Raw genomic sequence first — 54,507 nt, 5'->3', positions numbered from 1 at the left:
CATTTTTTGGTCGGGCGTGAAGGCGAGCTGCCAGACGCGCTGACCCACCGGGAGGTATTTCTCGACCGCGTAGGTCTTGGCGTCGATCACCGCGACCCGGTTGGCCGGGCCCAGCGCCACGAAGGCCTTGGTGCCGTCCTTGGTGATGCGGATGCCGACCGGCTGGATCGCCTCGTCGTTCACGCTGGGGATCTTGAACGTGATCTTCTTCACCACCCGGCGCTGGGCCACGTCGATCACGCTGACCGTGCCGCCGACCTCGGCCGAGACCCACAGGAACTTGCCGTCGGCAGTGAACTCGGCAAACCGCGGCCGGGCATCGACCAGCACGTTGTCGATCACCTGGAACGTCTTGGTGTCGATGAAGTGCGCCATGTTGGTGGTCTCGGAGGTGTTCACCAGGATCTTGCCGTCCGGCGACAGGCCCATCCCCTCCGGCTCGACCCCGACCGGCACCTCGGCCAGGACCTTGTTCTTCTCGATGTCGATGATCGTGACCTGGCTGTCGTCCTCGTTGGCGACGTAGAGCGGGTTGCCCGAGGCATCGAGGATGAACTGCTCCGGATCGGGGCCGGAGCGGAGCGAGCGCACGACCTTGCCGGAGCTCGTGTCGAGCACGTCGATCCGGTCGTCGTCGCTGGCGCAGACGAACACCTCTTTGCCGTCCTTCGACACGGTGATCCCGCGGGGCCGGCGCCCGACCTTCCAGGTCCCGGTGACGGCCATCGTGGTCGTGTCGATGACGCTGACCGAGTTGCCCTTCTCGTTGGTCACATAGGCGGTGAAGGCCAGGGCCGGCCCGCTGAGGGCGAACCACGCTCCGAGGGCGAACACACTCAGACCTGCCTCGACGCGGCGGCGCATGCGACTTCCTTCCCTTGTGACGTCCCGGCGTCCTCGAAGGACGTTCTCGACAGTCGATTGTAGTGCGCCGCCCGCGGGTTGCGAGGGCGCGGGCGGCTCGCCATCGCCGCAGGCGACGCGGAGCCTCATTTGAACTTGCAGGTGGTCTCGGGCAGGTCGACGCCCAGGGTATCCAGCGGCGTACGCTGGTGCAGGAAACCCTGCTCGGGGGCCACCGAGACCAGGGCCTTCGGCTGGACGACGATCACCGGCTGGCGCAGCTGGTGGTCCCAGGGGCGGAAGCTCAGGGACACGCCCTTATAGGCCGGCAGGTTGAAGGCCGGATCGACCAGATACGGGGCGAGGATTGCCGGATCGGCGGACTTCTTGGCGGTGACGGCCTCACCGACGGTGCGGATCGCCGCCCAGGCCTGATAGTCGAGGGGGCGCATCAGCCGGGAGGCGAGCCGCCGGAAGCGGTTTTGCGCCTGCGCGGCGCCCCAGGTCTCCAGCACCGGCGACCACGTGGTCGAGGTCAGCGCCTGAGTGCCGGCCACGGGGCGGGGATCGACGGTGCGGTAGGAGACGTAGTCGCCCCAGTCGCCCTCCTCGTCGGCCACGATCGCCATGTCGTAGTCGAGGCCGCGGGTGAAGACCATCGCCTCGGCCCGGGTCGGGGTATCGCCCCGCGCTTTTGCGAGCGGCCCGAAGGTCCAGGGCTTTTCCGCGGTGATCTTCAGGGCGAACTTGCGGGCGGAGTTGCGCAAAGCCTCGGCATAGGCCTTGTCGGCCTCGGTCGGGCCGACGATCAGAAAGATCTTTCGCCAGCGCATCACCGTCAGGTACTGCGCGATCGCGTCCGTCAGCATCGCCCGCGACGGCAGGATGTGGAACACGTTGGCGCGGCAATCGGCGCCGCGCAGGCGGTCGTCCGGGGCGCCGGCATTGAGCACCACCGCGCCGCTGTCCTTCACCGCATCGGCCACCGCCAGCACCGCGTCGGCCGGCAGGGCGAGGACCAGGTAATTCACGCCCTTGGCGACCAGCTCCTTGGCGGCCGCCACGGCGTCGGGCTTCTCGTCGCTGAGCGCGACCGCGTCCAGCGCGAAGGTCTGCTTGGTGAACCGGCCGGTGGTGTTGTTGTCGGCGATGCCCATCTTGGCGCCGGCCACACCCTCGTCCTCCGGGGCAGCCTCGGCATCGTAGGAGGACGGCGCCGGCTCCGGCCGGTAGATCAGCCCGATATGCGTGTCGATCGGCTGCGGCGCGGGCTGCTGCGCCAGGGCGGCGATGGGCGTCAGGAGCGTGCAGGTCGCGAAGGCCGCGCCAAGGCCGGACCGATACCACCGAGGCTGGGGGACGCGCTGGGCCGGGGCATGTGCAGGATCGTGCATGGGCGCGGCCTCTAGCAGCTTCCGATCCGGCCGCTCAACCGCGGCTTCTTCGTCGGGCGTTCACGTTCGCGTCGTGGGCCACCGGCGCGGCGATGTACATTGCCAATTTGTCCCTTCGCCCGAGCTATAGTGGCTCAAGCGCCGCCCATCGCGGCCATCAACATGGAGAGGGAGCCCCGAGGATGCGCCACCTGTTCGCCTGCGCGGTGACCGCCTGCCTCCTCGCCGGCCCCGCATTCGCCGCCGAGAAGGCCGCGATCTTCCCGGTCGAGCTGTTCGACCCCGGCGCCACCTACGGCACGCGAGCCCGGCCGGTGGATACGAAGAAGCTCGCGCTGGTCACCGACGAGCTGCGCAACGCCCTCCGCAACCAGGCTGGCCTGGAGATCGTCGACACGGCGCCGAAAGCCGAACTGGTCGCCAAGGAAGGGCCGCTCTACAAGTGCAACGGCTGCGCGGCCGACATCGCCAAGAGCCTGGGTGCGGATCTCGTCGTGACCGGCTATGTGGAGAAGGGATCCGGCCAGATCTTCAACCTGAACGTCACCATCGCCGAAGCCGAGACCGGCAAGATGGTGCGCGGTGGCCAGGTGACGATCCGGGCCGATACCGACGACACCTGGGCGCATGCCATGCGCTGGGTCGTGAAGAACCGCCTGCTCGCCGAGCCGCTGCCCGGCAAGTCGTGATTGCGTGCCGCCCATCTTCGAGAGATCCGTGTCCGCGTTCCCCGTTCCGCCCGGCCCCCTGCCCCGCCTCCTCGTCAGCGTCCGCGATCCGGCCGAGGCCGAGGCCGCCCAGCTCGCCGGGGCCGACCTGATCGATGCCAAGGATCCGGAGCGTGGGGCGCTCGGCGCTCTCGACGTGGGACTGGTGGCGGAGATCGTCGCCCGGGTCGCCGGCGCCGCCGTCACCAGCGCCGTGGCCGATCCGACGCCCGAATCCGTCACCGCGATGGCGGCGACCGGGATCGACTGGGTGAAGACCGGTCTCGACATCCGGGACAGGCGCGACACGGCCGCGCTCGCCTATCTGACGGCTGCAGCGCCCGGCCGCTTGATCGCCGTCCTGTTCGCCGAGGACGGACCGGCGGCCGACTTGGTCCCGGCCTTGGCGCGGGCCGGCTTCGCGGGGGCGATGATCGACACCGCCGGCAAGTCCGGCGCCCGGCTGACCGATCTCGCCGAGCCGGATACGCTCGCAGCCTTCACGGCCGCATGCCGGACCCACGGGCTGATGTGCGGGCTCGCCGGCTCTCTCCGGATCACCGACATCCCGACCTTAAGCGCCCACCGTCCGGATTATTTCGGCTTCCGCGGCGGCCTGTGCCGCGATTTCGACCGGCGCAACGGCATCGATCCCTTGCGGGTCGCCGAGGCCGTGCGCGCCCTGCGGCCGAACCATCGGGACGCCGCGTGACGACGATCCTCAAGATCGGCGGCAGCCTGGAGGCGGATCCGGCGCGGCTGCGCGCTCTGCTGGCGGAGGTGGCCGAGGGCGTCCACGGGCGCTGCATCGTCGTGCCGGGCGGCGGCGCCTTCGCGGATGCCGTGCGGGCCGATCAGATCCGCGACGGCTTCGACGATGCCGAGGCTCACCGCCGCGCCCTCGACGCCATGGGCCGCATGGCCGTTTTTTTTCGGAGTTTGGAGCCGCGCCTCGTCCGCAGCGTCGCCCCGTGGGCCGACGATGCCGCGGCCTGCGTCTGGGATCCGGCGAGCCTGCGCGCCGGCAATCCCGATATCCCCGAGAGTTGGGACGTCACCTCCGACAGCCTCGCGCTCTGGCTGGCCGCGCGCCTGCGTGCCGGCCGCTGCGTGCTGGTGAAGTCCGCCGACGCCGCGGCCGACGCGTCCCCTGCCCTTCTGGCCCGGCGCGGGCTGGTCGATGCCGCCTTCCCGGCTTTCGCAAAGCGCTATGGCGGCCCGATCGCGATCTGGGGACCGACCAGCCAGGTGACGCTGCAGCAGCGGGTGGCGGCGTGAGCGCCCCCGAGCACATCGTCTTCGTCACCGGCCGCCTCGCTCGGGCGCGGCTGGAGAAGGTCGCGGCTGGCCTGCCGGCGACGATCCGCTGGAGCATCGCGGATGCTGGCGTGAAGGTCGCCGCGCTGATGACGGAAGAGATCATCCGCCGCCGGGTCGAGATCCCTGAGCGCGCGACCCGGATCGTCCTGCCCGGCCGCTGCCGGGCCGACACCGGCCGCCTAGCCGAGCATTTCCATCTGCCGGTGGAGCGCGGGCCGGACGAGGTGGTGGATCTGCCGGCTTGGCTCGGCCTCGCCGGCCGTAAGGTGGATCTGTCGAAGCACGACCTGCGGATTTTCTCCGAGATCGTCGACGCCTCGAAGATGACCCCCGACGCGATTCTGGCCAAGGGGCTCGACCTCGCCCGCCGCGGCGCCGACGTGATCGACCTCGGCGGCCTGCCGGACACGACCTTCCCGCATCTCGAGGACTCGGTCGCGGCCCTGAAAGGCGCCGGCCTGAAGGTCAGCGTCGATTCCTTCTCCCGGGACGAGCTGGCCCGGGGCGCCCGCGCCGGGGCCGACTACCTGCTCAGCCTGAACATCGACACGTTGGATCTGGCCTTCGAGACCGACGCGGTGCCGATCCTGGTGCCCCTGCGCCCGGACGACCTGCCCTCCCTCGACCGGGCGATCGAGCGGATGCTGGAGGCCGGGCGCCCGTTCCTGGCGGATCCGATCCTGGAGCCGATCCACCACGGCTTCGTGGACTCGATCAGCCGCTACCGCGACACCCGCGCCCGCTGGCCCGACATCCAGATGATGATGGGCACCGGCAACCTGACGGAGCTGACCGAGGCGGATTCGCTGGGCGTCACCGCTTTGCTGGTCGGGATGTGCTCAGAACTGTCGATTGGCAACGTGCTGATCGTCCAGGTCTCGAACCACACGAGACGCACCGTCGAGGAGCACGATGCCGCCCGGCGGGTGATGTACGCGGCAAAAGCCGATTCCGCCCTGCCCAAGGGCTACGGACGGGCGCTGCTCGCCCTTCACGACAAGCGCCCCTTCGTGCAGACCGCCGCGGAGGTCGCCCAGGCCGCCGCCGAGGTCCGCGACCCGAATTACCGGATCGCGGTCGCCGAGGACGGGATCCACGTCTACAATCGCGACACCCACAGGGTCGGCACCGACGCGATGGCCTTCTTCCCCGACCTCGACGTGAAGAGCGACGGCGCCCACGCCTTCTATCTCGGGGCCGAACTCGCCAAGGCCGAGACCGCCTGGCGACTCGGCAAGCGTTACGTCCAGGACGAGCCCCTCGACTGGGGCTGCGCGGCCGACGCCGATGTCGAGGATGCGACGGCCTTCAAGAAGGCCGGCCACACCCGCCATTCCGGCCCCGACGCGCCGCCGCCCGGCACCCGCGACGCCCGGCTGGTGAAGCCCGAGGCGGATGCGGACGTGCCTGAGACGATCTCGGAAGCTGAGGCTCGGGACGAGGCCACGCCGGAGACGCCGCAACCCGCGACAAAGCTGGTCTGCGGCCGGCTGGTGCCGGCGGACAGGGCCTGACCATGCCGCTGATCCTGGAGACGATCGTCACCACGCTCGCGCCGTCCGGCGAGCTGCACCTCGTGCCGTTCGGGCTGATCGGCGAGGCGGACGGCTACGTGCTGGCGCCGTTCCGGCCCTCGCCGACCATCGCCAATCTCGAAGCCAACCCGTGCTTCGCGGCGTCGAGCCCGCGGGACATCCGGGTGATCGCCGGCGCGGTGACCGGGCGGCGCGAATGGCCGACCGTGGCCTGCGCGGCCATTCCCGGCCGGCGGTTGGCCGACAGTTTCGGCCATGCCGAATTCGAGGTCGCGTCGGTCGAGGACCACGAGACAAGGCCGCGCTTCCGCGGCCGCATGGTCCATTCCGCCGCCCACGCGCCGTTCATCGGCTACAACCGCGCCCAGGCCGCGGTGCTGGAGGGGGCGATCCTCTCGACCCGGCTCCACATGCTTGAGCCGGACAAGGTGTTGACGGAGATGGCCTACCTCGCCATCGCCATCGCCAAGACCGCGGGCCCGCGCGAGCGTGAGGCCTGGGGCTGGATCGAGGACAAGGTCGCGGCGGCCCTCGGCCCCGAGGCGCGCGTCCTTGATCGGGACGAACGCTAGATCCGTATCCGGGCGTTCGGATGCGGGTCTGACACTCACTTGTGACACGCACTGAGGCGCGAAACCGGTATCCCCATCACCGGAATGCGCCCTGGAGGCGGGAGGAGCAGGACACGATGAAGACAATGACCCTGGCCCTGGCGGCCACGGCTGCCCTGGTGGCGGCGACCGCGCAGGCCCACGGCCCGACCCGGCGCAAGATCTCCGAGTCGATCGAAATCAGCGCACCGGCCGACAAGGTCTGGGCGGTGATCGGCGACGTGAAGAACGCCGACTGGATGCAGAACGTCACCAAGACCGAGGTCAGCGGCGACGTGCCGACCAAGTTCAAGCGCACCCTGACGCTGAAGAACGGCAACCAGATTCAAGAGACCAGCAACAAGTACAAGCCGGACGACAAGCTGTTCTCGTACTACATCGAGAAGGTCGACGTGAAGGACCTGCCGGCCAACGACTATTCGGCGACGATCACGGTCGAGCCCGCGGGCGACGCCAAATCCAAGGTCGAGTGGAAGGCCGCCTTCTACCGCGGCTACATGAACAACGATCCGCCGCCCGAGCTGAACGACGAGGCCTCCGAGAAGGGCGTCGGCGACTGGATCAAGGCGAGCCTCGCCAACCTGAAGGCCAAGGTCGAGAAGGGCTCGTGAGCCTGAACAGGCGCGGCGCGGCGCTCGCCGCCGCCCTCGCCCTGGTCGCGACGCTGGCCCGCGCCGAACCGGCGCGGGAAGCGATCGTGACGGCCCAGCTCGGCGGCGTGGTCGAGATCGTCGACCTCGCCGCCGGCAAGGTGGTGCGCAGCATCGCCCTCGACGGGGCACCGGCCGGGATCGCCCTGTCGCCCGATCGCAAGCGGGCCTACGTCACCCGGCCCGAGGGCCATGGCCTCGCCGTGCTCGACCTCGATGCCGGTCGCGTCGTCGCCGAGGTGCCCCTGCCGGGCGGACCGCTCGGCGTCGCCGCCGATCCGAAGGGCGGCACCGTCTACGTGGCGGATTGGTATGGCCACCGGCTGTTCGTGCTGACCGAGCGCGACGGTACGCTGGTTCCCGACGGCGAGATCGTGGTCGGCGCCTCGCCCTCCGGCATCGCCATCGCGCCGGACGGCGGCACGCTCTACGTCGCCAACCGGGAGGCCGACACGGTCTCGGTGGTCGACGCACGAACCCGCAAAGAATCCAAAACAATCCCGGTGGGGCAGCACCCGTTCGGCATCACCCTGGATGCCGCCGCCGGGCGCGCCTACACGGCCAACGTCACGAGCGACGACGTCTCGGTGATCGACCTCGCGGCGGGGCGCGAGATCACCCGGATTCCCACCGGCCGGCGGCCCTACGTGATTGCGCTGTCGCAAGGCCGCGGCTTCGTCACCGACCAATATGCCGGCAGCGTCACGGCCTTCGACCTCGCCACCCTCAAGCCGATCGCCGACATCGATGTCGGCGACCATCCCGAGGGCATCGCAGCCGATAGCGACGGCCGCCTCTACGTCGCCAACTGGGGCGACAACACGCTGAGCGTCCTCGACGCCCGCACGCTCAAGGTGCTGGCGACCATCCCCACCGGCAATGGCCCGCGGGCGTTCGGGGATTTTCTGCGCTGAGACTTTGCGTTTGCATCATCTTCTCCGAAAGCCGGAAACCGCCTTTCGGGATGATGCCCTAATCGATCTGGCGGTGCGGCGCCCGGCGGTAGGCGACCCGGGCGACCACCAGGGCGCTGCCGATCTGGAGGAAGCCGGATTCGCCGAGATCCGGCGGCGCCCAATGTGCCTGGAGCAGCAGCCGCGTCAGCGCGTTCAGCGCGAGCAACGTCAGGCAGAAGGCCGCTGCGGCGAGCAGGCTGGCGACGAACTCGGGCATGGCTTCATCCCCCGTGTCGAACACGGACAGACTAGCAAGCCCTACGCCACGGGGAAGCCCGGCCTCTCAGTCGATCAGCGCTTGCGGGCGACAGCCGCCGGGGTCCCGGCCTGGGCAGCCGGCGCGGCCAGCCGGGGCGTCTCGACGGAGAGCCGCTTCACTGGCCAGCCGTCGCTCCAGCGCTCCATGTCGGCGAGGCGCGGGTTGTTCTTCATCGCGTTCGCGTCCGACCCGCCGAAGGCGGCTGCCGCCGCGATGTCGAAGGTCTTCCAGAAGCCCAGGTAGTCCAGGGCGTCGACCCGGGCGATGTTGATCTGCGACACGAGCGTCTGCTGTTCGCCGGTCAGCGCCATGTCGGCGGACCAGCGGAACGGCGGCGGTTTCGGGGTGTCCTTGGCCGCGTCCTTCGGCTCCGGCCCCGGCTTGATCGCGCCGCCGTCATAGGCGGTGTCGGTGCCGGCGGGCGCCGCCAGCGTCGCCGTGAGCGCCGGGAAGCCGTGATCGTCGGACAGGGCGCGGACGAACAGCTTGCGCTCGATCGGCACGGCGCTGGCCTCCCGCAGCAGGCGCTTGGCCGCGAGGTCGGCCGCCCGCGTGTCCTTGTCGCCGACCATGGTGATGAGCAGCGTCGACGGGTCGATGCCGGACAGTTCGGTCAGCGCGATGCCGCGGGATTTCGGGCCGCTGGCGATGCCGCCGGGCGCCGCCGCGAAGATCAGCTTCGGGACCGGCAGGCCCTGCTGCTTGGCGCCCGCGGCCATGTCGAAAGCGATGGGCGCGCCGGCGAGATGCCCGATCAGCGCGACGCGGCTCAGATCCGGCTTGGCGTCGGCGTCGGAGGTGAGGTCGGCGAGTGCGGCCTTGACCAAGCCCTCGGCGATGCCGGGGGCGTCGGCCGGGCGGGTGCGGTTCACGTCCTGGAAGCGGGGATAGAGCACCAGCCAGCCCTGGCGGGTCAGGTGATCGATCCAGCCGCCATAGCTCTGCGGATTGACCACGCCCCAGCCGTGCAGGAACACCGCGACAGGCCGGCCGGCGGGCGGCGCGGCCCCGGCGGCGTGGAACGCGAAGGTGGTGGCGGTCCCGCGCCCGAGCAGGCGCTTCACGATCGTCGCCTTGCGGTCGCCGACGCTGCCCGGACCCTCGGCCGGCTGAGGCGGCGGCGCAGCGGCCTGCACGCTCTGGATCCCGGCCAGGGCCAGGATCAGGCCAGCGGCAAGCGATCCGCGAAGGAAATGAAGACGCATGAGGGGCTCGACTGAGAGACGCGATGCGTCGGCAGGTCAGAGCCCGCTGAATAGCAGATTCCCCCGCCTTGGCGACTCGTGCCGACCCGTCAGGCGGCGAAGGCGCGCTCGGCGTCCGTATCGTCGAGACGGAGCGCCAGGGCCATGATCTCCGCCGGCACCTCGTCGGCCGCCGCGGCGTAGTGGGCGCGCAACTCGTCGCTCAGGGTATCCACGACCTGGGCCTCGGGCGCGTCGTCCCAGGGACGCCGCCGCAGGGAGTCGGCGTGATTGGCAGCGACGATGTGCATGATGAAGTCTGGGCTCGACGGCGTTGCACGGGATGGGGCGCCGGGCGCTCCGGGAGTGGCGTACAACCCGGAGTTGGCTTCAGGTTTCCAAGCCCGGCGTAATTAATTTACCACCCGGCCCGATCACCGCCGGGCCGGTCGTCCCCGAGGGACGCCCCGCTGCCTGCTCGACCCAGGCCAGGATATCCTCGGCGCGCCACGGCTTCGGGATGAAGGTCGCCGACATGCGCAGGTCGCTCGGCTGGTCGCCGGCATCGCCCGAAGTGAGCAGCACCCGCACCCGCGGCCAGGTCACACCGATGATCCGAGCGAGTTCGAAGCCGCCGATCGGGCCGGGCGTGCGCACGTCGGAGAACACGACGCTGACTTCGTCGGCCCGGTCCTTGAGGATGGCGAGGGCTCGGTCGGCGGTCTCGGCCTCAATCACCGTGAAGCCGGTATCCTCCAGGAGCGTAGCCGCAAGGAAGCGCTCGTCGGGTTGGTCCTCCACGACGAGAATCACGGGCTTCTGTCCGGGCTGTACCGAATCGCTCATGGGCCGGGACACTCTACAGGGGCTGAACGGCGGTCGCGACGATCAGTTCAACGCCCCGATCGCCGCGGTCGGCCGGACCCGCGCAGGCACAGATCCTCCCGAGACCCTGGCATATTCGACAAGTTGTGGCCGTGTCCCGGGAAGCACAGCCCACCGGGAACATCTCGCCAAGACGGCGGAAACCGGCGGGTTCAGCCGACGCCGTGGGCTTTCAGGAAGGCGAGTGCCCGATTCCAGCCATCCTCTGCGGCGTCCTTGCGGTAGCTCGGGCGGTAATCCGCGTGAAAACCGTGCGGTGCCTCCGGGTAGATCACCAGTTCGACGCTCTTGCCGGCCTGCTTGGCCTTGTCCCGGGCCTCCTCGGCGGAGGCCGGCGGGATGCCGGTATCGGCGCCGCCGTAGAGGGCGAGCAGGGGCGCGTTGATCTCGGCCGCCACGTCCCCGGCGGTGCGCGGCTGGATGTCGGTCCGCTCGCCGCCGAGGGGCCCGTACCAGGCCACCGCCGCCTTGAGGTCGCGACGATGCGCCGCGTAGAGCCAGGCATCCCGCCCGCCACGGCACCAGCCCATCACCCCGAGCCGGCCGGGATCGCCCTTCGCGGCCGAGGCCGCCCAGGCGGCGGTGGCGTCGAGATCGCCGATCCACTGCGCGTCCGGGGTCTTGGAGATGACGTCCCGGATGATGACCTTGGGATCGGTCATGGTCGAGAGATCGCCCTGGCGGGCATAGAGTTCGGGGGCGACCGCGCAGTAGCCGGCCTTCGCGAGCCGCCGGCAAATGTCCTTGATGTATTCGTGGACCCCGAAGATTTCCTCGATCACCAGCACGATCGGGAATGGGCCTGCGCCGTCCGGCACCGCCCGGTAGGCAGGCATCGGGCCGTCGGCGGCCGGGATCTTCACCTCGCCGGCCTCGATGCCGGCCGCATCGGTGTGGATCACCTGCGCCTCGACACGGGTCGTCGCGACGGTCCAGCCGCTGATCAGGCTGGTCATCACGAAACCGCGCCGCGAAAGCGGTGACGTCACCAATCCGTCGAGCCCGCCAATATCAGCATCCGCCATGATCATCGCTCCGCGTTCCCGCCAAGAGGGCTATCCGGCGGGCATGGCCGCGGTCAAATGCACCCGGAGCCTTGGGCTCATACGGGGTACGCAGGTTTCGATCGTACCGTGGGCGCAGAAGGCGCGGGTTCACTCTCCCGTGCGGTCTAGCGGATTCACACTTCGCAATTCGGACTGTCGTCGGCGGGAAGAGAAGTCCCTTTCGAGGCAGACACGCGGGCTCCCTCCCCCCTTTGCGGGGGAGGGTGGCCCCCGGAGGGGGTCGGGAGAGGGGAGCAACGGTGCAGAAGTCGGGTCCGGTCCTCATGAAGGTCGCGCCCGTTTCTGAGGCCGGGTTCCCCTCTCCCGACCCGGCCTCACGGCCGGCCCACCCTCCCCCGCAGAGGGGGGAGGGAGACGCGCCTGGGTCCGGCCGTTGCTTCCATCCGGCTACGATGTGTGACCCTCGTTGCCCGTGCGGGAGAGGGAGCCTGACGCAGCCTGCAACAGCGCGTGCGCCTCAAACTTATGTAGCCCGTAGGCTTCAGCCCCCTGCTGCAACGAGCGCACGGGCCGGGCGCGGGGCGGCGACGCGGACCGTCTCCGGGAGGGCGCGGGGCTTGAGCACATCGGCCAAGGTGACGAAGGTGTCCGAAGCCCGCGCCTCCACGGCCCGGATGCCGTAGCCCAAGGCGAAGGAGCGGTTCAGGCCGGCATCGCGGGCGATCCCGAACAGCTCCAGGGCGCCCAGGAACGCCTCGCGGAACAGGCTCGGCCGGCACCAGCTCTTCTCGGCCATCTGCAGCGGCCAGTCCCACAGACCCTCGGCCCGCCGCGCAGCCACGGCATCCCGGCTGATGAAATAGCCGGTGCCGCGGTGCTCAAGCCCGTCCGCGTTCACCGACCAATCGTCGTTGCCGAACAGTTCGGCATCGGCCACGTCGCTCATCGGGTCCTCCGCGCTGTGCCGGCATTCCGAAGCACCGGAACAATGCCGGAACATTGGCGCGGAACATCGCAGCGGTCAAGGCGATTGTTCCCGCTGCGTTCGCAAAAGTCCGTTCCGATTCATCGGCTCTTGAACAATGGGTGCTCGACACGGTCGCCGGCCTGGATCCCGAGCTTGGCTGCCGTACCGGCATTGAGTTCGAGGACGGCCGAGACCGGGCTTCCGGACGGGATGATCGCGGTCGACAGCGGCTCGGTATCGGCCGCGACCCGGCTGACGATGCCGTCCGGACGGATGAACAGCATGTCGAGCGGCAGATAGGTGTTCTTCATCCACATGGTCACGGGTTCGGTACGCTCGAAATCGAACAGCATGCCGTGATCGGCGGCCATGTGCCGGCGGAACATCAGGCCCCGGGAGCGGCCGGCATCGTCGCGCATGACCTCGACATCGAACCGCTTCGGGCCGGCCTTGGTGACGATGCTCAGCGGCTCGGTCTTGGCCTGGCTCTCCCGTGCCGGGCTCTGCGCGGAGACGGAACGAAGGGCGGCCGGTGCAGCCAGGACCAGACAGGCGACGGCGGTCGCCTGCGCGACGCGGGAAAGGGCTTTCACAGGCACATGCCTCTCGGGAAACGCGGGTACGGGCGGTGTCAGATAGCGCGTCCGGACCGTGCCGTCAGTGCGAGGTCGGAAGCGCTCCGTCGATCAGGCGGATCTCGGCCGCCATCACACCCTTGGAGCCGTCCCCATAGCGCACCAGCACCGCATCCCCGGGCTTCAGCTCCGCGATGCCGTAGCGGCGCAGAGTCTCCATGTGCACGAAGATGTCGGGCGTGCCATCGCCGCGGGTGAGGAAGCCGAAGCCGCGCAGCCGGTTGAACCATTTCACCACCGCCGTCTCCAGCCCGCTCGTCGGCGTGACCGAGACATGGGTGCGCGGCATCGGCATCTCGGAGGGGTGCACGGCCGCCGATTGGTCGAGGGAGATCACCCGGAACGCCTGCCAACCGCGCGGACGCTCCACCGCCTCAACAACGATACGGGCGCCTTCGCTGGCGCCCTGGAAACCGTCCCGCCGCAGGCAGGTGACGTGCAGCAGGATATCGGGGGCGCCGTCATCGGGCACGATGAAGCCGAAGCCCTTCGACACGTCGAACCACTTGATGCGGCCGGAGACCTCGACGAGGTCGAGCGCCTCGTCCTCACCCTGCACCGCCTCGGCGGCCCGGGCGTCCTCGATCCGATTGGGGTTTTCCGGCCCGGATCCGCGTTCGTCAGACATGGCCGAGCAACCTACACCGAATCACGCCGCGCGCTCTCACGGCAAGATTAACGAAGTCCTGACGCCCGGAAAGCCCATATGACCGGCACAGGAGCTTTGCCGAGTTGCAATCTTGCCCGGGGGAGGCAGGCCCGCAACAGTCGATCGGTCGCAGCCCCGGCCGGGGAATGCGTTTTCACGCCGATCGAGCCGTCTGGATCCCCTTCGTGACCCTGTCCAGCCGAGTTTTCGCGAAGGGCGGGCAGGCCACTTCACGTTTTCGAGAGGGTATCGGAGCGGCAAAAGGGGCCGGCGTCGCGAAACTCTCGATGGTGGCATCCTGGGCGCCGGCGTGGTTTGAGCCACCGGCTATGCAAACCGACGCACACCGCCCCGCCGCGCAACGCCGCTTGCCGATCATCGACGCCGTGCGGGCGGCAGCGCTCCTGGCGATGGCGAGCTACCACACGCTCTGGGACCTCGGATATCTGCGGCTGACGGCCGAGAACTACGCCCTGACGCCGGCCGGTCACCGGGCGGCCGAGGCGATCGCCGGCACGTTCCTGATGCTGGTCGGGGTCGGGCTGGTGCTGATGAACGGCCGCGGCCTCCGCCTGCGGCCGACCCTGATGCGGCTCGCCCGGATCGGCGGGGCGGCGTTCCTCGTCACCCTCGGAACCTGGCTGGCCTTCCCGGACGCCTACGTGTTCTTCGGGATCCTGCACTGCATCGCCGTGGCGAGCGTCCTGGGCCTGCCGTTCCTGTTCCTGCCGGTGCCCGTGACGGCGCTGGCCGCGGCGGCGGTCTTTGCGGCGCCGCTTCTGGTGCGCGTGCCGGTGCTCGATGCGCCGATCCTGTATTTCCTCGGCCTCGGTTCCGGGACGCCGCGGACCAACGACTACGTGCCGCTGTTCCCGTGGTTCGGGTTCGTCCTCACCGGGATCGTCCTCGGGCGCCTCGGGCTTCCGCTGCTGGCGCAATCACGCCTCGGCGCCTGGACGCCGCGCTCGGCGCTCGGCCGCGTCGCGACCTTCGCGGGGCGCCACAGCCTCGTGGTGTATCTCGTCCACCAGCCGGTGCTGCTCGGGCTGATCACCGGGCTCGTCACCCTGACCGGCCCGAACCCGCTTGCCGGCCTGCGGGCGTTCCGGACCGATTACGTGACGATCTGCACCCGCACCGGCGGCGAGCCGCCGCTCTGCCGCATCGCCGCCCGCTGCACCTCCGACGCGTTGCTCAAGGAGGATCTGTTCCGGGAGGATGGCCGGCCGTTCAGCCCGGAGGAGCGGCTGCGGGCGCAAGCCCTGTCGCAGGGATGCTACGGGGCGCTCGAGGCGGCGCCTCGGGTGCGGCGGTGAGGTGATGGGTCGGCTTCTCCCACCCACGCCCTCATCCTGAGGTGCGAGCGCAGCGAGCCTCGAAGGAGGTCTTCAGTCTGCTCGCGATCTCTGGAGGCCTCCTTCGAGGCCTTCGCTTCGCTCCGGCACCTCAGGATGAGGGCGCGGGTAGGATTGGGGAGCACTGCAGCGTAACCGTCGTCCCGCGGCGAGCCCCCCAAAAAATCAATCCTTGGCGCGCTCGACGTAGGCGCCGTCCGCCGTCATCACGACCACCCGGGTGCCGGCGGCGATGTGCGGGGGGACGGTGGTGCGCACGCCGTTCGAGAGCGTGGCCGGCTTGTAGGACGACGACGCGGTCTGGCCCTTGAGCACCGGTTCGGTCTCCATGACCTCCAGCGTCACGCGCTGCGGCAGCTCGATGGTCAGCGGCACGTCGTTGTGGCTCGCCAGCATCACGACCATGCCCTCCTGGAGGTAGGGGGCGGCGTCACCGACCACATCGGCCGGCACCGCGACCTGCTCGTAGCTCTCGGGATTCATGAAGTGGAACCCTTCGGCATCGCTGTACAGGAAGGTGTGCTCGCGATCCTCCACGAAGGCCCGCTCGACCTGCTCGGTTGTGCGGTAGCGCTCGGACACCTTCACGCCGTCCGTGATGCGGCGCATGTCGAGCTGGGTCACCGGGGTGCCCTTGCCGGGGTGGATGTTCTCGGCGAACAGGATCACGTAGAGCTTGCCGTCCTTCTCGACGACGTTGCCCTTACGGAGCGTTGAGGCGATCACCTTCACGGAATTAGGTCCTGCATTGACAAGGCGGGTCGGCACACGCCAAGCGCGTGCACTGGATCTAGGCCCCGCCACTATCGCATCTGCGACGCCGTTGCCAGCCGGCGGCCATCAACCGGGGCGCGTGGGTTTGAAACCGTGCCGAGGCCGCTCGGGGGAACCGGAACCAGCCCTCTCCCGACCGAGAGCCTGTCAGGATCGCGCGATGACAACGCTCAGGATCACCTTGCCCGCCCGACGCCGCCCCCGTCGGGTCGCGCTCGGCCGCTCGGGAGCCGGGCTTTGAGCAGTGTCCCCTCCCCCTGGTGGTCGCCCGATCGCCACGCCGACCGGCGGCCGCGGCTCCTGCTGCGTAACCGCATCCTGGCCGCGTTCCGGGCCTGGTTCGCCGCGCGCGACTTCGTCGAGGCCGAGACTGCCTGCCTGCAGGTCTCGCCGGGCAACGAGGCGCATCTCTCGGCCTTCGCCACCGAGGCGATCGGCGCCAGCGGCGCCCGGACGCCGCTCTACCTGCACACCTCGCCGGAATTCGCCTGCAAGAAGCTGATGGCGGCCGGAGAGACCCGGCTCCTCAGCGTCGCCCGGGTGTTCCGCAACCGCGAGCGCGGTCCGCTGCACCATCCGGAATTCACCATGCTGGAATGGTACCGGGCCGGGGTGCCCTACACCGACCTGATGGCCGATTGCGCTGACCTGCTGGCGCTCGCCGCCGAGACCGCCGGCACCGGCCGCTTCCGCTATCGCGACCGGGAGACCGACCCGTTCGCCGAGCCGGAGCGCCTGACCCTCGCCGAGGCTTTCAATCGCTTTGCCGGCATCGATCTCCTCGCCACCCTATCGCCCGCCGGCGACACCGACCGGGACGGCCTCGCCGCCGCCGTGGACCGAGCCGGCCTGCGGGTCGCGCCGGACGATACCTGGGCCGATCTGTTTTCCCGGGTGCTGGTGGCGCGGATCGAGCCGCATCTCGGCATCGGTCGGCCGACGATCCTGTGCGAGTATCCGATCAGCGAGGCGGCCCTCGCCCGCCCAGCCCCGGGCGATCCGCGGGTGGCGGAACGGTTCGAGCTCTATGCCTGCGGGGTCGAGCTCGCCAATGCCTTCGGCGAATTGACCGATCCGGTTTCCCTTCGCAGGCGCTTCGCAGGGGAGATGGCGGAGAAGCTGCGGGTTTACGGCGAAGAATACCCGATCGACGAGGATTTCTTCGACGCATTGGCGGTGATGCCCGACGCCTCGGGGATCGCCCTCGGATTCGATCGCTTGGCCATGCTGGCCTGCGGCGCGAACCGGATCGACGACGTCCTCTGGACCCCGGTGGCGGAGACTTTGCCGTGAATCGCACCCTGCGCAGCGCCGCCGATCTCGCGGCGGCCGGGTTGCTGTCCGGCCCCGAGGCGGACGCTCTACACGACGTGCTGGCCCGCTACGCCGTCTCGGTCACCCCCGATATGGCCGAGCTGATCGACCTCAATGATCCCGCCGATCCGATCGCCCGCCAGTTCGTCCCGCGGATCGCGGAAAGTGTCGTCGCCCCGGAAGAGCGGGCCGACCCGATCGGCGATGAGGCCCACGCGCCGGTGGTAGGGATCGTGCACCGCTATCCGGATCGGGTGCTGCTGAAGCCGCTGCACATCTGCCCGGTCTATTGCCGCTTCTGCTTCCGCCGGGAAATGGTCGGGCCGGATGGGCTCGGCTCGCTGACCGAGGCCGAGCTCGACGATGCCCTCGCTTACATCGCCGGGGACCCGCGGATCTGGGAGGTGGTGCTCACCGGCGGCGACCCGTTCGCGCTCTCGGCCCGGCGGCTCGGAATCATCGCGGACCGCCTGGCGGCGATCGAGCACGTCCGGGTGATGCGGATCCATACCCGCGTGCCGGTGGTGAAGCCCGATCTCGTCGACGACGATCTGGTACTGGCGCTCAAGACATTCGGGCGCGCGGTGTTCGTGGCCCTGCACGCGAACCACCCGCGCGAGTTCACCCCGGCGGCCCGGGCGGCCTGCGCCCGGCTGGTCGATGCCGGAATCCCGATGGTCAGCCAGTCGGTGCTGCTGCGCGGGGTCAACGACGACGCGCCGACCCTGGAGGCGCTGATGCGGGCCTTCGTGGAGAACCGGATCAAGCCCTACTACCTGCATCACGGTGACCTCGCGCCGGGCACCGGCCATCTGCGCACCAGCCTGACGGAGGGGCAGGACCTGATGCGCGCCCTGCGCGGCCGCCTCTCCGGTCTGGCGCAACCGACCTACGTGCTCGACATCCCCGGCGGCCACGGCAAAGTGCCGGTCGGACCCGGGTACCTGCGCGACTCGGACGGCGAGACGCGGGTGACCGATCCGAACGGGTGCGAGCACGCCTACCCGCCGAAGGCGTGACGGAGATTTTCTGGTGACGATGCGCAAGCTCTGGGGCCGGCTCACCTCGGTGAACGTGCAGAAAGCGGTCTGGGCGCTGGACGAGGCCGGGCTCGCCTATGAGCGGATCGAGGCCGGCGGCGCACACGGCGTCGTCGACGATCCCGCCTACCGCGCCAAGAACCCGAACGGGCTGGTCCCGACCCTCGAGGAGGACGGGTTCGTGCTCTGGGAGTCGAACGCCATCCTGCGCTACCTCGCGGCCACCGCCCCCGCCCTCGCGCTGCCGGCCGATCCGCGGGCACGCGCCCCTATCGAGCAATGGCTCGATTGGCAGGCCACCTCCTTCACCCCCGCCATGCGCGACGCGTTCTGGCAGCTCTACCGGTCGGCGAATCCGGACCAAGCCGTGATCGCCGCCTCGCTGAAGCGCTCGGAGGCCTTCGCGGCGATCCTGGAGGCGCATCTGTCCGACCGGGACTACGTGGTCGGCCAAAGCTTCGGCATCGCCGACATCGCGCTCGGCTGCGCAGCGCATCGCTGGCTGAACCTGCCGACCGAGCGCGTCGAGCGCCCGGCCCTGCGCCGCTGGTACGAGCGGATCGCCGCCCGGCCCGCGGCGGCCCGGGCGCTCGGCGAACCGATCGCTTGAGTCCGAGCTCGGCCTTGCCGGCGCGCCCATGCGATCCACCTTGAGCGGACTCGCCGATCCGTCCGGCGCCAGCCTTCCACGGAGCTTCTGATGGCGATCGACCCGACCCTGCGCGACGCGCTCTCCGCCGTGACGCCGGCGAGCCTAGCCCGAGCATTGGCACGGGCCGGCGTGAAGGCGTTCAGCCCACGCGGCCTGTCCGGTCGCGGCGGCAGCGCCATCGGCCCCGCCTACACGCTGCGGATGATCCCGGCCCGCAACGACGCCGCCGGCGACCTCGCCGCCGCCATCGATGCGGTTCCAGAGGGCGCCGTCCTTGTGATCGATGCGGCCGGCTCAGGTCTCGCCCTGCCCTTCGGGGCGATCGTCGCGGCGCGGCTCGCCCAGCGCGGCGTGGCCGGTCTCGTCACCGACGGCGCCCTGCCGGATACGGTCGGCCTGCCCGTCTGGTCCGCGCCGGAGGCCGGGAGCGAGACCCTGGCCCTGGTCGGCGCCCAGGAGCCCGTGTCCTGCGGCGGTGCCGCGATCCATCCCGGCGATATCGTGGTCTGCGGATCCGGCGGCATCGTCGCGCTGCCGGCCGACCTCGCCGAGCGGGCCGCCCTGGAAGCGGTCGAGCAGCAGCGCCTCGACCTGTGGATTCAGCGCGAAGTCGAGAAGGGCGAGAGCCTCGCCAGCCTGTTGCCGCCGGACGCCGCCGCCCTGGCTCGGTTCGAGGCCGAGACGAAGTCGGCTTGAATCGAACCATGTTTCTTGCGCTTTCCAAAGTGACTTACTTCTTGGTCACGCCGTCGAATTTCTTCATTTTCCTGGGGTTGATCGGGTTTGCTCTGTTGATGATGCGCCGCCGCGCCGCAGGCATCGCGTTCGGGGCTTTCGGCTTCCTCGGGCTGCTGCTCGGCGGGCTGACGCCGCTATCCGCGCTGATCCTGCTGCCCCTGGAGCAGAGGTTCGCAGCCTATCCCGCCGCCGATCGCGCTGCTCCGACGGGGATCATCATCCTCGGCGGCGCGATCATGACCGGCGTGTCGGAGGCGCGCGAGCAAGTCGTCGTCAATGACGCCGCGGAGCGGCAGATCTACTTCGCCGACCTCGCACGCCGCTTTCCGGATGCGCGTCTCGTCTTCACCGGAGGCAGCGGCGTCGTCGGGGGCGGAACGCCCGAGGCCGACATCGTCAGCCGTGAGGCCGACGCGATGGGTCTGCCCCGCTCTCGGCTGATCCTGGAGAACCGCTCGCGCAACACCTACGAGAACGCGACCTTCTCGGCGGCCCTAGTCCAGCCGAAACCGGGCGAGCGGTGGCTGCTGGTCACCTCGGCCTGGCACATGCCCCGGGCGATCGGGTGCTTCCGGCAGGCCGGATTCACGGTCGACGCCTTCCCGGTCGACTACCGCACCCGGGGCTGGATCGATACGACCCGGTTCAAGGGCTTCGCCTCCGACGGGCTGCTGCAGCTCGATCTGGCCGTGAAGGAATGGATCGGCCTCGCGGTCTACCGGCTCGCCGGCTACACGTCGGATTGGCTGCCGGGGCCGGAGCCGGAGGCCGCACCGGGCAGCGCCAGCCGGTAGATGCCCCGGAAATCGTCCGGGTCGACCGGCTTGCCCTTGCGCAGGATCGCGACCCGGCCGGCATGGGCGAGCCGCACCGCGACCCGGCGTACCGGCTGCATCAGCGGACCCCACCCGTCCGGATGCGGGCCGCCCAGCGCACGGGCAACCTCGGACGGGCAGATGGTCTTGCCGGCGCCGCGCTCGGCCACGAGGCCGAGCAGGGTCTCCTCGATCGCCGCCTCGTCCGCCTTGGTGGTGTTCATGTCCGTGCCTCCTCGGCGGGGGCCAGGAGCGGACCCTCGTGCGGCCCTTCACCGGCCTCCAGCAGCGCCTTGCGGATCTCCGAGGCGAACTGTCGACGCCACATGATGACGACGACGGCACTTGTCGAGGCGATCAGCACGTACGGGCTGATGAACCAGCCGAGATAGGCGAGCGCGAAGAAGAACGCCCGCTGCCCGCGGGCGAAGTGCCGCCCGGCGCTGACATTCATCGCCGCGAGCCGCCGGACGGCGCGCATCATCTCGGTATCGCTCACGCCCGAGCCCTTCGGCGGCACCGCGCCGAGCAGGATCGCCGCGTAATTGAACAGCCGGTAGGCCCAGGCGAATTTGAAGAACGCGTAGACGAACACCACGGCGAGGCCGGCGACCTTCAGCTCCCAGGTCGTGCGGTTCGCCATCGTCCCGAACGGCAGCGTCGCGAACAGGTTGAGCACGTCGTCGCCGGAGCGCGACAGGGTCAGCACCGAGCCCAGCGCGATCAGCGAGGTCGAGGCAAAGAAGGCGGTGCCGTTCTGGAGCGAGGCGTTGATCTGCGTGTCGACCACCCGGTTCTCGCGCCCGATGATCTGACGGGCCCAGTTGGACCGGTGGACGTTCATGATCTGGCTCAGCGAGATCATGCGCCCGCGCAGGCGGCCGACCGACAGGCCATACGCGACCCAGGCGAGGATGAAATACGCCAGTGCCCCGAGATCGAGGGGCGAGAAGGCGGCGCTACCTGTGGTCAGGTCGATCATGATCTCGGGGTCGCGAGGAGCGGACGATGGAAACGGCCCGCGGGGCCATACCAGTCGCAGCCGCCCCGCAGAACCCGTCGCGCCGCCTTAGGCCCGGTCAACCCCGCAGGATCTCGAACCGATCCGTTTCCGGCGGATCGCCCCCCTCGTGCACGGCGACATCGGAGACCCGGGCGCCGGGCGGTCCCGACCGGCACAGGGCCACCATCTGATCGACGACGTCCGCCGGGCCGCTGAACAGGGCCTCGACGGAGCCATCGTGCCGGTTGCGCACGAAGCCGGACAGACCGCGCGCCCGCGCTTCGGCCTGGGTCCAGGCCCGGTAGGAGACGCCCTGGACGCGTCCCTGGATGATGACGGAGACGGTGCGCATCGTGCTCACGAGATAGGCACCGTCCCCAAAAGGCCCGCGCAGATACGCGCGGGCCGCCAGACCCTTACTCGGCCGCCATCGGGCGACGGATGCCGGCGCCGACCGGGGCCGAGCGCGTCTCGCCGGTGCGGACGTGGGTCGAGTAGAGCATCAGGCCGGTGAAGGCGAGGCCGCCGACGATGTTGCCGAGCAGCGTCGGGATCTCGTTCCACAGCAGGTAGTCCATGACGGTCAGGTGACCGCCCATCAGGATCGCCGACGGGAACAGGAACATGTTCACGACCGAGTGCTCGAAGGTCATGAAGAAGAACACCGTGATCGGCATCCACATGGCGATTACCTTGCCGGGGACCGACGTGGACAGCATCGCGCCGATGACGCCGGTGGAGACCATCCAGTTGCACATCATGGCCCGGACGAAGAGCGTCAGCATGCCGGCGGCACCGTACTTCTCGTAGCCGAGGGTGCGGGCCTCGCCGATGCCGGCGATTGCCTTGCCGACGGCATTCGGCTCGGTGGCGAAGCCGAAGGTGAACACGATCGCCATCATCAGGGCGGTGGTGAGTGCGCCGGCGAAATTGCCGAAGAACACCAGCGTCCAGTTGCGGGCGATGCCGGCCACGGTGACGCCCGGGCGCTTGTCGATCAGGGCGAGCGGCGTGAGTACGCAGACGCCGGTGAACAGGTCGTAGCCGAGCAGGTACAGCATCGAGAAGCCGACCGGGAACAGCAGCGCCCCGACCAGCGGCTGGCCGGTGGTCTGGTTGATGGTCACCGCGAAGGCCGCGGCGAGCGCCAGGATCGCGCCAGCCATGTAGGCCCGGATGAAGGTGTCTTTGGTGGCCATGAAGACCTTCGATTCACCGGCATCGACTGCCTTCTTCACGAAATCGGCGGGCGCCAGATAGGACATGCGAACCTCTCCCCGCACGCGGCCGCCGATCGCCGTTGACCGAATGGCACGCTGCGCAATCACGACAGCTGGCCGGAGCGTAGGGTGGTGTCGCCGCCCCGGTCGATCGCGAGCAAGCAGGTTGCGTACCAGTTGCCGCGCGTTCAGGCGGGCGGACCACGCATCCAGCGACTGAGTTCGCGAATATAGGCGGGCGACAGCTGTGCAGCGCGCGCGGCGTCCAGCACGGCGTCGAGATAGCCCGGCCGCGGCCTGCCGGGTGCGGTGGAGCGGCCCAGATAGATCAGGGCGCGCTTGACCCCGCTGGTCGTGGTTACCGGCAGCGTCGCCTTGGCGTAGAGGCCGCTGGCGACGCCCTCGTAGCGATCGAGGGCCGGGATGTCGTCGAGGGCCAACTCCCACAAAACGCCATGGACGGCGCGAGCGGGATCCCGGACCACCGAGGCGTAGCCCTCGCGCATGATGATGAACCGGTGCCCCGGCAGCCGCCCGCCGCCGATCAGCCGCGAGACTGGGCAGCGCAGGGCCATCGCGGCGGCATCCATGTTCGCGCCGTAAGCGAAGTACAGGGGCATGCGGTGCCGGTCAGCGGCTGGGCCGCCGACTCATTCCCCGGATTTGCGCTCTTCCCGCGCAATCGCCCACTCGTTCAAGCGCATTGCCGTATAGGCCACGGTGATGGCGACCGCCGGGATGACGAACGTCACAAAGATCTCACCCGAGCTCATGGCTTGATGCTCCGCAGCACGCGCCTGCCAATAGAATGTATGCCGATGCCTGCTGAAAGCCAGATCGCCGCGAAGAAGGCGGTGGCCGGACGCAAGGTAGGCGCGCTCGCGACTCCAAAACTCATGGCCGTGATCGGCGTTACGAACCCGATCACCACAAAAGCCACCGCGATGTTGTTCAGCGCGGTGGCTAGGAGCTTCGTCTGCTCGTTGTGAATCGCAGTCACGACGACCGCGCGACGATCAGGCGAATTCCAGGATCACCGCATCGACCGCAAGGCTATCGCCTTCCTTGGCGTGGATCTTCGCGACCGTGGCGTCGCGCTCGGCGCGGAGCATGTTCTCCATCTTCATCGCCTCGACCACTGCGATGGGCTCGCCGTTCTTCACCTCCTGGCCCTCGGTGACCAGGATCTGCTTCACGAGGCCCGGCATCGGGCAGAGCACCTGCTTGCCGGAGCCGGCCTGCTCCTTCACCGGCATCAGCGCGGCGAGCTCGGCCTCGCGGCGGGTGTAGACGCGCGCCTCGGCCGCCGCGCCGGCATGCTGCAGGAACACGCCGTTCAGCAGGCCGCGGACCTGGATGGCGACGCGCTCGGCGCCGATCGTGCCGATCCAGACCGGCTCGCCAGGGCGCCACGCACTCGCCACCGTGAGCGCGGTGCCGTCATCCCGGGTGACGATCAGGTCTTCGCCCTCGGGCTCGACGGTGACCGGGTAGGATTGCCCGGCCAGGATCACGACGCGGTCGCGCTCGAAGGCGAACAGGCCAGGCGCGCGCATCTGCCCGGAGATCCCGCGCTTGCGCTGGTTGAGCTTGTGGTCGATCGCCGCCGCGGCGGCCATCATGCGGACCGCCACCGCGCCCGCGGGCTCCGGGGCGACGAAGCCGTTCGGAAACTCCTCGGCGATGAAGCCGGTGGAGAGCTCGCCCGCCTGCCAGCGCGGATGGGCCATCAGCGCCGAGAGGAACGGGATGTTATGGCGGATGCCGTCGATCGCGAAGGCGTCCAGCGCATCGCCCTGCGCGGCGATCGCCTCGGCGCGGGTCGGCGCCCAGGTTACCAGCTTGGCGATCATCGGATCGTAGTGGATCGCGATCTCGCCGCCTTCTTCCACGCCGGTATCGTTGCGCACGATCGCGGTGCCCTGCCGGCCCTCCTCCGGCGGCCGGTAGGTGGTGAGCCGGCCGATCGAGGGCAGGAAGTTGCGGGTGGGATCCTCGGCGTAGACGCGGCTCTCGACCGCCCAGCCGTCGAGCTTCACCTGCTCCTGGGTGAGCGGCAGCTTCTCGCCGGCTGCGACCCGGATCATCAGCTCGACGAGATCGAGGCCGGTGATCATCTCGGTGACCGGATGCTCGACCTGCAGTCGCGTATTCATCTCCAGGAAGTAGAAGGACTTGTCCTGGCCGGCAACGAACTCGACCGTGCCGGCGGAATCGTAAGAAACGGCCTTGGCGAGGGCGACGGCCTGCTCGCCCATCTTCCGGCGGGTCTCGGCGTCGAGCAGCGGTGACGGCGCTTCCTCGATCACCTTCTGATTGCGGCGCTGGATCGAGCACTCGCGCTCGCCGAGATAGATCACATGGCCGTGCTTATCGCCGATCACCTGGATCTCGATATGCCGCGGGTCGGTGATGAACTTTTCTACGAACACCCGGTCGTCGCCGAAGGACGAGGACGCCTCCGACTTGGCGCGGGCGAAGCCCTCTGCGACCTCGCCCGACGAATGGGCGATGCGCATGCCCTTGCCGCCACCGCCGGCCGACGCCTTGATCATCACCGGGTAGCCGATCCCGTCGGCGATCTCGACGGCGTGCTCGGGGCTCTCGATCACGCCGAGATAGCCCGGGACGGTGGAGACGTTGGCGGCCGCGGCCGCCTTTTTGGACTCGATCTTGTCGCCCATGGCGGCGATGGCGCCGGGATTGGGGCCGATGAACACGATGCCGGCGGCCTCGAGCGCCTTCGGGAAGGCCTCGCGCTCGGACAGGAAGCCGTAGCCGGGATGGACCGCCTGGGCGCCGGTCTGCCGGCAGGCCTCGACGATCTTCTCGATGACCAGATAGGACTGCGCGGCGGCGGCGGGGCCGATATGGACCGCCTCGTCGGCCATGGCGACGTGGACCGCGTCGCGGTCGGCGTCCGAATAGACTGCGACCGTCCTGATGCCCATCTTCCGGGCGGTCTTGATGACCCGGCAGGCGATTTCGCCCCGGTTGGCGATCAGGATCTTATCGAACATCGCTGGCGCATCGCTCTCGAGATCGCCGGATTGCACACCGGCTTGACTGTCCCGATAGATCAGTTGTGCCGCTGACGGAAGCTGCGCCTTGGTCTTAGGCTCAAGCCGCCAGGGCGAAGGTGATGCGCGGAGCCTGGCTCGCCTCGCGCGTCCAGCGGTTGGCGTCGAGGGCGAAGGCCATCAGAGCCTCGGCGCTGCCCTGCGCCTCGCGGACGATCTCCATGGCGATCCGGGCGCCGACCGGGCTCGGGCCGTCGCGGCCGGTGAGCGAGCCGGCGAGCCAGGCGGCGACCTCCCGGTCGATATAGCCGGTCGGGCGCAGGCCCCACACGGCGAAGTCGACCACCGAGGCGACCAGGAAGTCGGCGAAATCGTCGGAACCGATCACCGCGCGCTCCAGGGCGATCAGCATGTCCGCCTCGTCGCGGCTCATGATCCCCTCCGGCAGCACCTCGCGCTTGAGGACCAGGAGGTCCTCGTCGCTGATCGCGCCAGTCGAAACGGCATGGTTGCAGAACTGTTGAACGGAGATCATGGTCATGGCTGCCTGCTCCTCCGACCTTTGCTGCGGTCGGTGCTTGTCCCGGTGTGATGTGAACTTACGGGACGGCACCCCTGCCGGAAGTTAACGGCAAGATCTGAACGGAAGTTCAGGTAAACACGGACCGAGCAAGCAGGCTTATTGGGACGTTGATCAGTTGCGTTACCGGACGATGACCGTGGCCCCCACGGGCACGCGATTGAACAGGTCCACCACGTCGATGTTGCGCATGCGGATGCAGCCCGAGGAGACCGCCTGCCCGATCTTTTCCGGCTCGTTGGTGCCGTGGATCCGGTAGAGCGTGTCCTTGCCGTGATCCGTCAGGTAGAGGGCGCGGGCGCCGAGCGGATTCATCGGACCGCCCTGCATGGCGTGGACGTGGGGCCAGCGCTTGATCATCTCAACCGGCGGATTCCAGGCCGGCCATTCCGCCTTGCGGTCGACCGTGGCGGTGCCGGTCCAGCCATAGGCCTCGTCGCCCACCGACACCCCGTAGCGGATGGCCTTGCCGTCCGGCAGCACGAGGTAGAGCTGGCGCTCCTTGCTCTCGACGACGATCGTGCCCGGCGGCTTCCCGGTCGGGTCGCTCACCTGGTAGCGGGCGAAGTGCGGATCGAACTCGGCCTCGGGCACGAGGGCCATGAACTCCGCGTCGCGGGCCGAGATTTTTGGGTCCGGCACGGCTTTGAACGTGCAGCCCGCGAGCAGCAAGGCGCAGGCGATGACCGGGATGATGCGCATGCGGCTGTCCTCGGACGGCTTCCGGGCGTCGGGCGTGCCCCACCCGGTCGCGACGCGTCCCGCGGAAGATTTGAGCAACTATAACCAGGGCGGGCACCCCGCCGTAGTCCGCGCGTTGCGCCCATGGCACATTGCCGGCTCCTGTTGCAGGCGCGCGACAGGACCGCATCCGGGAGTGACCGTCGTGACCACCCTCTACGTGAGCCATCCGGCGAGTTTCGACCACGAGGTCCCGGAGGGGCATCCGGAGCGGCCGGCGCGGATGCGAGCGATCGAGCGCGCCCTGGAAGACGAACGCTTCGCCGGCCTGGTGCGGGTGGCCGCGCCGCGGGCGGAGATCGAGGTCGCGACCCTGGCGCATCCGCGCGACTACGTCGACGCGCTGGTCGCCGCTGTGCCGGAGCACGGCATGGTCGGGATCGATGCCGACACGATCCTGTCCGCCGGCAGCCTGGAGGCGACGCTGCGGGCGATCGGGGGCGCCAACCACGCCCTCGACTCGGTCATGGCCGGCGAGTGCCGCAACGCCTTCGTGGCGATGCGCCCGCCCGGCCACCATGCCGAGCGGACCCGATCCATGGGCTTCTGCCTGTTCAACCACGCCGCCATCGCGGCCCGCTACGCCCGGGAGAAGCACGGCGCCGAGCGGGTGGCCCTGGTCGATTGGGACGTCCACCACGGCAACGGCAGCCAGGACATCTTTTGGGACGATGCCAGCGTGCTCTACGCCTCGACGCACCAGATGCCGCTGTTCCCGGGCAGCGGCGCCGCCTCGGAGCGCGGCGAGAAGGACACGATCGTCAACGTGCCGCTGCGGCCCAACGACGACGGCGCGGTGTTTCGCGAGGCGTTCGAGGCCGGCATCCTGTCGCGCCTGGAGACCTTCCGGCCCGACGTGATCGTGATCTCGGCGGGTTTCGACGCCCACCGCCTCGACCCTCTGGCGAATCTCCGGCTCGAGGCGGAGGATTTCGGCTGGGCGACCCGCAAGCTGATGGACGTGGCCGAGCGTTGTGCCGGTGGCCGGATCGTCTCGGTGCTGGAGGGCGGCTACAGCCTGGAAGGGCTGTCCAAATCCGTCTCCGCCCATGTGGATGCGCTGATGGGGCGGTGACGCACGGCGATCGGATTTGGCTTGCGGGCGGTGCGATCGGCGGCATGATCGGTCGGGTCAGAATCGATCGGACACGTGCCGCCGGTGAAACGCTGCGTCTTCCCCCCATGGATACATCGCCTTGAGAGCGTCGGGCCTTCGGTCAGATTCGGGGGCAGTCGATGACGCTGGCCGGCTTTTTCACCTACGCTCTGGCGCTCGGCATCGCCGCGGCGGTCCCGGGCCCGGGGATCATCGCGCTGGTCGCGCGAGCGCTTAGTTCGGGCTTCCGGGCCGCCATGGCCTTCTCGGTGGGGCTGATCCTGGGGGATCTGATATTCCTGTCCGCCGCCGTGTTCGGGCTTGCCTTGATCGCGGAGACGTTGGGCGAAGTCTTCGTCGTCGTCCGGCTCTGTGCCGGCCTCTATCTGGCCTACCTGGCGGTGCGCCTGTGGCGCTCGGCCGGGAAGACCGATCGGATCGAGGGCGGCCACGCGGATCGGCCGTTCGCGAGCTTCATCGCGGGGATCACCGTCACCCTGGCTAACCCCAAGACGATCGTGTTCTACCTCGCCGTGCTGCCCACGATCGTCGACCTCAGGACGGTCACGGCGGGCGACTTCGGCGTTCTCGTCGGACTGACGGCGCTGGTGCTGGCGGCGGTGGTGACGCCCTACGCCGCCCTGGCAGCCCGGGCCCGGAATTCGCTGCGGAAACCCGTCTTTCGCGCCCGGCTGAACCGGGGCGCGGCCGCCATCATGGCCGGCGCGGCGGTCTGGACCGTCGCGAGACGCGCCTGAGGGTTCACCCCTCCAGCGGCTCATCACCCAGAAGCTCGATGCCGAAGCCCGAGAGGCCGACATAGGAGCGGGCCGAGGTCGCGAGGTTGCGGATCGAGACGACGCCGAGGTCGCGCAGGATCTGGGCGCCGAGCCCGACCTCGCGCCACTGGCGGGCGCGCACGGCCTCCGTCCCCTCCTCCTTGGTGCTCTTCAGCGGGACGCCCGCGGTGCCGTCGCGCAGGTAGACCAGCACCCCGCGGCCGGCGGACGCGAAGCGCTTGAGCACCGCATCGATCTGCTTGCCGCCGCCGATCACGTCGGCGGCGACGTTGGAGCGGTGCAGCCGCACCAGCACGTCGCGGCCATCGCCGATATCGCCCATCACGAAGGCGAATTGCTGGATCGCCTCGAAGGGGGTCGAGAACGCGTAGGCCGTCACCTCGCCGTGGTTGGATTGGACGGTGAAGTGCCCGACCCGCTCCACCAGCCGGTCCCGCGCCTGCCGATAGGCGATCAGGTCGGCCACCGAGACGCGCTTCAGCCCGTGCGTCTCAGAGAAGGCCTCGATCTGCGGCCCCTTCATCACGGTGCCGTCGTCATTGGCGAGCTCGCAGATGACGCCGACCGGGGGCAACTCGGCGAGCTTGCACAGGTCGACCGCGGCCTCGGTATGGCCCGAGCGCATCAGCACGCCGCCGTCGCGGGCGATCAGCGGGAAGACGTGGCCGGGGCGGACGAAATCGCCGGCGCCCATGTTGCCGTTGGCGAGCGCCCGCACCGTGTTGCAGCGCTGCTCCGCGGAGATGCCGGTGGTCAGCCCGTGCTTCACGTCGACCGTGACCGTGAAGGCGGTGCCGAGCGGCGCATCGTTCGAGGCCACCATCGGGTCGAGGTGCAGCCGCCGCGCCTCGTCCTGGGTGATCGGCGCGCAGACGATGCCGCAGGTGTTGCGGATGATGAACGCCATCTTCTCCGGCGTGCAGAGCGAGGCCGCGACGACGAGGTCGCCCTCGTTCTCGCGATCGTCATCGTCGGTGACGACCACGATCTCGCCGCGGGCAAAGGCTGCGATGGCCTCGGTGACGGTGCAATGGGGCACGGATCGCTCTCTCGTCTCGCATCTCCCCGCCCACCAGGGGAGGAAAGGCCTGGCTCGCGCACCGCCGGCAGGGATCCCGGTCCGGCGCGCGCGAGCCTGTGAAAATTTCGGACTCGGAGCTTAGCCGATCGCGGCGCGATCGGGCACGGCCCCGGCGGTTCAGGCCGCTCCCACCTGCCCGCGATGGCGTAGATAGTGATCGGCCAGCACGCAGGCCATCATGGCCTCCGCCACCGGCACGGCGCGGATGCCGACGCAGGGGTCGTGGCGGCCCTTGGTGATGAGGTCGACCTCGGCGCCGTCGCGGGTCACCGAGCGGCGCGGGGTCAGGATCGAGGAGGTCGGCTTCACGGCGAAGCGCACCACCACAGGCTCGCCGTTGGAGATGCCGCCGAGGATGCCGCCCGCGTGGTTGGCGAGGAAGCGCGGGCGCCCGCCATTGCCGGAGCGCATCTCGTCGGCATTGTCCTCGCCGCGCAAGGCGGCGGCCGCGAACCCGTCGCCGATCTCGACGCCCTTCACGGCGTTGATCGACATCATCGCGGCGGCGAGATCCGCGTCGAGCTTGCCGTAGACCGGGGCGCCGAGGCCCGGCGGCACGCCCTCGGCCACCACCTCGATCACTGCGCCGACGGAGGAGCCGTCCTTGCGGATCGCGTCGAGATAGGTCTCGTACAGGGCAGCCGCCTCGGCATCGGGGCAGAAGAACGGATTATTGCCAACCTCTGCCCAGTCCCAGCGCGACCGGTCGATGGCGTGCGGTCCCATCTGCACCAGGGCCGCCCGGATGGTGATGCCCGGCATCACCTTGCGCGCCACGGCGCCGGCGGCGACCCGCGCCGCGGTTTCCCGAGCCGAGGAGCGGCCGCCGCCGCGATAATCGCGGATGCCGTACTTGGCGTCGTAGGTGTAGTCGGCGTGGCCGGGCCGGTAGCTGTCGCGGATCTCGGAATAATCCTTCGAGCGCTGATCGGTGTTCTCGATCATCAGGGCGATCGGCGTGCCGGTGGTGAACTGGCGCCCGCCGGTGCGGTCGTCGGAAAACACCCCCGACAGGATCTTCACCTGATCGGGCTCGCGGCGCTGGGTGGTGAAGCGCGACTGGCCCGGCTTGCGGCGGTCGAGCTCGGCCTGGATCTCCTCGGCCTCCAGCGCCAGCCCTGGCGGACAGCCATCGATCACGCAGCCGAGCGCGACCCCGTGGCTCTCGCCGAAGGTCGTGACGCGGAACAGGTGGCCGAACGAGTTGTGAGACATGACGCGGCCCGTCTAGCGCGGGAGCGCCGGGGGCACAAACCGTCTTCCTGCGCGAAGTCCTATGCCGGCTCCGAGCCGGCGATCGGCTGCACGCTGAGTCTCAGCCCGATCGCCTTGAGGACCCCCACCAACGTGTCGAGCTGCGGGTTCCCCTTCTCGGACAAGGCCCGATACAGACTCTCGCGCGATCGCCCTGTCTCGGCCGCGATCTGGGCCATGCCGCGCGCCCGCGCCACGTCGCCGATGGCTGAAGCGATGAGCGCGGGATCGCCATCTTCAAGCACTGCCTCGATGTAGAGGGCGATGCGCTCGGGCGTATCGAGATGTTCCGCGACGTCCCAGGGACGAGTTTCGATGGTCATCGATTTTGCTCCTGTCGATTAAGCGACTGGGCCTCACGAATATCCCGATCCTGCGAGCGCTTATCGCCGCCGCACAGGAGCAGAACGATTTCCCTTCCGCGCTGCGCGAAATAAACGCGGTAGCCGGGTCCGTAATCGATCCGCATCTCACTGACGCCTTCGCCGACCGGCTTCACGTCCCCGGCGTTTCCCAGAGCAAGGCGTTTGATGCGAACGTCGATACGAATCCGCGCACGCTCGTCGCGCAAACCCGCGAACCAAGCCGCGTAGATCTCGGTCTGATGAATCGTTGGCATCGGATGCCAGTATCTTAAAAGCTACATAAGTCTGTCAACGGCCACTGTCTACACAACGAGACCGCCCCGCGCCTTGAGCGCCCGATAAGCCGCCACCCCGACCGCGAGATCCGCCCGCAGGCGCCGCTCGTCGCCGAGAGCGTCGAGTTCGTAGGTGAAGCCCAGGATGTGGGCCGCCTCGTAGCCCTCCGGCAACTCACCCGCGCTGCCGAGGGTAATAGATCTGTTCGGCAGCCTGTCGGCGAAGTCGGAGAGGCGCGCGCGGAGAGCATCGCCGCTGGCGCGCAGATAGGCTTCGGCGCGCGGCCCATGCTCGCGGATCGCGGCCACCGTCCCCTGCGCCAACGACAGGTGGACGACCTCGCGATGCGCCGGGAACAGGTAGACGAGATAGTAGCCGCGCGTGGCGCTGGTGGTGACGGCGGGGTCGAACACGGCGAGCCAGGGCACGGCCGCCCAGTGGCTGCCGCGTCCGGGGCTGCCCTTCACTAGGAATGGGCCGTCGATGGTTTCGAGGGCGGCGCGCAGTTCGTCCGGCGCGCCCCGCCGGATCACCGCCGCCAGGGGATGCCCGGCCGGCGGATCGAGCCGGGCGAGCGGATATTCCTCGACGATCCGGCGCAGGGCATGGCCGAGGCTCACATCGTGACCGGCATCAGGTCGGAACCTGCTCGATCCCGGTCGGCTCCGTCTCCGGCGTCTGATTGCGGCCGTGTCGGAAGCTGGAAAGCGCCTGATAGGTCTTGAGCCGCGCCCGCATCAGCGAGCCGAGCGGGCGGTGCGCCGCGAGGCTGTGGGCCGGCCGGAAGGACAGGACGTCGTTCGCGTATCGGGTGCGGGCCTCGGATTGGGAATCCTGGGCCGGCAGGACAAGGCGCGCGACCGTGCGATAGGGGCTCGCCGCCTCGTCCCAACGCTTCGACGCATCCTCCACCGGCATGGCGTTGAGATCCGTGCAGAGCTGCGCGCGAATCTCGAACACGGCCGTATCGCCTCCGAAATAAGCCGTGACCGCATGCCGGAACGCGTCCGGGTCCTCGCCCGGATGCAGCTTCTCGCCGGCCAGGGCTTCCTGCTTCGGGCCGGCCGGGAAGGCGGCGATCTTGGCGATGTGGTCGCCGTAGCGGAGCGCGGCCTGGGAGTAATACGGCTCGGCCAGCGGATGCAGCGGCTCGTGCCCGAAGAAGTCGAGGAGCGGCGAACTCTCGCCCGTCACCGCCTTCACGACCGTATCGATAGCCCGTGCCGTCCCCGAGACGGCGGCTTTCACGGCTTCCGGCGCCTTCGTGCCGGCTTCGAGCTGCTTCATGCTGCCGAGAAAGCCTTTGGCATCCGGGTTCGGAAACACCGGACCGGTCGCGAGCACGAAGTCCTGAGTCGCTGCGCCGTGGCCGGGCAGCTTCTCGCCCTCAACGCCCAGCACCTTGATCGCCATGCCGCGGTGGGTCGAAACGCTATCCTTCAGGAGTTCGCCCGGCCCCTGCGCGAAGCGCACGATCACCGGATAGGTACCGCCCTTGGCGAACATGCCCTGCTTCAGCTCGGGCGGGAGATCGTCCGGCACCTGAAGCTGGCCGATGACCACACCGCTGACCTTGGCGTGCGAGGCGCGCACCGCGTGACCGTAACGGTCGGCCGTGGTCTCGCTCTCGCGGGTCATCGACGCGATGATCGCGTCGATGGTGTCGTTCTCATCCGGAGCCGGCGTCTCGATGCCGTCGTGGTAGCGCAGGTAGGTCTCAGCCAAGGTCTTTAATCCCGATTGCGTCCTATCGGGAGCCAACAGCCCGGCCATGCGTCGGTTGCCCGCGCGGGGATCAGGCATTCGGTCGCGCCAGGACCCCGCCGGTCATCGGCTCGCGCACCCCGGTAGTCGGCGGGAAGGTAATCGGCAGCCCCCGGAGCGAGCGCACCGCGAGATACGCGAAGGCCTGCGCCTCCAGGTAGGCCGAGGACCAGCCGATCGCGTCCGCGGTCGTGATCTCGGCGCGCAGATGATAGTTCAGCAGCCGCACCAGCTCGCCGTTGCGCGCCCCGCCGCCGGCCACAATCCAGCGGGTCGGGATCTCGGGGGCGTGGTCCAGCGCCCGCGCCACCGCCCGCGCCGTGAACGCCGTGAGCGTCGCGGCCCCGTCCTCGGTGGAGAGCTGGCCGGCGAGCTTGTGCGAGAACCAGTTCCGATCCAGCGATTTCGGCGGCCGGCGGAAGAAGAACGGGTGCATCAGAAGCCAGGCGAGCAGCGGCTCGTCGGCGCGGCCGCGGGCGGCGGTGCGGCCGCCATCGTCAAGGTTCTTGCCCTCGCGCTCCTGCATCCACTCGTCGATCAGTGCATTGCCGGGGCCGGTATCGAAGGCGATCACGCCGCCTTTCGAGTCGATCAGCGTCGCGTTGGCGACGCCGCCGATATTCAGGATGCCGAACGGGCCGTCGAAGCCGGAGGCTTCGGCCAGGGCCTTGTGGAACACCGGCACCAGAGGCGCCCCCTGGCCGCCAGCCTCGATATCGGCCCGGCGCAGGTCCGAGACCACCGGGATGCCGAGCCGGGTGGCGAGTGCCTGTCCGTCGCCGATCTGGATCGAGATGCGCTGGTCCGGCCGGTGGATCACGGTCTGGCCGTGGAAGCCGATGACGTCGATGGACTCGGCGCTCAGGCCATTTTCAGCCAAAAAACGCTCGACCGCCTCGGCATGGGCCTGCGTGACGAACGCCTCAGCCTCGGGCAGGCGCCCAGGGCGGTCGCCTGGATGGAGCACCGACTCGGCATCCTTGGTGGCGGCCCGCAGCAGCGCTTTTTCCTCGTCGGAATAGCCGCGGTAGCCCGTCGGCCCGAGCGGCTCGAGGAAGTTGTTGTGGCCTCGGACGACGTGGACCCGCTCGCCGTCGGTCTCGATCAGCGCGATGTCGACGCCGTCCAGCGAGGTGCCGCTCATCAGTCCGATCGCGCGCATCATCGCCATTGTGCTCGACCCCGTGCCTTTCGGCGAACGCCCTGCTAAGAGCGCGCCGTATCCTGAACCCCAGCAGCGCGAGCTAGCACGCAGAGCCTCGGCCTGTCGCGCCGGCTCGCGATCCGAGACCGCAGCCATGACCGCCGAGAGCTTCGCGCCGAAATCCGACTTCCTGCGGATCCTGACCGAGCGCGGCTACATTCACCAGACTTCGGACCTCGCCGGGATCGACGCCGCGGCGCTCGAAGGGCGGCTCACCACCTATGTCGGCTACGATTGCACGGCGGCCTCGCTCCACGTCGGGCATCTGCTGTCGATCATGATGCTGCACTGGCTGCAGGCCACCGGGGGCAAGCCGATCGCCCTGATGGGCGGCGGCACCACCCGGGTCGGCGACCCGTCCGGCCGCGACGAGACCCGCAAGATCCTCACCGTCGAGCAGATCGACGCCAACAAGGCCGAGATCCGCAAGACTTTCGACCGGTTCCTGCGCTTCGGCGAGGGCGCGGGCGACGCCGTGATGGTCGACAACGCCGAGTGGCTGACCAAGCTCAACTACATCGAGATGCTGCGCGACATCGGCCGCCACTTCTCGGTAAACCGCATGCTGTCGATGGACAGCGTCCGCCTGCGCCTTGAGCGCGACCAGGAACTCTCGTTCCTGGAATTCAACTACATGATCCTGCAATCCTACGACTTCGTGGAGCTGAACCGCCGCTACGGCTGCGTCCTGCAGATGGGCGGCTCGGACCAGTGGGGCAACATCGTCAACGGCATCGATCTCGGCCGGCGCATGGGCACGCCCCAGCTCTACGCCCTGACCTGCCCGCTGCTGACAACGTCCTCCGGCGCCAAGATGGGCAAGACCGCCGCCGGCGCCATCTGGCTCAATCCGGACATGCTCAAGCCGTACGATTACTGGCAGTTCTGGCGCAACACCGAGGATGCGGACGTGGCCCGCTTCCTCAAGCTGTTCACGCTGTTGCCGATGGACGAGGTCGCGCGGCTCGCGGCGCTCGCCGGCTCCGAGATCAATGCGGCCAAGACCGTGCTCGCCACTGAGGCCACGGCGCTGATGCACGGCCGCGAGGCCGCCGAGGCCGCCGCGGAGACCGCGCGGAAGACGTTTGTCGAGGGGACGCTCGCCGCCGACCTGCCGAGCGTCACCGTGCCTGCCGCGATCCTGGAAGCGGGGCTTGGCGTGCTCACTGCGTTCGGGCCGGAAATCGCCAAGCTCGTCCCCTCGACCAGCGAGGCGCGGCGCCAGATCAAGGGTGGCGGTCTCCGGGTCAACGACGCCGCCGTGACGGACGAGAAGGCGGTGCTGACGCCGGCGGACCTAACCCAAGACGGGGTGATCAAACTGTCCTTCGGCAAGAAGCGACACGTGCTGCTGCGAGCTGAGTAGGGTTCGCTACGTGCGCATTCTGGCAAGGTACGCTTTCGTCCCATCGAACGAGGCTAAAAAAAGCCGGGGCTGATTTTGTGCCCCCGCATCGCGCAGGCAGATCGGGCGTCAAGAAAGCACGCCATACGCTTGGGACCTCGAGAGTTTCGCAGGCGCTCGAGCATCCACATTGTCATCCCGGGGCCGCGAAGCGGAGCCCGGGATCCATAACTGCCGACAGCTCAAGCACTTGCACCGTCGGCGGATCTGGATTCCGGGCTCGCCTGCGGCGCCCCGGAATGACAAGGTGATCATTCTCGCTATTGTGGCGTCGCCGGCAAACGACTGCGTGTTTTCAGCCCGAAATTCGAGGAAGCACGTCTCGCCTCGACAATCGTTGCCGAAGGCGAGATCCTTACGGATCCAACCCTTCCGCCGCTCGTCGCGCCGCGCGCAGCTTCTCCACCCGGGCCACGGAGAACACCGAGGCCTCGTAGAGAATCAGCATCGGTAAGGCGAGCGAGAGCTGCGAGATGACGTCCGGCGGCGTCAGCACAGCCGCGACGACGAAGACCAGCACGATCGCGTAGCGGCGCTTCTCGCGCAGGAAGGCGGCGTCGATGATGCCGATCTGGCCGAGAAGGGTCAGGATCACCGGCAGCTGGAATGCGATGCCGAAGGCGAAGATCAGCGTCATGATCAGCGAGAGATACTCGTCGACCTTGGGCAACAGCTTGATCGTCGGCTCGCCATCGACGCCGACCTGCTGCAGCGACACCGAGAATTTTATCAAGAGCGGCATCGCCAGGAAGAACACCACCAGCGCGCCAAGGACGAAAAAAATCGGCGTGGCCACCAGGTAGGGCAGGAACGCCTTGCGCTCGTTGCGGTAGAGGCCCGGCGCCACGAAGGCATAGATCTGCGTGGCGATCACCGGGAAGGCCAGGAACGCGGCGCCGAACACGCTGAGCTTGATGTTGGTGAAGACCTGCTCGAGGAAATGCGTCGCGATCAGCTCGGCATTCTGCACGCCCACGATCGAGACGTAGGGGTAGACCAGGATGTTGTAGATGTCGCGCGAGAAGAAGAAGCAGCAGAAGAACATCGCCACGAAGGCGATCAGCGACTTGATCAGCCGCGACCGCAATTCGATCAGGTGTTCGAGCAGCGGCGCCCGGGACGCTTCGATCTCGGCCTCGTCGGCGTCGCTGATCATCGGGCAGTGGCGCCGTTCTTCGGGTCCATGGGGGTGTCGTGCGTCGCAGGCGGCTCGGGCGGGGGCCCGTAGGGATCGTCCACCGAGCCCGGGATCGGTAGCGGTGCTTCGGGCGGGGCGGCGTGCTGGAGCGGATCGGCGTGCGCGGCCGGCTCAGCGACCGCTGGCGCATCCTCGGTGCTCGGTGGCGCGGCGGCGTCCTGCTCGGCCTTGAGCTGCGCGGTGGCGTCGGCGAGCGAACGCGTGTCCGGCGCCGGCTTCTCGGGGCCGAGGGCCTCGGATCCCTGCCGGGCGGCGACCCGGCCCTCGACGGCACCCTTCAACTCGTCCCGGATCGTCTGGACCGGGTTGAAGCCGGTGCTCGTCGAGCGGACGGTGTTGCGGATACCGTCGACCTCTTTGCGAACCTCGTCGAGTTCGGCCTCGCGGATCGCCTCGTTGAACTGCATCTGAAACTCGCCGGCCATGCGGCGCAGCTTCGTGGTGATCTGCCCGACGGTGCGCAGCGCCTTCGGGAGATCCTTCGGCCCGATGACGATGAGGGCGACGCCGCCGATCAGCATCACCTCGCCCCAACTCATGTCCAGCATGTCGTCGACGGTCCTGCTGCCCTGGGAGCCGGACCCGAGTCCGAACCCCCGTCAGGCTCTACACCACAGCGCGCGCCCTGCCAGTCTCTCAGATCGGCTTGCGTTCGCCGCCCGGCAGATGACTCGCGGGAACCGCGGTTCCGGGGCTGGTCTCGGCGGTGTGCGGGATGGTGCGGACTGGCTCGCTCGGCGGCGCGACCGGCTGGCTCGCCGGAGGGGTCTCGTCCTCAGCCATGCCCTTCTTGAACGCCTTGATGCCTTTGGCGACGTCGCCCATCAGGTCGGAGACCTTGCCGCGTCCGAACAGCAGCATGACGATGACGGCAACGATGACCCAGTGCCAGATACTCATGCTGCCCATGGCAACCTCCTGCGTGCGTCCACCTGCCTGCGCCCACCTGTGGGAGCGTGACGCTACGACCGGTTGAAGATTTCCGGGCGAACCTAGGGATCGCACCGCCTGAACACAAGCAGAGGCGGGTGCAGGGGCGGTGGAAGGCCGCGGATCAGGCCGCGGTGGCGAGCGCCGCGGCGAACCGGGCGCGGGCCTCGGGCACGTCGATCCCGTCATCGGCGCGGTCGAGACGCGCCAGCGCGGCGGCGGCCCGCCGGGCGGCCTCACCCGCCAGAGCCGGGGCGGCTTCGGCGACGGCGCGCATTTCATCCATCGCGCCGTTGCAATGCAGCCCGATATCGATGCCCGCCGCGAAGGCGGCCTGCGTCCGGTCGCGGAACGTGCCGGTGAGCGCGTGCATGGACAGGTCGTCGGTCATCAACAGGCCTTCGAAGCCGATGGCGCCGCGGATCACGTCGCGGATGACGGCGGACGACTGGGTGGCCGGGCGATCCGGGTCGATCGCGGTGAAGACGACATGCGCGCTCATCGCCATCGGCAGGTCGGCCAGCGCCCGGAACGGCCGGAAATCCTGGGCGGACAGGGCCTCGCGGGTCGCCTCGACCACCGGCAGGCCGTGATGGCTGTCGCAGGCGGCGCGGCCGTGGCCGGGGACATGCTTCATCACCGGCAGGACACCGCCAGCGATCAGGCCCTCGGCCACGGCGCGGCCGATCTCGGCCACCGAATCCGGGTTCGAGCCGTAGGCCCGGTCGCCGATGATGTCGTGCGATCCGGGTGCCGGCACGTCGAGGACGGGGGCGCAATCGACGTTGATGCCGACCTCGGCCAGATCGTGCGCCATCAGGCGGGCACCGAGCCGGGCGATCGCGGTGGCGCTGCCGTTCAGCCGGCCGTAGCGACCGCCCGCCGGATAGGCCGGCCAGTGCGGCGGCCCCATCCGCTGAACACGGCCGCCCTCCTGGTCGATCAGGATCGGCGCGGCGTCGGAGCCCAGGCAATCGCGCAGCGACGCGGTGAGCACACGCACCTCGTCCGGCGTGCCGATGTTGCGCTTGAACAGGATGAAGCCCCAGGGCCGCACGTCCCGGAAGAAGGCGGCCTCCTCGGCGGAGAGCGTCTTGCCGGCGCAGCCGAGGATCAGGGCACGGGCGGTCATTCGGATTTCTCGGTGGCCACGCGGGTGCGGCGAGGAAACGGCAGGTCCGGCGAATCGGTGCCGGCAGAGTCGGGCGGGAAATGGGAGCCGGCAAGGCGAAACCGCGTGCCTGGCCCATCTGAGCCATAAAGAGGGACGGGGTGTGGCGGGCGGGACTCGCGTCTTCCGTTCAAGTCCTCCCCCTCCCCGCTCGGTGCGATGTTCTCACGGCGCCTGGCGGAGGCCGCGACGCGCCCCCTCTCCCGTGCGGGAGAGGGTTGGGGTGAGGGATCAGGTTTCTCCGGAAAAGTCTCGCCCCTCACCCTGTCCCTCTCCCGCACGGGAGAGGGGACCCGAGCCTCATCCGGACAACTTCGATTCCAGTAGCCCGCTCGGGAAGGGGCGCCACGGTTGCCTGACTACCGCTGCCTCAGTTCTTCGCGACGAAGCACTGGCCGCCCTCGCCCTGCAGGGCTGTGCACAGGCTCGCGGCTTCATTCTTGGCCAGCGGCCCGACGCGGACGCGGAAGATCGTCTTGCCGTTGACCTCCGCCTGCCGGATCAGCTCGGGCTTGCCGGCGAGCTCGCTGTACTTGGCCTGCATCTGCTTGAGCGCGGCCTTCGCCTCGGCGGCGCTGCCGCGCACCCCGAGCTGGACCGAGAACCCGCCGACCGAACCGGTCTTCACGGTGTCATCGACGGCCTCCGGCGCGTCCGGGGCGGGCGTCGTCACGGAGGCAACCCGCTGGGCGGCTTTCGGCGGCGGCTTCACGGCGACGGGCTTCACCGGGGCGGCCTCGACCGGTGTGGCCGACGGGGGGGCCTGGACCGGCTCCGGCGCGGGCGGTGGCAGCGCCGCGGCGGCCTGACGGCCGGGCCGGGCCTTCGGCTGCTGCGGCGGCTCGTCGGTGGGCAGGACCATGGTGGGGATCGGGGCGGGACCGGCCTCAGCCTGCGCCTCGCGCTGGACCGGCGCGGGCGGGGCCTCCGGCTTCACCGCCACGGTGCGGACCCGGCGCGGCTCGCCGAACGCCTCGAACGGGCCGTTGCCCGGCGTGGTGCCGCTCTGCGCCCCGCCGGCGGGGCCGGTGCCCTGCGCGGCGCGGGCCGCCTCGGCCACGTCGATCGGCTGTTCCTCGCGGTTGACGATCTTGATCTGGCCGTCCTTGGCCTTGCCCTTGTTGTTGTCGTAGATCTGCCGGTTCTGGTCCGGGATCTCGACGCCGTCGGCGACCTTCGGGGCGACCTTGAGGGGCGTGGAATCAGCCTGGACGACGGGCACGCCGCCGCCGCTGTCCGTCCCATGCAGGCCCTTGTAGGTGAGCGCGCCGGTGACGGCGACGGCGACGATCGCGATGCCGGCCCCCACGGAGGCGAGGCGCCGGCGCGGGTTCACCCGACGCAGCGAGCGGCCGTCCTCGTACTCGGCGGCTGCCGGATCCTGAGCCTCCGCGCCGTAGGGCGCCGGCTCCTCGTGCGTGTCGCGCTCCACCGAGGCGAGGTATTGGTCGAAGGCGTCGGCGGGGTTCGGCTTGGCCGGCTCCGGGGCGAAGCTCGGCTCGACCCGGCCATCCCAGGCGGCCTGCGGCTGCGCGGTGGCGACGCCGCGCATCTCGTCCCGTACCGCCAGCAGCGCCCGGAACGGGTCGTCCTGCCCGACGATCCGCGCCAACTCGGCCAGCGGGTCGGGCTTGGCGCCGCCCGCGGCGCCACGCGCCTGCTCCTGACGCAGATCGCGCGCGAGGGCGTCCAGATCGACCTGAGCGCGCGAAGCGTTCGTCATGGCAGCATCCTCACATCACGGCCGGTCACCGGCCCGATGGTCATCGAGCCTATCGCATCTCGTCCGGCGCGGTCACACCGAGCACTGCGAGGCCGGCCGCGAGGGTACTCCGAAGAGCCTCGACGAGCGCCAGCCGCGCCCAGGTCGACTTTCGGTCGGTTGCATTAACAAACCGTAATTGCGGCAAGTCTTTGCCCTTGTTCCATAAAGTATGAAGCCCGGCCGCCGTTTCATAGAGGTGGAACGCGATTCGATGCGGCTCGTGCGCCAGCGCCGCCGATTCCAGCACGCGGGGATATTGGGCGATCAGCCGCATCACCTCGATCTCACCCGGATCGCTCAGAAGGCCGAAATCGGCCTCGCGCAGCAGCGCCGTGGCGGACAGGTCCGCCCCGGGGAACGCCTCGCGCGCCTGCCGCTGCACCGAGCGGACGCGGGCATGGGCATACTGGACGTAGAAGACTGGGTTGTCCTTCGACTGCTCGACCACCTTGGCGAGGTCGAAATCGAGCGTCGCGTCGTTCTTCCGATAGAGCATCATGAACCGGATCGCGTCGCGGCCGACCTCGTCGATCACGTCGCGCAGGGTCACGAACTCGCCGGCCCGCTTCGACATCTTCACGGGCTCGCCCGCGCGCAACAGCCGCACCAGCTGGCAGAGCTTCACGTCCAGGACAGCCTGGCCGTCGCTGACAGCCTTCACAGCCGCCTGCATGCGCTTGACGTAGCCGCCATGGTCGGCGCCGAGCACGTCGATCAGTTCGGTGGCTCCCGCCAGATACTTCGCGCGGTGATAGGCGATGTCCGAGGCGAAGTAGGTGTAGGAGCCATCCGACTTGAGCAGCGGCCGGTCGGTGTCGTCCCCGAAATCCTTGGTGCGGAACAGCGTCTGCTCGCGGTCCTCCCAATCCTCGGGCAGCTGGCCCTTGGGCGGCGGCAGGCGGCCCTCGTAGACGAGGCCCTTCTCGCGCAGTTCCTGGAGGAGTGCCTTCACGGCACCGCTCTGAAGAAGCGTCCGCTCGGAGAAGAACACGTCATGCCGGATGCCGATCGCCTCGAGATCGGACCGGATCATGTCCATCATCATGCCGAGCGCGACTTCGCGGACCACCGGCAGCCATTCGGCCTCCGGCTGGTCGAGGAGTGTGCGGCCGTGGCTCTCTGTGAGCTTGGCGCCGACGGGCTTGAGGTAGTCGCCCGGATAGAGACCCTCCGCGATCGCGAAGGGCTCGCCCAGGGCCTCGCGGTAGCGCTGGTAGGCGGAGCGGGCCAGGACATCGACCTGGGCGCCGGCGTCGTTGATGTAATATTCGCGCGTCACCTGCCGCCCGGCTGCGACCAGGAGATTGCACAGGGCGTCGCCGAACACCGCGCCGCGGCCATGCCCGACATGCATCGGCCCGGTCGGATTGGCCGAGACGTACTCGACGTTGATCGGGCCGCCCTGCAGCTGCGCGCGGCCGAACCGCTCCGGTTCCGCGAGCGCGCTGCGGATCACGTCGTGGAAGATTCCCGGGGCCAGGCGCAGGTTGATGAAGCCCGGGCCGGCGACGCTGGCCTCGAGGATCCGCGGATCGGCGCGCAGCTCGGCGGCCAGCGCCTCGCCGAGCGCCTTCGGGTTGGTGCGCGCTTCCTTCGCCAGGACCAGCGCAGCGTTGGTTGCGAGGTCACCGTGCGCGGTGTCACGCGGCGGCTCGACGACGACGCGGCCGAGGTCGAGGCCCTCCGGCAGCTGGCCGGCGCGGGTCAGGGCCTCCACGGCCTCGCGCACGCGCGCCTCGAACAGGGCGAAGATGTTCATCGGTCTCGGTCTCGCTCGTGCGGGGGATGCTGCCGCCCGGCCGTCTCGGCCTGCGCCCGCTCGGAGCCGTCTAGCAAGGGGGCGGGAGGGTGTCACGGCGCGGCAGCGGTGGCGGGCCGTCAAGCGCCGCAAGCCGGCATTAACCGCGCCGAAAAACGAATCCGCATTCGATCGAATGAGGGCAGTTTATCCCCACGCGATGACTACCGAAGCCTAGCAGAGCATCTTGTCTTGGCCCGCGCGAGTCTATGTGATCGCTGCGATCGCAAAATTCTCGATCTCGGAGATCTTCATGAAGACCTTGATGATGGTGGGCGCGGCGCTCTGCGCGGTGGTTCTGGCGACGCCGGCTGCCGAGGCACGCGGCTTCCGGGGTGGCGGCTTCCACGGCGGTTACGGCGGCTATCATGGTGGCTTCGCCGGGCGCGGGGGTTACGGCCGCGGCTACGGATATGGTCGCGGCTACGGATACCGCGGCGGCTACGGCCGCGGCCTCGGCTACGGGCTGGCCGGCGCCGGAATCGGCCTGGGCCTCGGTCTCGCGGCCGGCAGCCTCTCCGGCGGATACGGCTATGGCGGGGGCGGTTACGGCTATGGCTATCCCGCCGCCTACGGCGGCTACGATTACGCCTACCCGGCCGCTTATGGCGGCGGGTACGGCGGATACGGATCCGGCTGCTACGGCAGCTTCACCTGCGGTTGCGGCTGCTGATTGCGAAAAAACCCCTCGCCGGACCTCAGGGTTCGGTGAGGGGAAGGCCCCGGCTCGGCAATTCCCAGTAGAGATCGGGCGTGGTCGCGTAGAGCTTGCGATGGGCCAGCACCGCGTAGGTGTCAGTCATGCCGGCGATGTAGTCGGCGACCCGCCGGGCGATGCGGCCCTCCGAGGCGTCCGCCAGCCCGGCGCTCCATTCCTCCGGCATCTGCGACGGCGCGGCCGTGAAGGCTGCGAACAGGTCGTTGACGATCGCGTCCGCCTTCTTGCGCACGGCGACCACCCCCGGGTGCCGGTACATCCGCGCCCAGAGGAAGCGCATGATCTCCGCATCAGCCTCCACGATTGCCGGCGAGAACACGATGACCGGTTCAGCCGCGTGACGGATCTCCTCAACGCTCTTCGGATCTAGCGCGGCGATGCGGCGGCCGCCTTCGCGGATCACGTCCTCCACGAACCGGGTGATCACCCGCCGGGCGAGTTCATGGATCACCCGGGACGGTTCGAGGCCCGGATGCAGCCGGTCGATCTCGTCGAGCAGATCGGCCAGGAACGGGACCGCGCGGAGTTCCGGAATGTCGAACAGGCCGGCGCGCAGGCCGTCGTCGAGATCGTGAGCCGCGTAGGCGATGTCGTCGGCGAGCGACGCCGCCTGCGCCTCCGGGCCGGCCTGGCTCCACAGGTCCAGCGGGTTCAGGGCATCATATTCGAGGATCGCGGCCGGGATGCCGCGCTCGACGTAGCGCGCGGTCGGCTGCCCATCCCGGTCGAGCAGTGGGCCGTTATGCTTGACCAGCCCCTCCAGGGTTTCCCAGGCGAGGTTGAGGCCGTCGAATCCGGCGTAGCGCCGTTCAAGCCGGGTGACGATCCGCAGGGCCTGGGCGTTGTGGTCGAACCCGCCATGGGCCGCCATGCAGGCGTCGAGGGCATCCTCGCCGGTATGCCCGAAGCAGGTATGGCCGAGGTCGTGGCTCAGCGCCAACGCCTCCGCCAGGTCTTCGTCGAGCCCCAGGGCGCGGGCGAGCGCCCGGGCGATCTGGCTGACCTCCAGGGTGTGGGTCAGGCGCGTGCGGTAATGGTCGCCCTCGTGATGCACGAAGACCTGCGTCTTGTGCTTCAGGCGGCGAAACGCCGTCGAATGGATGATCCGGTCCCGGTCGCGCTGGAAATCGCTGCGCGTCGGCGAGGATGCTTCGGCGATCAGCCGTCCGCGGGTCCGGGCCGGATCGGTGGCGTAGGCCGCCCGCCAGCGCTCACCGTTGGGACGCACGGCGTCCATTCTCGATCTCGCGCAGCCTGATCATGACCCCTCCCCGCCCGGCGCGTTGCGGCGCGGGCCTCGAACCCATATCTTGTGGGCCGAGGCGGGCTCGGCAACGGCCGGGCGACGCCATCCACCGGACACTTGCGTGGCCAGAGCTACAATGGCTGAGATCACCCTGACCCCCCGCGCCGCCAAGCGCATCAACGAGATCATGGGCGCGGAGCCCCCGGGCTCGTCGCTGCGCATCAGCGTCAATGGCGGCGGCTGCTCCGGATTTTCCTACGCGTTCGACATCGCCCGGTCCCGGGAAGACCAGGACTTTGCGATCGAGCGCGACGGCGCCACCGTGATCGTCGATCCGGTCTCGCTGGAATACATGTCCGGCTCGACCATCGACTTCGTCAACGACCTGATCGGCCAATCCTTCAAGATCGAGAACCCGCTGGCGACCGCCTCCTGCGGCTGCGGCACCTCGTTCTCACTCTGATCGGCCGCGGCGGTCCCGCTTCCCCGGGGCCGTTGCGCGTCTACGACACTGGAGTCGGCTCAGGGCCCCTGCGTCGCATGTTCAATTGCTTCGACCGGTAAAACGCGGCACCCATGCGGTGACCCCGCCTGAGCCGTGATCCGGACCATCCCATGATCCATCCGAAGGCCCGATCCCGCCTCCGGTCGGCTTTGGCCGCGACCTGCGCCTTCGCCTGTCTCGCCGGGATGGGGTTGCCCGCCCCGCTGGCAGCCCAGGAAGGCGCCGCCGCGGTCCAGGACGTGACGGTCACGGACGTCATGCTGCCGCTGGGCGGCACGCTGCTCCGGGCGCCGAAGCTGACGGCGAGCGGCACGCGCCTCTCCAAGGACGAACTGGCGGCGATCCTGAAGTCGGATTCCTCCGAACCCTGGGAGGCGCGGTTGGCGCGCCTCGACGCCGGCAGCCTGACCATCCCGGTTCTGACGTCCGAACATGCAGGCCCCGGCGACGACCGCCAGACCGTGACCTATCGCGACGTGGTCGCCCGGGACGTGAAATCCGGCCGCGTCCGGGAGCTGACCGCTGCGGGCGCGACGATGAGCGCTGCGGCCGGCCCGAACCGCGGCAACGGCACCTACGGCCAGATCCGGGCGACCGATCTGGACCTCACCGCGCTGAGCCGGCTCTACACCGTCCCGGGCGACGGCAAGGGGCCGGTGCAAAAAGTCTACGGCACGATCCAGGTCGCGGACGTGACCTATTCCGATGTGCGCGGCACCACCGTGAAGATCGCGCGCCTCGACGGCCGCGACCTCGGCGGACGGCAGATTCCAGATGGCTGGAACGGCGCCTTCGAGATCGTGGCCGCGGGCTTCCAGCCGCCCCACGACCGGCGGACCTTCGCGGCGGCGGCCGGCGACCTGATCGAGGCGACTGCCCTCGGCAGCCTCGACATGCAGGGTCTGAGCGTCAGCAACGCCGATCCGCAGGGGCCGGTCCTGTTCGAGATCGGACGGGCGACCTACGCCGCCGCCGGCCCGGACTCCGGCACCGTCCTGGAGAACATAACCCTGTCGCGCGGCAGCCTGCGCGCGCATCTCGGGCGCTTGGCGCTGACGAACGTCTCGCTGGCCCCGACGATCGCGGCCCTGCGCAGTTTCGCCGCCGAACCCGAGACCCGGCCCGGCTTCAGCGACGCCGAGATGCGCCGCCTGACGCCGGCCTTGGGCGGCCTGACCCTGGCCGACCTGAGCATCGACCTGCCGCCCGACGCCGAGCTTCCGAAGCCCCCGCCGCAGGATCCGCGCCCCGCGGCCCGCGGGCCCGCGCCGGGCAAGGCGGCCCCGGCCAAGCCCGTTGATGCCAAGGCGCCGGAGGCGAAGCCCGGCGACCCGCTCGCGGTCACGATCACGCCGGCGCCCACCCGTCGGGTCGCCCTGCGCGAGGCCGCCTTGTCGTTCGGGCCACCGCAGGACGGCTTGCCGAGTGCAAGCCGCCTCACTCTCTCCGGCCTGAGCCTGCCGGCGGATCTCGTGGCCGATGCTCCCATCGTCGGTGCGCTGCCGGCCTACGGCTACCGCGATCTCGACCTCGATCTCGTGGCCGACGCAGCTCTGGACGGGAAGGCGCGCGACCTGACGCTGCGGGAAGTCACCGTTTCGGGCCGCGACATCGGCACGATCCGGCTGGCCGGCACGCTGGGCGGCTTCGGCCCGGAATTGTTCAACGGAACCCTGCCGGCCACCACGATGCTGATGTTCACGGGCAGCGCGAAGACACTCGATCTGACGGTCGAGAATGCCGGGCTGTTCGAGCGTTTCCTCACCGCCCAGTCGAAGGATCTGAGCCTCAAGCCGGACGAGCTGCGCAAGGAGTACGTCACCGCCAGCCTGCTCGGCGTCCCGGTCATTCTGGGCAACACCGCAGCCGCCAAGGGCATCGGTGCAGCGATGGGGCAGTTCGTGATGAAGCCCGGCAAGCTCGTGCTGCACGCCAAGTCCAAGGAGCCCGCCGGCATCGGCTTCATCGATATCGGCGCGGCCCGCTCGCCGGCGGCGCTTCTCGAGCGGCTCGACGTGGACGCCAAGGCGAACTGAGCCCTCGAAAAGAGCCGCCTGCTGCCTTTCAGGGGGCGCCGGCTATTCCGCGATGATCCCGGGATGCTGCGCCGCCAGCGCGGCCCGGGTCGCCTCGGCCCAGGTGCGGTCGCGCTGCCCGCGCGGGCGGTCGAGGGGCACATCCGCCATGAGGGTCGCGGGCCGCTTCGAGACCAGCAGCAGCCGATCGGCGATGCCGATCGCCTCGGCAACGTTGTGGGTCACCATCAGGACGCTCATCCCGGCAGAATCGACCGTGTCGACCACCAGCCCGCGCAGCTCGGCGGCGGCGGCATCGTCCAGGGACACGAACGGCTCGTCGAGCACCAGCACGCGCGGGTCGTCGGCGAGCGCCCGGGCGAGGGCCACCCGCCGCTGCATCCCGAGCGACAGGGCCTTCGGGTAGCTGCCGCGCCAGGGCGTGAGGCCGAGCCGCGTGAACAGGGTGCCGAGGTCGCGTCCGCGCCGGGCCCGCGGCAGCCCCAGCCGGACATTGTGCTCGACGCTCCGCCAGGGCAGCAGCCGCGGCTCTTGAAACACCATGCCGGCCTGATCGGCTCCGGAAACGCGGCCCTCGAAATCGGGGTCGAGGCCCAGCAGGATGCGCAAGGTCGTGGTCTTTCCCGCGCCCGACGGCCCGATCAGGCAGACGATCTCGCCGGCTCCAACCCCGAAGGCCAGGTTGCGGACCGCCTCCACCGGCTCGGTGCGCTTGGACCGATAGACCTTCGCGGCGATCGCGACCTGGAGGACGGGTTCAGCGCCAGCGGCGGACATGGGCTTCGAGCCGCTGCAGGAGGAGAACGTCGATGCCGATCATCACGGCCATGAACACGAGGCTGTATCCGATGATTGCGGCCACGTCGGTGCTCTGGACGAAGTAGTAGTTGATCGCGAAGCCGACCCCGTCGGGGCGTCCGAGCAGCTCGACCACCAGTACGATCTTCCAGGCGAGCGACAGGCCAGAACGGGCCGCCGTGACCACGTAGGGCTGAAGCTGTGGCACCAGCACGTCCAGCGCCCAGGTGCGCCGGTCGAACCGGTAGGCCCGAGCCATCTCGTCGAGGCCGGGATCGAGGTTGCGCGCGCCCTCGCGCACGATCACCGCGACGTTCGGCAGCTTGTTGAGCACCACCGCCAGGATCGCGGCTGTCTCGGTCAGCCCGACCCAGACATAGGCCAGCACGGTGATGACGAGGGCCGGGGTGTTGAGCAGGACGAGGAGCGGCGTGTCGAGGGTCAGGTCGGCGGCCTTCGAGCGCCCGAGGGCGACGCCCAGCAGGATGCCCAGCACCATCGCCACCGCGAAGGAGATCGCCACCCGCAGCAGCGTGATCCCGACATTGTGCGTGAGGTCGCCGCGCTCGGCCTCCTGGATGATGAAGCGCAAAACCGCCATCGGGGCCGGCAGCAGGCGCGACCCGGCCTCCAGCGCGGCGAATTGCCAGGCGGCGATGAGCACGGCGAGGGACGCGATACGGGTCAGCGCGCCCATGCGGTCCCGGCGATCCGGAGCCACGACACTGGAGGCAGCCTGACGGGCCGCTCAACCATTGCGGCCGCTGTCGTAGTACAGGTCCGGCGGCAGCCCGGCGCCCTTGCCGACGAGGCGGGGGCCGCCGAGGCGGGACATCACGGCGTAGAGCGTCTCGGCATCGGTGCGCTCCGCCGCCACCGGGCGGCGCGGGATGCCGGAGAGGAAGTCGCGCTTGAGCGCCTCGAAGGTCGCGTCGTTCTCGGCCGCCATCAGCGGGCGCACGATCTCCCAGGTGCTGGGATCGGCCGCCAGCATCTCCTTGGCGGCCCGGGACGCCCGCGCGAAACCGGCCACCGCCTCGGGCTTCTCCTTCACGGTCACGTCCTGGAACAGGTAGCCGATCAGGGAGACGTCGCCGGCGACGCCCAGCGCGTGCATGATGTCCTCGGCGCCGACCAGCCGGCGGAAGCCCTTGGCCTCAAGCCGTGCGCAATAGGTCCAGTAGGTCAGCGCCGCGTCGAGGGCGCCCTGCTCCAGCTTCAGGGTGATCAGCGGCGGCGCGCCGTAGGCGATCTCGGTGGCGTGCTCCAGGTCGATGCCGGCGGCGTCCTTGGCCTGGGCCCGCAGGAGCAGCCAGTTCTTGTCGAGCGGGCCGCCGGCGACGCCGAAGCGCTTGCCGTCTAGATCCTTCAGGCTCTTGATCGGGCTGTCGGCCGGCACCATCACGGCGCCTTCCGAGGTCGAGTACGGGATGAAGCGCACTGCCTGGCCGTCGTTGCCCAGCCGCGCTGCCCAGAGCAGGTCTCCGATGATCGTATCGACCTGCCCGCCGATGAAGCTGATCCGCGCCGCGTCGTTGCCGGCGAGCTTGACCGCGTCGAGCTGGAAGCCGTTGGCGGTATCGAGGCCGCGGGCCTTGATCACCGCCGCCTCCCAGGTCGAGGTGCCGAAGGGCAGGCTTCCGAGGCGGATCACCGGCACGTCCGCCCGCGCTGCCCGCAGGCCGAGGCCGCCGAGCAGGCCGCCGGCGAGCATTGCGCGCCGTGACAGCATCACGCCTTCTCCCATCGTATTGCGCGGTCTTCGGAGATCGCAGACTTGGGCGTGGACTTGTCCTGACGCCATTGGAAAAAGGTCATAGGGCTCGCGCGGCACGCCGTCCACCGCGGCGAATTCCCCTGCCCGCTTGCGCGCTGCCAGTGCCGCGGGCACCCTATTTTCCCGACGCCGCTACGAGAAGGACGAGGCAAATGAGCGAACAACGCGAGGGCGTTCTGGACGAGGCGGCGGTGGAGGCACGGCTGAAGGCCGAACTGCCGCAATGGCGGCTGGAGGAGGGCTGGATCCGCCGCACCTACAAGACGGCGGGCTGGAAGGGCACGCTCATGGTGATCAACACGGTCGGCCATCTCGCCGAGGCCGCCTGGCACCATCCCGACATCACCGCGTCCTATGCCTGGGTCGAGGTGCGGCTGATGAACCACGCGGCCAAGGGCATCACCGACAAGGATTTTGCCCTCGCCAAGAAGATCGAGGAGGTCGTGTCCTGGCAGCCTGCCCTGGAGGGACAGGGTCTCGACGGCACGCCGTCCGATCCGCGCTTCGCCTACATCAAGTACGACAAGTAGCGGCGCCCGGAGCCGCCCGGTCACTGCGGCTCCTTCACCCGGCGGCACTCGGTCTTGAGGTAGGCGGACTTGCCGATCTCCTCCCGCCGCTCGGTGCGGGCGATGATCTCCTGCCAGCCTGTGGCGCAGCCAAGTTCGTTGGCGACGCGGACCTTGCGCACCTCCAGCGCCTCGGCATCGGTGCAGGCCTCCTGGGCGAGACCGTTGGCGCAGACCAGGACGACGGCGATGAAGGCGTTCATGCGGGCGGTATTCCTCGGATCACGCCCCGCTTACGCGCGGAGAAGGTCCAGAGTTTCCGACCGCGGCGCGACCTGCGCGCCGGGATGATTCACGGTCGGCCCGCCCTGAGGGGGCGGAGGGGCGGGCCGACCGCTCATCGCAGCGTGGCGCCACGCTGCGATCGGTGTGGCTGTTCGCTCAGGCGCCCTGCGCCGGAACCGGGTCACGGCTCTCAAGCCGGATCCGGTAGCAGCCGACATAGAGGGCGGGCAGGAACAGCAGCGTCAGGAATGTAGCCGCCAAAATACCGCCGATCATCGCGAAGGCCATGGGCCCCCAGAACACCTCGCGGGCGATCGGGATCAGGCCGAGGCTCGCCGCGGCGGCGGTGAGCAGGATCGGCCGCATCCGGTGGTGGGTCGCCTCGTAGACCGCATCCCAGGGCGCCATCCCCTCGGCCCGGAACTCCTCGATCTGGCTCACCAGGATCACGGCGTTGCGGATGATGATGCCGATCAGAGCCAGGATGCCGAGGATCGCCACGAAGCCCATCGGCTTGTCGAACAGCAGCAGGGCCGGGACGACGCCGATCAGCCCGAGGGGCGCCACTGTGAAGACCAGCAGCATCCGGCCGACGCTCTGGAGCTGAACCATCAGCAGCAGCGCCATGGTGAGCAGCATCACCGGGACCACCGCGGCGATCGGGCCCTGGCCCTTGGCCGATTCCTCGACGGCGCCGCCGGTCTCCAGCGTGTAGCCCTCGGGCAGCGCCTTCGCGAAGGCGTCGATGCCGGGCTGAAGGGCCGTCACGATGGTGGCCGGCTGGGTGGTGTCGCGGATCGTGGCGCGCACCGTCACGGTCGCGAGCCGGTTCCGGCGCCAGACGATCGGCTGCTCGAGGTCGTAGCCGATCCGCGCGAAGGACAGCAGCGGCACCACGGAGCCGTTGGCGAGGCCGACCTGCAGGGATTGCAGGGTGTCGAGCGACGAGCGTTCGGCGGCCCGCGCCCGCCCGACGACGTTCACGAGGTAGATCGAGTCCCGCACCTGCGTGATCGCCTGGCCGCCCTCGATACCGTTGAGGATGCCGGCGATGTCCTGGCTGGTCACGCCGAGCTGGCGCGCCTTGTCCTGAAGAATCTCGACCCGCAGCACCTTGCCGGGCTCGTTCCAGTCGAAGGTCGGCACGTCGAGGCGGCGGTCGGTGGCGACCACGTTGGCTAGGTCGAGGGCGAGGCGGCGGACGGTCTCCATGTTCGCCCCGCTCAGCCGGTACTGGACCGGTCGGCCCACCGGCGGCCCGAGGCTCAGCGGCTGCACCAGCACGTCGGTGCCGACGAAGTCGCGCTTTCCGATCGCCTGGAGGCGAGCCATGACCTGATCCCGGATCTCCAGGGATTTCGTGACGACGACGATCTGCCCGTAGAAGGCGTTGGAGAGCTGCTGGTCGAGGGGCAGATAGAAGCGCACCGCGCCCTGGCCGACATAGGATGACCAGCTCGTCACGTCCGGATCGTCCTTCAGCTTCGCCTCGAACCGGTCCATCTGCGCCTTGGTCTCGGCGATGGTGGCGTTCTGCGGCAGCGTCAGGTCGACCAGCACTTCGGAGCGGTCCGAGGACGGGAAGAATTGCTGCTGGACGTGGCTCATCCCGACGATCGCCGTAGCCATCAGGGCGAGGCAGAGCACGACCGTGGTCCAGCGCCACGCCATGGCGAGCTTGAGCACCGCCAGGAACAGCCGGGTCAGGAACCCGCGCTTCTCGGCGTGATGCTTGACGGTCTTCGGCAGCAGCGTGACGCCGATCAGCGGGGCGAACAGCACCGCCACCACCCAGGAGACCAGCAGAGCGGCGGCCAGGACCACGAACAGCGAGTAGGTGTACTCGCCCGCCCCCGAGCCGTTGAAGCCGATCGGCAGGAAGCCCGCCACCGTCACCAGGGTACCGGTCAGCATCGGGAACGCCGTCGACGTGTAGGCGAAGGTCGCGGCCTTGCGCAGCGTATCGCCCTGTTCCAGCCGGGCGACCATCATCTCGACCGTGATCATGGCGTCGTCGACCAGAAGGCCCAGCGCGATGATCAGGGCGCCGAGCGAGATGCGCTGCAGCGTCACGTCCATCATTTGCATCACGACGAAGACGATCGCGAGCACGAGGGGAATCGAGACCGAGACCACCAGCCCGGCCCGGACGCCGAGGCTCACGAAGCTGACGGCGAGCACGATCACCACCGCCTCGACCAGCGCCTCGGTGAAGCCGCCGACCGCGTGCTCGACCTGCTTGGGCTGATCCGAGATCAGGTGAACGCCCACGCCCACCGGCAGCGTCGCCTCGATCCGCCGCATCTGCGCCTTCAGGGCCTCGCCGAAATGCAGCAGGTTGGCGCCGGGCCGCATGGCGATGGCGAGGCCGATGGCCGGCTCGCCGTTGACCCGGAACATCGGGGCGGGCGGATCCTCGTTGCCGCGACTGATGTCGGCGATGTCGGCCAGCCGGAAGAAGCGGTCGTTGACGCGCAGGTTCACGTCCTGAAGCGAGGCTTCCGAGGTGAAGGAGCCGCTGACCCGCAGGGAGACGCGCTCCGGCCCAGCCTGCACCACGCCCGAGGCCGAGACCGCGTTCTGGGCCTGCAGGGCCTTGATCAGCGCCTGGAAGTCGATGCCGTAGCCGGCAAGCTTGCGGGTCGAGAAGTCGAGGTAGATCGTCTCCGCCTGGGTGCCGATCAGCTGGGTCTTGCCGATGTCGGGCACCCGCAGGACCTCGGTGCGCACGCCCTCGACGTAGTCGCGCAGCTGCCGGTAGGTCAGGCCGTCGGCGGTGAAGGCGTAGATGTTGCCGTAGACGTCGCCGAACTCGTCGTTGAAGAACGGGCCCTGCACGCCGTCCGGGAACTGGCCCTTGATGTCACCCAGCCGCTTGCGGACCTGGTAGAAGGCCGGCTGCACGTCGGACTTCTTCAGGGTATCGCGGAACTGCACGAACACCGTCGAGGAGCCCGGCGTCGTGTAGCTGCGGACGTAATCCAGGCCGTTGAGCTGCTGCAGCTCCTTCTCGATCCGGTCGGTGACCTGATCGATCGTGTCCTTGATCGTGGCGCCCGGCCAGGTCGTCTGCACGACCACGGTCTTGATCGTGAACGGCGGATCCTCCTCGCGGCCGAGGCGGCTATAGGCCATCACGCCGGCAACCAGCGCGACCGCCATCAGGAACCAGACGAACGAGCGATGCCCGAGCGCCCAGTCGGAGAGATTGAAATCCTTCACGGGAAGCCCTCGTCCGACCGGCTCAACGGGCGTCGTCGGTCAGGCGCACGGCCTGGCCTTCGCGCAGGGTGTGGACGCCCGCGACCACGATCCGCTCGCCCGGTTCAAGACCGTCGCTGATGGCGACGCGCCCGCCCTCGACCGCTTCCGTGGTGGAGGCCGGCGTCACGTCGCGGCGCGTCACCGCCTTGCCGTCCGCGGCGACGATCCAGACCGAGCGGCGCTCGCCGTCTCGAAGCAGCGCGGAGTCCGGCAGGAGGAAGCGGCGCGGGACCTTGCGCATGAGCGACACGTCGATGGTCGCGCCGAGGCGGAAGGCCGGGCCGGGATCTTCCAGGGTGATGCGGATGCGTCGGGAGCGCGTCCCGGCCTCGGCGAGCGGCGCGATCTCCCGGACGCGGCCCTTGGCCGTTAGCTCCGGCGCGCTCTGGAGCAACACGGTGAACACGC

At 69.3% G+C, this 54,507-nt stretch carries 61 protein-coding genes (1 of these 61 only partly in view); 21 read left to right on the top strand and 40 right to left on the bottom strand.

Going from position 1 to position 54,507, the window contains the following annotated elements; all coding sequences use genetic code 11:
- Both MKL20_RS22215 and MKL20_RS22210 read right to left on the bottom strand, forming a co-directional pair.
- On the bottom strand, positions 1-864 hold the 5' portion of the coding sequence (locus MKL20_RS22215; RefSeq protein ID WP_244038480.1) for a YVTN family beta-propeller repeat protein. Its footprint begins 120 nt before the window's first position; 864 of the gene's 984 nt are visible here — the first part of the coding sequence; its start codon is at positions 862-864; its stop codon lies off the left edge, out of view.
- Between the two features lie 125 nt (positions 865-989).
- Positions 990-2,237: an ABC transporter substrate-binding protein gene (locus tag MKL20_RS22210; protein WP_244038479.1), complete on the bottom strand. Its 1,248-nt coding sequence runs from the start codon at positions 2,235-2,237 to the stop codon at positions 990-992.
- Between the two features lie 182 nt (positions 2,238-2,419).
- Here MKL20_RS22210 and MKL20_RS22205 point away from each other — a divergent pair, with 182 nt between their 5' ends.
- The 7 genes from MKL20_RS22205 to MKL20_RS22175 all read left to right on the top strand — a co-directional run bounded on the left by MKL20_RS22205 (position 2,420) and on the right by MKL20_RS22175 (position 7,974).
- On the top strand, positions 2,420-2,926 hold the full coding sequence (locus MKL20_RS22205) for a DUF3280 domain-containing protein (protein WP_244038478.1): 507 nt from the start codon (positions 2,420-2,422) through the stop codon (positions 2,924-2,926).
- A 28-nt stretch (positions 2,927-2,954) separates the two neighbouring features.
- Positions 2,955-3,656 (top strand): (5-formylfuran-3-yl)methyl phosphate synthase, encoded by a 702-nt coding sequence (locus MKL20_RS22200; protein ID WP_244038477.1) that lies wholly within the window; start codon positions 2,955-2,957, stop codon positions 3,654-3,656.
- The gene (locus tag MKL20_RS22195; protein ID WP_244038476.1) at positions 3,653-4,222 is read left to right on the top strand and encodes a uridylate kinase; all 570 of its coding nucleotides are present in this window, start codon (positions 3,653-3,655) and stop codon (positions 4,220-4,222) included. The genes MKL20_RS22200 and MKL20_RS22195 overlap by 4 nt, the downstream gene beginning before the upstream one ends.
- Positions 4,219-5,778: a DUF6513 domain-containing protein gene (locus tag MKL20_RS22190; protein WP_244038475.1), complete on the top strand. Its 1,560-nt coding sequence runs from the start codon at positions 4,219-4,221 to the stop codon at positions 5,776-5,778. Before MKL20_RS22195 ends, MKL20_RS22190 begins: the two co-directional genes overlap by 4 nt.
- Positions 5,779-5,780: 2 nt before the next feature.
- Positions 5,781-6,371 (top strand): DUF447 domain-containing protein, encoded by a 591-nt coding sequence (locus tag MKL20_RS22185; RefSeq protein ID WP_244038474.1) that lies wholly within the window; start codon positions 5,781-5,783, stop codon positions 6,369-6,371.
- A gap of 116 nt (positions 6,372-6,487) precedes the next feature.
- Entirely contained in the window at positions 6,488-7,021 is a 534-nt protein-coding gene (locus tag MKL20_RS22180; protein ID WP_243972556.1) for an SRPBCC family protein, read from the top strand.
- The gene (locus MKL20_RS22175; RefSeq protein WP_244038473.1) at positions 7,018-7,974 is read left to right on the top strand and encodes a YncE family protein; all 957 of its coding nucleotides are present in this window, start codon (positions 7,018-7,020) and stop codon (positions 7,972-7,974) included. Before MKL20_RS22180 ends, MKL20_RS22175 begins: the two co-directional genes overlap by 4 nt.
- 58 nt (positions 7,975-8,032) lie before the next feature.
- Here MKL20_RS22175 and MKL20_RS22170 read toward each other — a convergent pair whose 3' ends face one another.
- The 8 genes from MKL20_RS22170 to MKL20_RS22135 form a co-directional block, all read right to left on the bottom strand.
- Positions 8,033-8,233, bottom strand: a complete 201-nt coding sequence (locus MKL20_RS22170) for a hypothetical protein (protein WP_244038472.1) — start codon at positions 8,231-8,233, stop codon at positions 8,033-8,035.
- Positions 8,234-8,307: 74 nt separating this feature from the next.
- On the bottom strand, positions 8,308-9,480 hold the full coding sequence (locus MKL20_RS22165; protein WP_244038471.1) for a chlorophyllase/cutinase-like alpha/beta fold protein: 1,173 nt from the start codon (positions 9,478-9,480) through the stop codon (positions 8,308-8,310).
- A gap of 89 nt (positions 9,481-9,569) precedes the next feature.
- On the bottom strand, positions 9,570-9,770 hold the full coding sequence (locus MKL20_RS22160) for a hypothetical protein (RefSeq protein WP_243972561.1): 201 nt from the start codon (positions 9,768-9,770) through the stop codon (positions 9,570-9,572).
- 79 nt (positions 9,771-9,849) lie between these two features.
- Positions 9,850-10,305, bottom strand: coding sequence for a response regulator (locus MKL20_RS22155; RefSeq protein ID WP_243972563.1), 456 nt, complete (start codon positions 10,303-10,305; stop codon positions 9,850-9,852).
- A 191-nt stretch (positions 10,306-10,496) separates the two neighbouring features.
- A complete protein-coding gene (locus tag MKL20_RS22150) occupies positions 10,497-11,375 on the bottom strand; it encodes a dienelactone hydrolase family protein (protein WP_409568183.1) in 879 nt (292 codons plus the stop codon).
- A 517-nt stretch (positions 11,376-11,892) separates the two neighbouring features.
- The gene (locus MKL20_RS22145; RefSeq protein ID WP_244038469.1) at positions 11,893-12,297 is read right to left on the bottom strand and encodes a hypothetical protein; all 405 of its coding nucleotides are present in this window, start codon (positions 12,295-12,297) and stop codon (positions 11,893-11,895) included.
- 119 nt (positions 12,298-12,416) lie between these two features.
- Positions 12,417-12,911, bottom strand: a complete 495-nt coding sequence (locus tag MKL20_RS22140; RefSeq protein ID WP_409568182.1) for a DUF192 domain-containing protein — start codon at positions 12,909-12,911, stop codon at positions 12,417-12,419.
- A gap of 64 nt (positions 12,912-12,975) precedes the next feature.
- Positions 12,976-13,581, bottom strand: a complete 606-nt coding sequence (locus MKL20_RS22135) for a cold-shock protein (RefSeq protein WP_244038468.1) — start codon at positions 13,579-13,581, stop codon at positions 12,976-12,978.
- A 350-nt stretch (positions 13,582-13,931) separates the two neighbouring features.
- On the opposite strand from MKL20_RS22135, the gene MKL20_RS22130 reads away from it, so the two are divergent.
- Positions 13,932-14,918 (top strand): heparan-alpha-glucosaminide N-acetyltransferase, encoded by a 987-nt coding sequence (locus tag MKL20_RS22130; RefSeq protein ID WP_244038467.1) that lies wholly within the window; start codon positions 13,932-13,934, stop codon positions 14,916-14,918.
- A 204-nt stretch (positions 14,919-15,122) separates the two neighbouring features.
- Here the strand turns inward: MKL20_RS22130 and efp are convergent, their stop codons facing one another.
- Positions 15,123-15,689: an elongation factor P gene (efp, locus tag MKL20_RS22125; protein ID WP_244038466.1), complete on the bottom strand. Its 567-nt coding sequence runs from the start codon at positions 15,687-15,689 to the stop codon at positions 15,123-15,125.
- 279 nt (positions 15,690-15,968) lie between these two features.
- On the opposite strand from efp, the gene epmA reads away from it, so the two are divergent.
- The 5 genes from epmA (at position 15,969) to MKL20_RS22100 (ending at position 20,269) form a co-directional block, all read left to right on the top strand.
- Positions 15,969-17,024, top strand: a complete 1,056-nt coding sequence (gene epmA / locus MKL20_RS22120) for an EF-P lysine aminoacylase EpmA (RefSeq protein WP_244038465.1) — start codon at positions 15,969-15,971, stop codon at positions 17,022-17,024.
- Positions 17,021-18,064, top strand: coding sequence for a lysine-2,3-aminomutase-like protein (locus MKL20_RS22115; RefSeq protein WP_244038464.1), 1,044 nt, complete (start codon positions 17,021-17,023; stop codon positions 18,062-18,064). Before epmA ends, MKL20_RS22115 begins: the two co-directional genes overlap by 4 nt.
- Positions 18,065-18,083: 19 nt before the next feature.
- On the top strand, positions 18,084-18,695 hold the full coding sequence (locus MKL20_RS22110; protein ID WP_244038502.1) for a glutathione S-transferase family protein: 612 nt from the start codon (positions 18,084-18,086) through the stop codon (positions 18,693-18,695).
- 90 nt (positions 18,696-18,785) lie between these two features.
- Positions 18,786-19,433, top strand: a complete 648-nt coding sequence (locus MKL20_RS22105; protein ID WP_244038463.1) for a dimethylmenaquinone methyltransferase — start codon at positions 18,786-18,788, stop codon at positions 19,431-19,433.
- Between the two features lie 8 nt (positions 19,434-19,441).
- A complete protein-coding gene (locus MKL20_RS22100; RefSeq protein WP_244038462.1) occupies positions 19,442-20,269 on the top strand; it encodes a YdcF family protein in 828 nt (275 codons plus the stop codon).
- On the opposite strand, the gene MKL20_RS22095 is transcribed toward MKL20_RS22100, so the two are convergent.
- The 6 genes from MKL20_RS22095 to MKL20_RS33060 form a co-directional block, all read right to left on the bottom strand.
- Complete coding sequence (locus MKL20_RS22095) at positions 20,206-20,514, bottom strand: DUF3253 domain-containing protein (RefSeq protein WP_243972595.1); 309 nt, start codon at positions 20,512-20,514, stop codon at positions 20,206-20,208. The two genes, MKL20_RS22100 and MKL20_RS22095, sit on opposite strands and share 64 nt — an antisense overlap.
- Positions 20,511-21,272 (bottom strand): DUF599 domain-containing protein, encoded by a 762-nt coding sequence (locus MKL20_RS22090; protein WP_243972597.1) that lies wholly within the window; start codon positions 21,270-21,272, stop codon positions 20,511-20,513. The genes MKL20_RS22095 and MKL20_RS22090 overlap by 4 nt, the downstream gene beginning before the upstream one ends.
- Positions 21,273-21,369: 97 nt before the next feature.
- On the bottom strand, positions 21,370-21,654 hold the full coding sequence (locus MKL20_RS22085) for an acylphosphatase (protein ID WP_244038461.1): 285 nt from the start codon (positions 21,652-21,654) through the stop codon (positions 21,370-21,372).
- Positions 21,655-21,709: 55 nt separating this feature from the next.
- Positions 21,710-22,558, bottom strand: a complete 849-nt coding sequence (locus tag MKL20_RS22080; RefSeq protein WP_243972601.1) for a formate/nitrite transporter family protein — start codon at positions 22,556-22,558, stop codon at positions 21,710-21,712.
- Between the two features lie 143 nt (positions 22,559-22,701).
- Positions 22,702-23,133, bottom strand: coding sequence for a gamma-glutamylcyclotransferase family protein (locus MKL20_RS22075; RefSeq protein WP_244038460.1), 432 nt, complete (start codon positions 23,131-23,133; stop codon positions 22,702-22,704).
- Between the two features lie 30 nt (positions 23,134-23,163).
- Positions 23,164-23,286 carry a hypothetical protein gene (locus MKL20_RS33060; protein ID WP_279594928.1) on the bottom strand — a complete coding sequence of 41 codons (123 nt, stop codon included), beginning with the start codon at positions 23,284-23,286 and terminating at the stop codon, positions 23,164-23,166.
- Positions 23,287-23,331: 45 nt separating this feature from the next.
- Between MKL20_RS33060 and MKL20_RS22070 the strand changes: the two genes are divergently transcribed.
- Positions 23,332-23,502 carry a hypothetical protein gene (locus MKL20_RS22070; protein WP_244038459.1) on the top strand — a complete coding sequence of 57 codons (171 nt, stop codon included), beginning with the start codon at positions 23,332-23,334 and terminating at the stop codon, positions 23,500-23,502.
- Positions 23,503-23,529: 27 nt separating this feature from the next.
- On the opposite strand, the gene MKL20_RS22065 is transcribed toward MKL20_RS22070, so the two are convergent.
- From MKL20_RS22065 to MKL20_RS22055, 3 genes are all read right to left on the bottom strand, one after another.
- Positions 23,530-25,533: an acetyl/propionyl/methylcrotonyl-CoA carboxylase subunit alpha gene (locus tag MKL20_RS22065; RefSeq protein WP_244038458.1), complete on the bottom strand. Its 2,004-nt coding sequence runs from the start codon at positions 25,531-25,533 to the stop codon at positions 23,530-23,532.
- Between the two features lie 100 nt (positions 25,534-25,633).
- Complete coding sequence (locus tag MKL20_RS22060; protein WP_243972610.1) at positions 25,634-26,074, bottom strand: hypothetical protein; 441 nt, start codon at positions 26,072-26,074, stop codon at positions 25,634-25,636.
- Between the two features lie 162 nt (positions 26,075-26,236).
- A complete protein-coding gene (locus MKL20_RS22055) occupies positions 26,237-26,815 on the bottom strand; it encodes a L,D-transpeptidase (protein ID WP_244038457.1) in 579 nt (192 codons plus the stop codon).
- A gap of 184 nt (positions 26,816-26,999) precedes the next feature.
- On the opposite strand from MKL20_RS22055, the gene MKL20_RS22050 reads away from it, so the two are divergent.
- Positions 27,000-27,929, top strand: a complete 930-nt coding sequence (locus MKL20_RS22050) for a histone deacetylase family protein (RefSeq protein WP_244038456.1) — start codon at positions 27,000-27,002, stop codon at positions 27,927-27,929.
- A gap of 161 nt (positions 27,930-28,090) precedes the next feature.
- The gene (locus MKL20_RS22045; protein WP_244038455.1) at positions 28,091-28,708 is read left to right on the top strand and encodes a LysE family translocator; all 618 of its coding nucleotides are present in this window, start codon (positions 28,091-28,093) and stop codon (positions 28,706-28,708) included.
- Positions 28,709-28,712: 4 nt separating this feature from the next.
- Here MKL20_RS22045 and ribB read toward each other — a convergent pair whose 3' ends face one another.
- From ribB to MKL20_RS22010, 7 genes are all read right to left on the bottom strand, one after another.
- A complete protein-coding gene (gene ribB / locus MKL20_RS22040) occupies positions 28,713-29,789 on the bottom strand; it encodes a 3,4-dihydroxy-2-butanone-4-phosphate synthase (RefSeq protein WP_243972618.1) in 1,077 nt (358 codons plus the stop codon).
- A gap of 159 nt (positions 29,790-29,948) precedes the next feature.
- Positions 29,949-31,046: a chorismate synthase gene (gene aroC, locus MKL20_RS22035; protein WP_244038454.1), complete on the bottom strand. Its 1,098-nt coding sequence runs from the start codon at positions 31,044-31,046 to the stop codon at positions 29,949-29,951.
- Between the two features lie 59 nt (positions 31,047-31,105).
- Complete coding sequence (locus MKL20_RS22030; protein WP_244038453.1) at positions 31,106-31,408, bottom strand: addiction module antidote protein; 303 nt, start codon at positions 31,406-31,408, stop codon at positions 31,106-31,108.
- Positions 31,405-31,704 (bottom strand): type II toxin-antitoxin system RelE/ParE family toxin, encoded by a 300-nt coding sequence (locus MKL20_RS22025; RefSeq protein WP_244038452.1) that lies wholly within the window; start codon positions 31,702-31,704, stop codon positions 31,405-31,407. The genes MKL20_RS22030 and MKL20_RS22025 overlap by 4 nt, the downstream gene beginning before the upstream one ends.
- A gap of 48 nt (positions 31,705-31,752) precedes the next feature.
- Complete coding sequence (locus MKL20_RS22020) at positions 31,753-32,346, bottom strand: DUF3578 domain-containing protein (RefSeq protein ID WP_244038451.1); 594 nt, start codon at positions 32,344-32,346, stop codon at positions 31,753-31,755.
- 13 nt (positions 32,347-32,359) lie between these two features.
- Positions 32,360-33,451, bottom strand: coding sequence for a catalase family protein (locus MKL20_RS22015; RefSeq protein ID WP_244038450.1), 1,092 nt, complete (start codon positions 33,449-33,451; stop codon positions 32,360-32,362).
- A gap of 70 nt (positions 33,452-33,521) precedes the next feature.
- Complete coding sequence (locus MKL20_RS22010; protein WP_243972626.1) at positions 33,522-34,661, bottom strand: anhydro-N-acetylmuramic acid kinase; 1,140 nt, start codon at positions 34,659-34,661, stop codon at positions 33,522-33,524.
- 127 nt (positions 34,662-34,788) lie between these two features.
- On the opposite strand from MKL20_RS22010, the gene tyrS reads away from it, so the two are divergent.
- Positions 34,789-36,060 (top strand): tyrosine--tRNA ligase, encoded by a 1,272-nt coding sequence (gene tyrS, locus MKL20_RS22005; protein WP_244038449.1) that lies wholly within the window; start codon positions 34,789-34,791, stop codon positions 36,058-36,060.
- 394 nt (positions 36,061-36,454) lie between these two features.
- On the opposite strand, the gene tatC is transcribed toward tyrS, so the two are convergent.
- The 6 genes from tatC to argS all read right to left on the bottom strand — a co-directional run bounded on the left by tatC (position 36,455) and on the right by argS (position 42,922).
- Entirely contained in the window at positions 36,455-37,255 is an 801-nt protein-coding gene (gene tatC, locus MKL20_RS22000) for a twin-arginine translocase subunit TatC (protein WP_243972628.1), read from the bottom strand.
- Complete coding sequence (gene tatB / locus MKL20_RS21995) at positions 37,252-37,845, bottom strand: Sec-independent protein translocase protein TatB (RefSeq protein WP_244038448.1); 594 nt, start codon at positions 37,843-37,845, stop codon at positions 37,252-37,254. The genes tatC and tatB overlap by 4 nt, the downstream gene beginning before the upstream one ends.
- An 88-nt stretch (positions 37,846-37,933) precedes the next feature.
- Positions 37,934-38,206, bottom strand: a complete 273-nt coding sequence (locus tag MKL20_RS21990) for a twin-arginine translocase TatA/TatE family subunit (protein WP_244038447.1) — start codon at positions 38,204-38,206, stop codon at positions 37,934-37,936.
- 145 nt (positions 38,207-38,351) lie between these two features.
- Positions 38,352-39,359 (bottom strand): beta-N-acetylhexosaminidase, encoded by a 1,008-nt coding sequence (gene nagZ / locus MKL20_RS21985; RefSeq protein ID WP_244038446.1) that lies wholly within the window; start codon positions 39,357-39,359, stop codon positions 38,352-38,354.
- Between the two features lie 409 nt (positions 39,360-39,768).
- Positions 39,769-41,121: an SPOR domain-containing protein gene (locus MKL20_RS21980; protein WP_244038445.1), complete on the bottom strand. Its 1,353-nt coding sequence runs from the start codon at positions 41,119-41,121 to the stop codon at positions 39,769-39,771.
- Positions 41,122-41,170: 49 nt separating this feature from the next.
- A complete protein-coding gene (gene argS, locus MKL20_RS21975) occupies positions 41,171-42,922 on the bottom strand; it encodes an arginine--tRNA ligase (protein WP_244038444.1) in 1,752 nt (583 codons plus the stop codon).
- A 292-nt stretch (positions 42,923-43,214) separates the two neighbouring features.
- On the opposite strand from argS, the gene MKL20_RS21970 reads away from it, so the two are divergent.
- Positions 43,215-43,634, top strand: coding sequence for a hypothetical protein (locus MKL20_RS21970; protein WP_244038443.1), 420 nt, complete (start codon positions 43,215-43,217; stop codon positions 43,632-43,634).
- A gap of 25 nt (positions 43,635-43,659) precedes the next feature.
- Here the strand turns inward: MKL20_RS21970 and MKL20_RS21965 are convergent, their stop codons facing one another.
- Positions 43,660-44,916 carry a deoxyguanosinetriphosphate triphosphohydrolase gene (locus MKL20_RS21965; protein WP_244038442.1) on the bottom strand — a complete coding sequence of 419 codons (1,257 nt, stop codon included), beginning with the start codon at positions 44,914-44,916 and terminating at the stop codon, positions 43,660-43,662.
- 145 nt (positions 44,917-45,061) lie between these two features.
- On the opposite strand from MKL20_RS21965, the gene MKL20_RS21960 reads away from it, so the two are divergent.
- Positions 45,062-45,388, top strand: a complete 327-nt coding sequence (locus tag MKL20_RS21960) for a HesB/IscA family protein (protein WP_243972640.1) — start codon at positions 45,062-45,064, stop codon at positions 45,386-45,388.
- A gap of 152 nt (positions 45,389-45,540) precedes the next feature.
- A complete protein-coding gene (locus tag MKL20_RS21955; RefSeq protein WP_244038441.1) occupies positions 45,541-47,466 on the top strand; it encodes a hypothetical protein in 1,926 nt (641 codons plus the stop codon).
- A gap of 42 nt (positions 47,467-47,508) precedes the next feature.
- On the opposite strand, the gene MKL20_RS21950 is transcribed toward MKL20_RS21955, so the two are convergent.
- Genes MKL20_RS21950 through MKL20_RS21940 form a run of 3 tightly spaced genes read right to left on the bottom strand, consistent with a single transcriptional unit; the run spans position 47,509 to position 49,996 of the window.
- Positions 47,509-48,243: an ABC transporter ATP-binding protein gene (locus MKL20_RS21950; protein WP_244038440.1), complete on the bottom strand. Its 735-nt coding sequence runs from the start codon at positions 48,241-48,243 to the stop codon at positions 47,509-47,511.
- Entirely contained in the window at positions 48,224-48,961 is a 738-nt protein-coding gene (locus tag MKL20_RS21945) for an ABC transporter permease (RefSeq protein ID WP_244038439.1), read from the bottom strand. Before MKL20_RS21945 ends, MKL20_RS21950 begins: the two co-directional genes overlap by 20 nt.
- A 51-nt stretch (positions 48,962-49,012) precedes the next feature.
- Positions 49,013-49,996 carry an ABC transporter substrate-binding protein gene (locus MKL20_RS21940; RefSeq protein WP_243972647.1) on the bottom strand — a complete coding sequence of 328 codons (984 nt, stop codon included), beginning with the start codon at positions 49,994-49,996 and terminating at the stop codon, positions 49,013-49,015.
- A gap of 197 nt (positions 49,997-50,193) precedes the next feature.
- Here MKL20_RS21940 and MKL20_RS21935 point away from each other — a divergent pair, with 197 nt between their 5' ends.
- A complete protein-coding gene (locus MKL20_RS21935; protein WP_244038438.1) occupies positions 50,194-50,571 on the top strand; it encodes a 4a-hydroxytetrahydrobiopterin dehydratase in 378 nt (125 codons plus the stop codon).
- 20 nt (positions 50,572-50,591) lie between these two features.
- On the opposite strand, the gene MKL20_RS21930 is transcribed toward MKL20_RS21935, so the two are convergent.
- From MKL20_RS21930 to MKL20_RS21920, 3 genes are all read right to left on the bottom strand, one after another.
- On the bottom strand, positions 50,592-50,813 hold the full coding sequence (locus MKL20_RS21930; RefSeq protein ID WP_058194421.1) for a hypothetical protein: 222 nt from the start codon (positions 50,811-50,813) through the stop codon (positions 50,592-50,594).
- A gap of 178 nt (positions 50,814-50,991) precedes the next feature.
- Positions 50,992-54,057, bottom strand: a complete 3,066-nt coding sequence (locus MKL20_RS21925; protein WP_244038437.1) for an efflux RND transporter permease subunit — start codon at positions 54,055-54,057, stop codon at positions 50,992-50,994.
- Positions 54,058-54,079: 22 nt separating this feature from the next.
- A partial coding sequence (locus tag MKL20_RS21920; protein ID WP_409568181.1) for an efflux RND transporter periplasmic adaptor subunit occupies positions 54,080-54,507 on the bottom strand: 428 nt, incomplete at its 5' end.

The sequence above is a fragment of the Methylobacterium sp. E-066 genome, from assembly GCF_022829635.1.
In the GTDB taxonomy this organism is placed as follows: domain Bacteria; phylum Pseudomonadota; class Alphaproteobacteria; order Rhizobiales; family Beijerinckiaceae; genus Methylobacterium.
The sequence above is the reverse complement of the archived record's forward strand: the minus strand, read 5'-3'. Positions and strand labels throughout refer to the sequence as shown.

Coding starts and splice junctions, on each gene's coding strand:
- MKL20_RS22210 (WP_244038479.1), bottom strand. CDS start 2,237: ATGCACGATCCTGCACATGCCCCGGCCCAGCGCGTCCCCCAGCCTCGG.
- MKL20_RS22205 (WP_244038478.1), top strand. CDS start 2,420: ATGCGCCACCTGTTCGCCTGCGCGGTGACCGCCTGCCTCCTCGCCGGC.
- MKL20_RS22185 (WP_244038474.1), top strand. CDS start 5,781: ATGCCGCTGATCCTGGAGACGATCGTCACCACGCTCGCGCCGTCCGGC.
- MKL20_RS22180 (WP_243972556.1), top strand. CDS start 6,488: ATGAAGACAATGACCCTGGCCCTGGCGGCCACGGCTGCCCTGGTGGCG.
- MKL20_RS22170 (WP_244038472.1), bottom strand. CDS start 8,233: ATGCCCGAGTTCGTCGCCAGCCTGCTCGCCGCAGCGGCCTTCTGCCTG.
- MKL20_RS22165 (WP_244038471.1), bottom strand. CDS start 9,480: ATGCGTCTTCATTTCCTTCGCGGATCGCTTGCCGCTGGCCTGATCCTG.
- MKL20_RS22160 (WP_243972561.1), bottom strand. CDS start 9,770: ATGCACATCGTCGCTGCCAATCACGCCGACTCCCTGCGGCGGCGTCCC.
- MKL20_RS22155 (WP_243972563.1), bottom strand. CDS start 10,305: ATGAGCGATTCGGTACAGCCCGGACAGAAGCCCGTGATTCTCGTCGTG.
- MKL20_RS22150 (WP_409568183.1), bottom strand. CDS start 11,375: ATGATCATGGCGGATGCTGATATTGGCGGGCTCGACGGATTGGTGACG.
- MKL20_RS22145 (WP_244038469.1), bottom strand. CDS start 12,297: ATGAGCGACGTGGCCGATGCCGAACTGTTCGGCAACGACGATTGGTCG.
- MKL20_RS22135 (WP_244038468.1), bottom strand. CDS start 13,581: ATGTCTGACGAACGCGGATCCGGGCCGGAAAACCCCAATCGGATCGAG.
- MKL20_RS22130 (WP_244038467.1), top strand. CDS start 13,932: ATGCAAACCGACGCACACCGCCCCGCCGCGCAACGCCGCTTGCCGATC.
- MKL20_RS22110 (WP_244038502.1), top strand. CDS start 18,084: ATGCGCAAGCTCTGGGGCCGGCTCACCTCGGTGAACGTGCAGAAAGCG.
- MKL20_RS22105 (WP_244038463.1), top strand. CDS start 18,786: ATGGCGATCGACCCGACCCTGCGCGACGCGCTCTCCGCCGTGACGCCG.
- MKL20_RS22100 (WP_244038462.1), top strand. CDS start 19,442: ATGTTTCTTGCGCTTTCCAAAGTGACTTACTTCTTGGTCACGCCGTCG.
- MKL20_RS22095 (WP_243972595.1), bottom strand. CDS start 20,514: ATGAACACCACCAAGGCGGACGAGGCGGCGATCGAGGAGACCCTGCTC.
- MKL20_RS22090 (WP_243972597.1), bottom strand. CDS start 21,272: ATGATCGACCTGACCACAGGTAGCGCCGCCTTCTCGCCCCTCGATCTC.
- MKL20_RS22080 (WP_243972601.1), bottom strand. CDS start 22,558: ATGTCCTATCTGGCGCCCGCCGATTTCGTGAAGAAGGCAGTCGATGCC.
- MKL20_RS22075 (WP_244038460.1), bottom strand. CDS start 23,133: ATGCCCCTGTACTTCGCTTACGGCGCGAACATGGATGCCGCCGCGATG.
- MKL20_RS33060 (WP_279594928.1), bottom strand. CDS start 23,286: ATGAGCTCGGGTGAGATCTTTGTGACGTTCGTCATCCCGGCGGTCGCC.
- MKL20_RS22070 (WP_244038459.1), top strand. CDS start 23,332: ATGCCTGCTGAAAGCCAGATCGCCGCGAAGAAGGCGGTGGCCGGACGC.
- MKL20_RS22065 (WP_244038458.1), bottom strand. CDS start 25,533: ATGTTCGATAAGATCCTGATCGCCAACCGGGGCGAAATCGCCTGCCGG.
- MKL20_RS22060 (WP_243972610.1), bottom strand. CDS start 26,074: ATGACCATGATCTCCGTTCAACAGTTCTGCAACCATGCCGTTTCGACT.
- MKL20_RS22055 (WP_244038457.1), bottom strand. CDS start 26,815: ATGCGCATCATCCCGGTCATCGCCTGCGCCTTGCTGCTCGCGGGCTGC.
- MKL20_RS22045 (WP_244038455.1), top strand. CDS start 28,091: ATGACGCTGGCCGGCTTTTTCACCTACGCTCTGGCGCTCGGCATCGCC.
- aroC (WP_244038454.1), bottom strand. CDS start 31,046: ATGTCTCACAACTCGTTCGGCCACCTGTTCCGCGTCACGACCTTCGGC.
- MKL20_RS22030 (WP_244038453.1), bottom strand. CDS start 31,408: ATGACCATCGAAACTCGTCCCTGGGACGTCGCGGAACATCTCGATACG.
- MKL20_RS22025 (WP_244038452.1), bottom strand. CDS start 31,704: ATGCCAACGATTCATCAGACCGAGATCTACGCGGCTTGGTTCGCGGGT.
- MKL20_RS22010 (WP_243972626.1), bottom strand. CDS start 34,661: ATGGCGATGATGCGCGCGATCGGACTGATGAGCGGCACCTCGCTGGAC.
- tyrS (WP_244038449.1), top strand. CDS start 34,789: ATGACCGCCGAGAGCTTCGCGCCGAAATCCGACTTCCTGCGGATCCTG.
- tatC (WP_243972628.1), bottom strand. CDS start 37,255: ATGATCAGCGACGCCGACGAGGCCGAGATCGAAGCGTCCCGGGCGCCG.
- tatB (WP_244038448.1), bottom strand. CDS start 37,845: ATGCTGGACATGAGTTGGGGCGAGGTGATGCTGATCGGCGGCGTCGCC.
- MKL20_RS21990 (WP_244038447.1), bottom strand. CDS start 38,206: ATGGGCAGCATGAGTATCTGGCACTGGGTCATCGTTGCCGTCATCGTC.
- nagZ (WP_244038446.1), bottom strand. CDS start 39,359: ATGACCGCCCGTGCCCTGATCCTCGGCTGCGCCGGCAAGACGCTCTCC.
- MKL20_RS21980 (WP_244038445.1), bottom strand. CDS start 41,121: ATGACGAACGCTTCGCGCGCTCAGGTCGATCTGGACGCCCTCGCGCGC.
- argS (WP_244038444.1), bottom strand. CDS start 42,922: ATGAACATCTTCGCCCTGTTCGAGGCGCGCGTGCGCGAGGCCGTGGAG.
- MKL20_RS21970 (WP_244038443.1), top strand. CDS start 43,215: ATGAAGACCTTGATGATGGTGGGCGCGGCGCTCTGCGCGGTGGTTCTG.
- MKL20_RS21965 (WP_244038442.1), bottom strand. CDS start 44,916: ATGGACGCCGTGCGTCCCAACGGTGAGCGCTGGCGGGCGGCCTACGCC.
- MKL20_RS21960 (WP_243972640.1), top strand. CDS start 45,062: ATGGCTGAGATCACCCTGACCCCCCGCGCCGCCAAGCGCATCAACGAG.
- MKL20_RS21955 (WP_244038441.1), top strand. CDS start 45,541: ATGATCCATCCGAAGGCCCGATCCCGCCTCCGGTCGGCTTTGGCCGCG.
- MKL20_RS21950 (WP_244038440.1), bottom strand. CDS start 48,243: ATGTCCGCCGCTGGCGCTGAACCCGTCCTCCAGGTCGCGATCGCCGCG.
- MKL20_RS21945 (WP_244038439.1), bottom strand. CDS start 48,961: ATGGGCGCGCTGACCCGTATCGCGTCCCTCGCCGTGCTCATCGCCGCC.
- MKL20_RS21940 (WP_243972647.1), bottom strand. CDS start 49,996: ATGCTGTCACGGCGCGCAATGCTCGCCGGCGGCCTGCTCGGCGGCCTC.
- MKL20_RS21935 (WP_244038438.1), top strand. CDS start 50,194: ATGAGCGAACAACGCGAGGGCGTTCTGGACGAGGCGGCGGTGGAGGCA.
- MKL20_RS21930 (WP_058194421.1), bottom strand. CDS start 50,813: ATGAACGCCTTCATCGCCGTCGTCCTGGTCTGCGCCAACGGTCTCGCC.